The organism is Bradyrhizobium sp. LB11.1 (genome assembly GCF_040549385.1).
Classification (GTDB): Bacteria; Pseudomonadota; Alphaproteobacteria; order Rhizobiales; family Xanthobacteraceae; genus Bradyrhizobium.
The window spans coordinates 223,016-279,442 of the sequence record NZ_JBEPTH010000009.1; the positions used below are offsets into that span (position 1 = coordinate 223,016).

At 64.2% G+C, this 56,427-nt stretch carries 51 protein-coding genes, 1 tRNA gene, 1 other RNA gene and 1 pseudogene (2 of these 54 only partly in view); 21 read left to right on the forward strand and 33 right to left on the reverse strand.

All coding sequences use genetic code 11. The features are described 5' to 3' along the window. Positions 1-51, reverse strand: the beginning of a protein-coding gene (locus ABIA96_RS23920; RefSeq protein WP_027535781.1) for a response regulator transcription factor. It extends 651 nt beyond the left edge of the window; only the first 51 of its 702 coding nucleotides appear in the window; the start codon lies at positions 49-51; its stop codon lies beyond the left edge, outside the window. Positions 52-291: 240 nt separating this feature from the next. Here ABIA96_RS23920 and ABIA96_RS23925 point away from each other — a divergent pair, with 240 nt between their 5' ends. The 3 genes from ABIA96_RS23925 (at position 292) to ABIA96_RS23935 (ending at position 5,596) form a co-directional block, all read left to right on the forward strand. Then, complete coding sequence (locus tag ABIA96_RS23925) at positions 292-1,026, forward strand: HugZ family pyridoxamine 5'-phosphate oxidase (RefSeq protein WP_354139498.1); 735 nt, start codon at positions 292-294, stop codon at positions 1,024-1,026. A 78-nt stretch (positions 1,027-1,104) separates the two neighbouring features. After that, the gene (locus tag ABIA96_RS23930) at positions 1,105-3,699 is read left to right on the forward strand and encodes a CHAT domain-containing tetratricopeptide repeat protein (RefSeq protein WP_354139499.1); all 2,595 of its coding nucleotides are present in this window, start codon (positions 1,105-1,107) and stop codon (positions 3,697-3,699) included. A 280-nt stretch (positions 3,700-3,979) separates the two neighbouring features. Then, positions 3,980-5,596 carry a phosphoenolpyruvate carboxykinase gene (locus ABIA96_RS23935; protein ID WP_354139500.1) on the forward strand — a complete coding sequence of 539 codons (1,617 nt, stop codon included), beginning with the start codon at positions 3,980-3,982 and terminating at the stop codon, positions 5,594-5,596. 176 nt (positions 5,597-5,772) lie between these two features. Here ABIA96_RS23935 and ABIA96_RS23940 read toward each other — a convergent pair. Next, positions 5,773-6,589 (reverse strand): annotated as a pseudogene (locus ABIA96_RS23940) (acyl-CoA thioesterase). Between the two features lie 215 nt (positions 6,590-6,804). Then, positions 6,805-9,330 carry a glycogen/starch/alpha-glucan phosphorylase gene (locus ABIA96_RS23945; RefSeq protein WP_354139501.1) on the reverse strand — a complete coding sequence of 842 codons (2,526 nt, stop codon included), beginning with the start codon at positions 9,328-9,330 and terminating at the stop codon, positions 6,805-6,807. Positions 9,331-9,548: 218 nt separating this feature from the next. On the opposite strand from ABIA96_RS23945, the gene ABIA96_RS23950 reads away from it, so the two are divergent. Both ABIA96_RS23950 and ABIA96_RS23955 read left to right on the forward strand, forming a co-directional pair. Further along, positions 9,549-9,782 carry a hypothetical protein gene (locus ABIA96_RS23950; RefSeq protein WP_354139502.1) on the forward strand — a complete coding sequence of 78 codons (234 nt, stop codon included), beginning with the start codon at positions 9,549-9,551 and terminating at the stop codon, positions 9,780-9,782. 185 nt (positions 9,783-9,967) lie between these two features. Next, positions 9,968-10,399: a hypothetical protein gene (locus ABIA96_RS23955; protein ID WP_354139503.1), complete on the forward strand. Its 432-nt coding sequence runs from the start codon at positions 9,968-9,970 to the stop codon at positions 10,397-10,399. Between the two features lie 111 nt (positions 10,400-10,510). On the opposite strand, the gene ABIA96_RS23960 is transcribed toward ABIA96_RS23955, so the two are convergent. Both ABIA96_RS23960 and pyrE read right to left on the reverse strand, forming a co-directional pair. Next, positions 10,511-11,284: a DUF2865 domain-containing protein gene (locus ABIA96_RS23960; RefSeq protein WP_354139504.1), complete on the reverse strand. Its 774-nt coding sequence runs from the start codon at positions 11,282-11,284 to the stop codon at positions 10,511-10,513. Between the two features lie 313 nt (positions 11,285-11,597). Continuing rightward, entirely contained in the window at positions 11,598-12,161 is a 564-nt protein-coding gene (gene pyrE, locus ABIA96_RS23965; protein WP_354139505.1) for an orotate phosphoribosyltransferase, read from the reverse strand. 211 nt (positions 12,162-12,372) lie between these two features. On the opposite strand from pyrE, the gene ABIA96_RS23970 reads away from it, so the two are divergent. Then, on the forward strand, positions 12,373-12,999 hold the full coding sequence (locus ABIA96_RS23970; RefSeq protein ID WP_354139506.1) for a glutathione S-transferase family protein: 627 nt from the start codon (positions 12,373-12,375) through the stop codon (positions 12,997-12,999). A 75-nt stretch (positions 13,000-13,074) separates the two neighbouring features. Here the strand turns inward: ABIA96_RS23970 and ABIA96_RS23975 are convergent, their stop codons facing one another. From ABIA96_RS23975 to ABIA96_RS23985, 3 genes are all read right to left on the reverse strand, one after another. Then, positions 13,075-13,710 carry a LysE family translocator gene (locus ABIA96_RS23975; RefSeq protein ID WP_354139507.1) on the reverse strand — a complete coding sequence of 212 codons (636 nt, stop codon included), beginning with the start codon at positions 13,708-13,710 and terminating at the stop codon, positions 13,075-13,077. A 257-nt stretch (positions 13,711-13,967) separates the two neighbouring features. Next, positions 13,968-17,000, reverse strand: coding sequence for a DNA polymerase I (polA, locus tag ABIA96_RS23980; RefSeq protein WP_354139508.1), 3,033 nt, complete (start codon positions 16,998-17,000; stop codon positions 13,968-13,970). A 99-nt stretch (positions 17,001-17,099) separates the two neighbouring features. Continuing rightward, positions 17,100-17,942, reverse strand: a complete 843-nt coding sequence (locus tag ABIA96_RS23985) for a LysR family transcriptional regulator (protein WP_354139509.1) — start codon at positions 17,940-17,942, stop codon at positions 17,100-17,102. 97 nt (positions 17,943-18,039) lie between these two features. On the opposite strand from ABIA96_RS23985, the gene ABIA96_RS23990 reads away from it, so the two are divergent. Beyond that, positions 18,040-19,011, forward strand: coding sequence for a quinone oxidoreductase family protein (locus ABIA96_RS23990; protein ID WP_354139510.1), 972 nt, complete (start codon positions 18,040-18,042; stop codon positions 19,009-19,011). 5 nt (positions 19,012-19,016) lie between these two features. Here ABIA96_RS23990 and ABIA96_RS23995 read toward each other — a convergent pair whose 3' ends face one another. Beyond that, positions 19,017-20,084, reverse strand: coding sequence for an acyltransferase family protein (locus tag ABIA96_RS23995; protein WP_354139511.1), 1,068 nt, complete (start codon positions 20,082-20,084; stop codon positions 19,017-19,019). Between the two features lie 194 nt (positions 20,085-20,278). On the opposite strand from ABIA96_RS23995, the gene ABIA96_RS24000 reads away from it, so the two are divergent. From ABIA96_RS24000 to ABIA96_RS24015, 4 genes are all read left to right on the forward strand, one after another. Continuing rightward, entirely contained in the window at positions 20,279-21,595 is a 1,317-nt protein-coding gene (locus ABIA96_RS24000; protein WP_354139512.1) for a UDP-glucose dehydrogenase family protein, read from the forward strand. Positions 21,596-21,740: 145 nt separating this feature from the next. Further along, positions 21,741-24,215, forward strand: a complete 2,475-nt coding sequence (gene hrpB / locus ABIA96_RS24005) for an ATP-dependent helicase HrpB (RefSeq protein WP_354139513.1) — start codon at positions 21,741-21,743, stop codon at positions 24,213-24,215. A 126-nt stretch (positions 24,216-24,341) separates the two neighbouring features. Next, entirely contained in the window at positions 24,342-24,854 is a 513-nt protein-coding gene (locus ABIA96_RS24010) for a TIGR02281 family clan AA aspartic protease (protein ID WP_354139514.1), read from the forward strand. Positions 24,855-25,035: 181 nt separating this feature from the next. Further along, the gene (locus ABIA96_RS24015; protein WP_354139515.1) at positions 25,036-26,535 is read left to right on the forward strand and encodes a phosphomannomutase/phosphoglucomutase; all 1,500 of its coding nucleotides are present in this window, start codon (positions 25,036-25,038) and stop codon (positions 26,533-26,535) included. A gap of 161 nt (positions 26,536-26,696) precedes the next feature. On the opposite strand, the gene ABIA96_RS24020 is transcribed toward ABIA96_RS24015, so the two are convergent. From ABIA96_RS24020 to ABIA96_RS24060, 9 genes are all read right to left on the reverse strand, one after another. Beyond that, the gene (locus ABIA96_RS24020) at positions 26,697-27,206 is read right to left on the reverse strand and encodes an Lrp/AsnC family transcriptional regulator (RefSeq protein WP_354139516.1); all 510 of its coding nucleotides are present in this window, start codon (positions 27,204-27,206) and stop codon (positions 26,697-26,699) included. Between the two features lie 97 nt (positions 27,207-27,303). After that, entirely contained in the window at positions 27,304-28,227 is a 924-nt protein-coding gene (locus ABIA96_RS24025; RefSeq protein ID WP_354139517.1) for a sugar kinase, read from the reverse strand. Between the two features lie 8 nt (positions 28,228-28,235). After that, positions 28,236-29,174: an NAD(+) diphosphatase gene (gene nudC, locus ABIA96_RS24030; protein ID WP_354139518.1), complete on the reverse strand. Its 939-nt coding sequence runs from the start codon at positions 29,172-29,174 to the stop codon at positions 28,236-28,238. 11 nt (positions 29,175-29,185) lie between these two features. Next, on the reverse strand, positions 29,186-29,605 hold the full coding sequence (locus tag ABIA96_RS24035) for an HIT domain-containing protein (protein WP_027530449.1): 420 nt from the start codon (positions 29,603-29,605) through the stop codon (positions 29,186-29,188). Between the two features lie 135 nt (positions 29,606-29,740). Further along, positions 29,741-30,868 carry a muconate cycloisomerase family protein gene (locus tag ABIA96_RS24040; protein WP_354139519.1) on the reverse strand — a complete coding sequence of 376 codons (1,128 nt, stop codon included), beginning with the start codon at positions 30,866-30,868 and terminating at the stop codon, positions 29,741-29,743. Then, complete coding sequence (locus ABIA96_RS24045; protein ID WP_354139520.1) at positions 30,865-31,620, reverse strand: SDR family NAD(P)-dependent oxidoreductase; 756 nt, start codon at positions 31,618-31,620, stop codon at positions 30,865-30,867. The genes ABIA96_RS24040 and ABIA96_RS24045 overlap by 4 nt, the downstream gene beginning before the upstream one ends. Further along, on the reverse strand, positions 31,620-32,426 hold the full coding sequence (locus ABIA96_RS24050) for an amino acid ABC transporter ATP-binding protein (protein ID WP_354139521.1): 807 nt from the start codon (positions 32,424-32,426) through the stop codon (positions 31,620-31,622). The genes ABIA96_RS24045 and ABIA96_RS24050 overlap by 1 nt, the downstream gene beginning before the upstream one ends. Continuing rightward, positions 32,423-33,085 (reverse strand): amino acid ABC transporter permease, encoded by a 663-nt coding sequence (locus ABIA96_RS24055; RefSeq protein ID WP_354139522.1) that lies wholly within the window; start codon positions 33,083-33,085, stop codon positions 32,423-32,425. The genes ABIA96_RS24050 and ABIA96_RS24055 overlap by 4 nt, the downstream gene beginning before the upstream one ends. A 192-nt stretch (positions 33,086-33,277) precedes the next feature. Then, positions 33,278-34,144 (reverse strand): transporter substrate-binding domain-containing protein, encoded by an 867-nt coding sequence (locus ABIA96_RS24060; protein WP_354139523.1) that lies wholly within the window; start codon positions 34,142-34,144, stop codon positions 33,278-33,280. Between the two features lie 183 nt (positions 34,145-34,327). Here ABIA96_RS24060 and ffs point away from each other — a divergent pair. From ffs to ABIA96_RS24085, 5 genes are all read left to right on the forward strand, one after another. Then, an RNA gene (ffs, locus tag ABIA96_RS24065) (signal recognition particle sRNA small type) lies at positions 34,328-34,424 on the forward strand. Between the two features lie 92 nt (positions 34,425-34,516). Then, positions 34,517-36,358 (forward strand): DNA polymerase III subunit gamma/tau, encoded by a 1,842-nt coding sequence (locus ABIA96_RS24070; RefSeq protein ID WP_354139524.1) that lies wholly within the window; start codon positions 34,517-34,519, stop codon positions 36,356-36,358. A 109-nt stretch (positions 36,359-36,467) separates the two neighbouring features. Next, entirely contained in the window at positions 36,468-36,788 is a 321-nt protein-coding gene (locus tag ABIA96_RS24075) for a YbaB/EbfC family nucleoid-associated protein (protein WP_354139525.1), read from the forward strand. Between the two features lies 1 nt (position 36,789). Further along, positions 36,790-37,392, forward strand: coding sequence for a recombination mediator RecR (recR, locus tag ABIA96_RS24080; protein ID WP_354139526.1), 603 nt, complete (start codon positions 36,790-36,792; stop codon positions 37,390-37,392). A 27-nt stretch (positions 37,393-37,419) separates the two neighbouring features. Continuing rightward, the gene (locus tag ABIA96_RS24085; protein ID WP_354139527.1) at positions 37,420-37,851 is read left to right on the forward strand and encodes a hypothetical protein; all 432 of its coding nucleotides are present in this window, start codon (positions 37,420-37,422) and stop codon (positions 37,849-37,851) included. Positions 37,852-37,976: 125 nt separating this feature from the next. On the opposite strand, the gene ABIA96_RS24090 is transcribed toward ABIA96_RS24085, so the two are convergent. The 3 genes from ABIA96_RS24090 to ABIA96_RS24100 all read right to left on the reverse strand — a co-directional run bounded on the left by ABIA96_RS24090 (position 37,977) and on the right by ABIA96_RS24100 (position 41,041). Further along, complete coding sequence (locus ABIA96_RS24090) at positions 37,977-39,341, reverse strand: AmpG family muropeptide MFS transporter (RefSeq protein WP_354139528.1); 1,365 nt, start codon at positions 39,339-39,341, stop codon at positions 37,977-37,979. A 109-nt stretch (positions 39,342-39,450) separates the two neighbouring features. Further along, a complete protein-coding gene (locus ABIA96_RS24095; protein ID WP_354139529.1) occupies positions 39,451-39,753 on the reverse strand; it encodes a GIY-YIG nuclease family protein in 303 nt (100 codons plus the stop codon). Between the two features lie 88 nt (positions 39,754-39,841). Continuing rightward, a complete protein-coding gene (locus tag ABIA96_RS24100; RefSeq protein ID WP_354139530.1) occupies positions 39,842-41,041 on the reverse strand; it encodes a DNA recombination protein RmuC in 1,200 nt (399 codons plus the stop codon). Between the two features lie 170 nt (positions 41,042-41,211). Between ABIA96_RS24100 and def the strand changes: the two genes are divergently transcribed. The 3 genes from def to truA all read left to right on the forward strand — a co-directional run bounded on the left by def (position 41,212) and on the right by truA (position 43,540). After that, positions 41,212-41,736, forward strand: a complete 525-nt coding sequence (gene def, locus ABIA96_RS24105; RefSeq protein WP_354139531.1) for a peptide deformylase — start codon at positions 41,212-41,214, stop codon at positions 41,734-41,736. A gap of 11 nt (positions 41,737-41,747) precedes the next feature. Beyond that, on the forward strand, positions 41,748-42,683 hold the full coding sequence (fmt, locus tag ABIA96_RS24110) for a methionyl-tRNA formyltransferase (protein WP_354139532.1): 936 nt from the start codon (positions 41,748-41,750) through the stop codon (positions 42,681-42,683). Between the two features lie 119 nt (positions 42,684-42,802). Continuing rightward, complete coding sequence (truA, locus tag ABIA96_RS24115) at positions 42,803-43,540, forward strand: tRNA pseudouridine(38-40) synthase TruA (protein ID WP_354139533.1); 738 nt, start codon at positions 42,803-42,805, stop codon at positions 43,538-43,540. A 162-nt stretch (positions 43,541-43,702) separates the two neighbouring features. Here the strand turns inward: truA and dapE are convergent, their stop codons facing one another. The 10 genes from dapE to rpmH form a co-directional block, all read right to left on the reverse strand. Then, positions 43,703-44,869, reverse strand: a complete 1,167-nt coding sequence (gene dapE, locus ABIA96_RS24120; RefSeq protein ID WP_354139534.1) for a succinyl-diaminopimelate desuccinylase — start codon at positions 44,867-44,869, stop codon at positions 43,703-43,705. Positions 44,870-44,891: 22 nt separating this feature from the next. Then, the gene (gene dapD, locus ABIA96_RS24125) at positions 44,892-45,737 is read right to left on the reverse strand and encodes a 2,3,4,5-tetrahydropyridine-2,6-dicarboxylate N-succinyltransferase (RefSeq protein WP_354139535.1); all 846 of its coding nucleotides are present in this window, start codon (positions 45,735-45,737) and stop codon (positions 44,892-44,894) included. A gap of 201 nt (positions 45,738-45,938) precedes the next feature. Further along, entirely contained in the window at positions 45,939-46,628 is a 690-nt protein-coding gene (locus ABIA96_RS24130; protein ID WP_354139536.1) for a pyrimidine 5'-nucleotidase, read from the reverse strand. 14 nt (positions 46,629-46,642) lie between these two features. Further along, a complete protein-coding gene (locus ABIA96_RS24135) occupies positions 46,643-47,629 on the reverse strand; it encodes a DUF1036 domain-containing protein (RefSeq protein ID WP_354139575.1) in 987 nt (328 codons plus the stop codon). Between the two features lie 188 nt (positions 47,630-47,817). After that, the gene (argB, locus tag ABIA96_RS24140; protein WP_354139537.1) at positions 47,818-48,705 is read right to left on the reverse strand and encodes an acetylglutamate kinase; all 888 of its coding nucleotides are present in this window, start codon (positions 48,703-48,705) and stop codon (positions 47,818-47,820) included. Positions 48,706-48,870: 165 nt separating this feature from the next. Further along, positions 48,871-49,230 (reverse strand): DUF423 domain-containing protein, encoded by a 360-nt coding sequence (locus ABIA96_RS24145; RefSeq protein ID WP_354139576.1) that lies wholly within the window; start codon positions 49,228-49,230, stop codon positions 48,871-48,873. After that, the gene (gene yihA, locus ABIA96_RS24150; RefSeq protein WP_354139538.1) at positions 49,230-49,883 is read right to left on the reverse strand and encodes a ribosome biogenesis GTP-binding protein YihA/YsxC; all 654 of its coding nucleotides are present in this window, start codon (positions 49,881-49,883) and stop codon (positions 49,230-49,232) included. The genes ABIA96_RS24145 and yihA overlap by 1 nt, the downstream gene beginning before the upstream one ends. A gap of 111 nt (positions 49,884-49,994) precedes the next feature. After that, the gene (gene yidC, locus ABIA96_RS24155; RefSeq protein WP_354139539.1) at positions 49,995-51,839 is read right to left on the reverse strand and encodes a membrane protein insertase YidC; all 1,845 of its coding nucleotides are present in this window, start codon (positions 51,837-51,839) and stop codon (positions 49,995-49,997) included. A 16-nt stretch (positions 51,840-51,855) separates the two neighbouring features. Beyond that, the gene (gene rnpA / locus ABIA96_RS24160) at positions 51,856-52,254 is read right to left on the reverse strand and encodes a ribonuclease P protein component (RefSeq protein WP_354139540.1); all 399 of its coding nucleotides are present in this window, start codon (positions 52,252-52,254) and stop codon (positions 51,856-51,858) included. A 27-nt stretch (positions 52,255-52,281) separates the two neighbouring features. After that, positions 52,282-52,416: a 50S ribosomal protein L34 gene (gene rpmH, locus ABIA96_RS24165; protein ID WP_008542748.1), complete on the reverse strand. Its 135-nt coding sequence runs from the start codon at positions 52,414-52,416 to the stop codon at positions 52,282-52,284. A gap of 359 nt (positions 52,417-52,775) precedes the next feature. Here rpmH and ABIA96_RS24170 point away from each other — a divergent pair, with 359 nt between their 5' ends. Then, positions 52,776-54,299, forward strand: coding sequence for a sensor histidine kinase (locus ABIA96_RS24170; protein WP_354139541.1), 1,524 nt, complete (start codon positions 52,776-52,778; stop codon positions 54,297-54,299). 162 nt (positions 54,300-54,461) lie between these two features. Next, positions 54,462-54,538: transfer RNA gene (locus ABIA96_RS24175), tRNA-Arg, on the forward strand. A 105-nt stretch (positions 54,539-54,643) separates the two neighbouring features. Here ABIA96_RS24175 and ABIA96_RS24180 read toward each other — a convergent pair. Further along, positions 54,644-55,585: a diguanylate cyclase domain-containing protein gene (locus tag ABIA96_RS24180; protein WP_354139542.1), complete on the reverse strand. Its 942-nt coding sequence runs from the start codon at positions 55,583-55,585 to the stop codon at positions 54,644-54,646. Positions 55,586-55,789: 204 nt separating this feature from the next. Next, positions 55,790-56,427: the 3' portion of a tetratricopeptide repeat protein gene (locus ABIA96_RS24185; protein ID WP_354139543.1), read on the reverse strand. The gene runs 1,141 nt beyond the window's last position; only the last 638 of its 1,779 coding nucleotides appear in the window; the start codon falls outside the window, past its right edge — the gene reads right to left on this strand; it ends in the stop codon at positions 55,790-55,792.

A 56,427-nucleotide genomic window follows, 5' to 3' on the forward strand; every position in this document is an offset into this window, starting at 1 on the left:
GACGGATGTGAGAATGTTGCGGTCGTCGTCGACCAAAGCGATTGTGGGCATGAGCCTCTGCTTTCTGCTTTCCGTTTGGGTCGTGGCTTAAACGGCGAGCAATCCAGTGATGCGCCGCATACATGGGTGCCGAATTTGGCGTTCGAACCTTGTCACCGAGCAATGCAAGCTGGGCTGAAGTGTGACCAAGTTCCACGAAACACGGCAGATTCGCCGCGTTTCGACCCATAACCAGACCCTCGTTTACCCGAAAAAAGGCCTGCCTTGCAACCACCTGAGCCGAGAAAGCCGATGCAACCGACCCCTGATTTCGTTCCCCAAAAGCTCGCCAAATCGCTGCTCAGGCGGTCGCGGCAGGGGGCGCTCGCGACGCTCATGCCCGGCAGCGGCGATCCCTATTGTTCCCTGGTCAATCTGGCCAGCCATCCCGACGGTTCGCCGATCCTGCTGATCTCTCGATTGGCGGTTCATACCAATAACGTCCTCGCAGACAGCCGGGTTTCCCTGATGCTGGACGAGCGCGCCGCCGGCGATCCGCTGGAAGGCGCCCGGATCATGCTGTCCGGCCGGGCCGAACAGGCCGAGGACGAGAGGGATTTGCTCCAGAGACGGTATCTCAATGCCCATCCGTCGGCGGAAACCTTTGTCTCATTTAAGGATTTCTCGTTCTACCGGATCCGCCCCACAGGAACCCATCTGGTCGCAGGCTTTGGCCGGATCGTCGATCTCAAGCCGGAGCAGTTCCTCACGGACCTCGCCGGGGCCGAGGACCTGCTGGCGGCGGAGGAGGGGGCGGTCGAGCACATGAATGCCGATCACCGCCACGCCATGGGCCTTTATGCAACGCGGCTTCTCGGCGCGACCGCGGGTAACTGGCGCTGCACCGGCTGCGACCCCGAAGGTCTCGACATGCAGGACGGCCAGACCGCGTTGCGGCTGGATTTTCCGGAGCGGGTCACCAATGGCTCGGCACTGCGCAAGATGCTGGTCCGCCTCGCTGGCGAGGCGCGTGCGAAGTCAGGCTAAACGCAACAATTTGAACGCTGCTGCCCATCGCCGCGACCCAAGACCGTAATGGTCTCTAGGCGGGCAGCGAGAGGGTTCATGACACGCCGTCACTTGATGCTGGTCGCGGGTTTGGCGCTCGCGATCACTGCATCGCTGGCCACGCCTAGCCTTGCCCAGAAGGGCAATCTCGCGACGGAGAGCGCCAGGATCAACGAGCTCACCAAGGCTGGCAGATATTCGGAAGCGCTTCCGTTGGCGCAAGGCATGGTCGCAAATCTGGAAAAGAGCGACAACGGTCACGAGCTGGCGGCCGCCTTGAACAATCTCGGTCAGGCCTATGCAGGTCAAGGCCGGGACGATCTCGCCGAGCCGCTCTACAAGCGTTCGATCGCATTGATGGAGAAGTCGCTTGGTCTCGACAACGCACTGGTCGCGACCGAACTGACCAATCTCGCTGCGTTGTATCAGCGCCAGAGCCGCTTTGCCGAGGCCGAGCCGCTGTTCAAGCGCGCACTGGCCGTCCGGGAAAAGAGCTTGTCACGCGAGCATCCCGATGTCGGCAAGGCTCTCAACAATCTGGCCACACTCTATGTCAGGCAGCAGCGCCAGGCCGAAGCCGAGCCGCTGTTCCAGCGCGCGCTCGCGATCTACCAGAAGGCCGCCGGGCCCGAGCATCCTGCGGTCGCCACGGTCCTGAACAACATTGGCCAGGTCGATCGCGATCTCGGGCGCGACGCGGATGCCGAAGCGCCGATCAAGCGTTCGATCGCGATCCGCGAAAAGGCGCTGGGGGCCGATCATCCCGACGTCGCGCGTTCGCTCAACAATCTTGCCGGCCTCTACGAGCACCAGCAGCGCTATGCCGATGCCGAGCCGCTGTATCGCCGCGCGCTCGCCATCCGCGAGCGTGCGCTTGGGCCGGATCATCCTGACGTCGCGACATCAACCAGCAATCTTGCTTATTTCCTCTTTGTGTCCGGGCGAACCGCGGACGCGTTGCCGCTCGCGGAAAAAACGCTTGCGAACGACCGCGCGCAGTTGCGCGTGGTGCTGCCGATCCTGTTTGCGGCGCGCCAACAATCGCTGCTGCCGCAAGATAAGGCGCTGGACGAGGCGCTCGCCGCGATCCAGCGCGGCACGCAATCCTCCGCCGCATCCGCGGTGAACAAGCTCGCCGTGCGGCTCGCCGCCGGCAGCGATCGTCTCGCCGAATTGGTGCGCACGGACCAGGATCTCGGAGCCGAATCCGAGGCGCTGGACAAGGCGATCATCGCGGCCGTGTCGAAGCCGTCCGCGCAGCGCGACGTCGCCTCCGAGCAGCGCAGCCGCGCGCGGATCGCGGCCATCGCAAGCGAGCGCGCCGGCTTGCAGAAGACGCTCGCCGTTGAATTCCCCGATTATGCCTCGCTCTCCAACCCGCTGCCGCTGACGGCCAAGGACGTGCAGCCTCTGCTGTCGGCCGATGAAGCCATGGTGCTCTACTCCGTCGTCGACAAGCGCAGCTACGTCATCGCCATCACGCGGGAGGGCGCCGATTGGAAGGAAATTCCGCTTGGCGCAGACGCTTTGGCGCGGAAGGTCACTGCTTTCCGTCGAGGCCTCGATGTCGGCAAGGCGCGCGATGGGTCCGGCAAATCGGGTCTGTTTGATCTCGCGCTCGCCAACGAGCTCTATGTCTCGCTGCTCGGCCCGGTGGAGGCGCTGATCAGGGACAAGAGCAGCCTGCTCACGGTGCCGGTGGGCGCGCTCACTGCGCTGCCGTTTCATCTGCTCGTCACGGAGACACCGCAGGCTGCGATCCCGGAGACGCTCGAAGGTTATCGCGGCGCCGCCTGGTTGTTGCGCCGTCAGGCTGTCTCGGTGCTGCCATCGATGGTCAGCCTGAAATCGCTGCGCGCCTTTGCGCGCAAGGATCAGGGCGTCAAGCCGATGACCGGCTTCGGCGATCCCGTGTTCAATCCCGCCGAGGGCCGCCCTTCTGATCGCCGCGCAGCAAGCGGCCAAGTTGCCGCGCGCAGCATCGCGACCATTGCCTACACCGATTTCTGGCGCGGCGCCGGCGTCGACCGTACGCGACTTGCGCAGGCGCTGCCGCAACTGCCCGATACCGCGGACGAGCTGAGCGCCGTGGCGAAAGATGTCGGCGCGGCCGCGGCCGACATACATCTCGGCCGCGATGCCAGTGAAGCGACGCTTAAGCGTACACCGCTTGCTCAATACAGCATCATCTACTTTGCGACCCACGGTCTCGTCGCCGGCGACATCAAGGGTGTGGGGGAGCCATCGCTTGCGCTCTCGATTCCCGACCAGCCTTCCGAGCTCGACGATGGTCTGCTTACGGCAAGCGAAGTCGCGCAGCTCAAGCTCAATGCCGATTGGGTCGTGCTGTCCGCCTGCAACACGATCGCTGGCGACAAGCCGGGTGCCGAGGCCCTGTCGGGACTGGCGCGCGCCTTCTTCTATGCTGGTGCACGCGCGCTCCTGGTTTCGCATTGGGCGGTGGATTCGGAGGCTGCCACCCGTTTGACCACTTCGACTTTCGATCTACTCAAAAACGAACCAAAAATCGGCAGAGCCGAAGCTCTGCGGCGCGCGATGTTGGCGTACGTTGATGACACCTCGTCGCCCCGCAATGCTTACCCCGCGATGTGGGGACCGTTCGCGCTGATTGGCGAAGGTGCAGTACGATAGGCCAGTGCAGGATTGTGCGTCGCAAAACACCGAACAACGCCGAAACAAGCATTTGGTTGCGCGATCATTCGCGATTTTTGCATAAGCGTGCTCAGGGCTGACATGCGCGACGTTTGGCGCGGTCCTTGAATAAACCAAATCCTGCGGGATCAGCTTGGCAAGGTCAGCGTTCATCAGTATTAGGTCGTCCAACCGAGGCCGACGGCCTGTAATTCACGGTGACCGCGATGAGCGCTAGGTTAGGTCGCGCTATGTGTCGCGGGTTCTAGGAGGATTCTTCGTGCAAGAGACGGGCGTGCGCAACGGTGCCTTCGGCGCCGACAAATTCGGCTTAAAGAATCTCAAACAGGTTCACTGGAACCTCGGCGCGCCGCAACTCTATCAATACTCGCTCTCCGCGGGCGAGGCGGTGCTGTCCGCCGACGGTTCGCTCTGCGCCGACACCGGTGAGTTCACCGGCCGCAGCCCGAAGGACAAGTTCACGGTGCGTGACGCCACCACCGACAAGAAGATGTGGTGGGCCGGCAACCAGTCGATCACCACGGAGCAGTTCGAGACGCTCTATCAAGACTTCCTCAAGCACGCTGAAGGCAAGAGCCTGTTCGCGCAGGATCTCTACGGCGGCGCCGATCCGGCCTACCGGATCAAGACCCGCGTCTTCACCGAGCTCGCCTGGCACTCGCTGTTCATCCGCACGCTGCTGATCCGCCCCGAGGCGGTCGAGCTTTCGAGCTTCACGCCGGAACTCACCATCATCGATATGCCGAGTTTCCGCGCTGATCCGAAACGCCACGGCTGCAAGTCGGAGAACGTCGTCGCGATCGACTTCGCCCGCAAGATCGTGCTGATCGGCGGCTCCTACTACGCCGGCGAGATGAAGAAGTCGGTCTTCACCACGCTGAACTATTATCTGCCCGAGCGCGGCGTGATGCCGATGCACTGTTCGGCGAACGTCGGCGCCAACGGCGACACCGCGATCTTCTTCGGCCTGTCCGGCACCGGCAAGACCACGCTGTCGGCCGATCCCAACCGTACGCTGATCGGTGACGACGAGCATGGCTGGGGTCCGAACGGCGTCTTCAACTTCGAGGGCGGCTGCTACGCCAAGTGCATCAAGCTCTCCTCGGATGCTGAGCCCGAGATCTACGCGGCCTCGACGCGCTTCGGCGCGGTGCTCGAGAACTGCGTGCTCGACGAAGACACCCGTGTGGTGGATTTTAACGACGGCTCCAAGACCGAAAACACGCGGTCTGCCTACCCGCTCGACTTCATCCCGAACGCTTCGCGCACCGGCCGCGCGCCGCAGCCGAAGAACGTGGTGATGCTCGCCGCCGACGCCTTTGGCGTGCTGCCGCCGATCGCCAAGCTGTCGCCGGCGCAGGCGATGTATCACTTCCTCTCCGGCTATACTGCCAAGGTCGCCGGCACCGAGCGCGGTCTCGGCAACGAGCCGCAGCCGGAATTCTCGACCTGCTTCGGCTCGCCGTTCCTGCCGCTCGACCCCAGCGTCTATGGCAACATGCTGCGCGACCTGATCGCCCAGCACAATGTCGACTGCTGGCTGGTCAACACCGGCTGGACCGGCGGCAAGTACGGCACCGGCTCGCGCATGCCGATCAAGGTGACGCGCGCGCTGCTCACCGCCGCGCTCGACGGCTCACTTCGCAACGTCGAATTCCGCACCGATAAATATTTCGGCTTCGCGGTCCCGACCGCGCTGCCGGGCGTACCAGCCGAGATCCTCAATCCGGTCAACACCTGGAAGGACAAGGACGAGTTCGACAAGACCGCCCGTAACCTGGTCGGCATGTTCCAGAAGAACTTTGCCAAGTTCGAGGCCCAGGTCGACGCCGAGGTGCGCGCCGCTGCGCCGGACGTGAAGCTCGCGGCGGAGTGAGGTTGGCTCAATCTTAAATGCAAAAGGGCGGCCGCGAGGCCGCCCTTTTTGTTTGTGGACACGATCTCTCCACGCCGTCGTTGCGAGCGCAGCGAAGCAATCCAGACTGCCCCCGTGGAAACACTCTGGATTGCTTCGTCGCTACGCTCCTCGCAATGACGAGCCCGTGGCAGCAGCTACGCCTTGAAATACGCGATCTGCGTCGTGGTTGCGAGCAGTCTGCCATTCGGCGACCACAGCTCGGCGTTCTGATCGGCGTAGCTCCTGTGCATGATCTTCGAATCGGCCGTCGCAAGCACGCGCGTGATGTCTTCGGCCGCGAGTTCTTCAGTGTCGGTGTGGAAATAGGTCGTCAGTGACACCGTGCCGAACGGCACCAGTTCGCGGCGGGCGTGGAAGATGCGGCCGAAGAAGGCATCCGACATCGACATCAGCGACGGCATGTCGAGCTTGCGCGGCTCACGATCGCTGATCCAGAGCTTCGAATAGGTGCTGTCGAGCTCGGCCTGCGGCGGGCCGAGCCGCATCTCGCCCTCGACGAAGCGGAATTCGTACTGGTTGGCCCAGGATGCCTTGATATTTGGGAACGGCAGCGTTTGTTCGAACGGCTTTGTCTCAGGATATTGCGCCACCCTGTGCTCCCAGGACGGCCGGCGCTCGGCGAAGACGGCGGTGGCGAGCGTCGCGACCTCGCCGCCGCCCTGCGACAGTTCGACGCTCCAGTGCTGGCTGGAGCGGTTGGCCTTCACCAGCCGGAGGTCGAGATCGAACGGGCCCTTGGCGATCGGCGCGCAGTAATTGACGGTCAGCGCCAGCGGATCGCCGGCGGCTTGCGGGTGTTCGATCAGCGCACGCAGGATGGTCGCAGCCGTGACGCCGCGCGAACGGGCCGACGAAGGCCCAATAGTCGTCGCTGGTGTGCCCCTGCCAACTCGAGTCACCGGCGCTGATGCGGGTGGCGTCGTCGAAAGGGTGCGGGAGCTTGGCGTGCATTCCTGGGTCCTCGGTGTCTCCCCAACCGTCATTGCGAGCGCAGCGAAGCAATCCAGACTGCTGCCGCGGAGAGAACCTGGATTGCTTCGCTGCGCTCGCAATGACGGCGTCCGCATCACGGGCACCGTCTTGGGGATGACGATAGTCATATCATCATCCGCCCGGCGAGATGCAATTACCTCGCAGGTAACACCGATTTCACGCTGCGGAAAAAATCAGCCCGCCGCGCCGCGCTGATCCTCCGCCTCCTGGAATGGCGGCGTGATCGGATTCACCGGCACGTTCCATATCTCCTCGGCATATTCGCGAATGGTGCGGTCCGACGAGAACCACGCCATGCGCGCGACGTTGAGGATGGAGGCGCGGGTCCAGGCCGGCGCCACCTGCCAGCGCGCGTCGACCGCACGCTGGGCTTCGTAGTAGGAATCGAAATCGGCGCTGACCATGTAATGGTCGAGATAGCGTAGCGCATGCGCAATGGATTCAAAACGGCCGGGATCGCCGGGCGAGAACTCGCCGGCGCCGATCGCATTGATGGCGCGCTGGAGCTTTGGCGAATTCCGGATCACGTCGGAGGCATCCAGCCCCTGCTTGCGCCGGATCGTCACGTCGCCGGCTTCCATGCCGAAGATCGCGATGTTCTCGTTGCCGACCTGGTCGCGGATCTCGATGTTGGCGCCGTCGAGCGTGCCGATGGTGATGGCGCCGTTCAGCGCCAGCTTCATGTTGCCGGTACCGGACGCTTCCATGCCGGCGGTCGAGATCTGCTCGGACAGGTCGGCCGCGGGAATGATCACCTCGGCGAGGCTGACATTGTAGTCGGGCAGGAAGACGACCTTCAGCTTGCCGCCGATCGCGGGGTCGTTGTTGACGACCTCGGCGACGTCGTTGATCAGCTTGATGATCAGTTTTGCATATTTGTAGCTCGCCGCCGCCTTGCCCGCAAAGATCTTCACCCGCGGCACCCAATTGCCATTCGGATCGTCCTTGATCGACTGGTACAGCGCCACCGTCTCGATGACGTTGAGGAGCTGCCGCTTGTATTCGTGAATGCGCTTGATCTGCACGTCGAACAACGCGGTCGGATCGACCTTGATGCCGAGCCGCTCGCCGATCAGGCGCGCCAGCGCGGTCTTGTTGTGAAGCTTGACGCTGCGGAATTTTTTCTGGAATTCGACGTCGCTGGCGCGCGCCTCAAGCAGGCTCAGCTGGGTCGGGTCGTCGAGCACGGCTTCGCCGCAGGTCTCGCGCAGGAGGTCGGTCAGCTTCGGGTTCGCCAGCATCAGCCAGCGCCGGAAGGTGATGCCGTTGGTCTTGTTGGTGATGCGGCCCGGATAGAGATGGTTGAGATCGTGAAACACGGTCTCGCGCATCAAATCCGAATGCATTGCCGAGACGCCGTTGATGCGGTGCGAGCCGACGAAGGCCAGCTGGCCCATGCGGACGCGGCGCCCGCTCTTCTCGTCGATCAGCGAGACCGAGGCGCGGAAATCGATGTCGCCGGGGGCGCGCGCTTCGGCCAGCGCCAGATGCTGGACGTTGATTCGGTAGATGATTTCGAGATGGCGCGGCAACAGCTTCTCGAACAGCTCGACCGGCCAGGTCTCCAGCGCTTCCGGCAGCAGCGTGTGGTTGGTGTAGGACAGCGTGGCGACGGTGATCTTCCAGGCCTCGTCCCAGCGGAAATTGTGCAGGTCGACGAGGATGCGCATCAGCTCGGTGACGGCGAGGCTCGGATGGGTGTCGTTGAGCTGCACCGCGACCTTGGCCGACAGGCTGCGCAGCTGGCCGTCGGAGGCGAGGTGCCGCTTGATCAGATCCTGCAGCGACGCCGAGACGAAGAAATATTCCTGGCGCAGCCGCAGCTCGCGGCCCGCCGGGCTCTCGTCGTTCGGATAGAGGAATTTGCAGATCGCTTCCGCGCGCGACTGCTCGGCGGTGGCGCTGACATAGTCGCCCTTGTTGAAGGCGTCGAGCTTGAGCGGATCGGGCGAGCGTGCCGACCACAGCCGCAGCGCGTTGACGTGCTGGCCGCGCCAGCCGACAATCGGCGTGTCATAGGCGATGGCCTGGACGGTCTCGCTCGCGTGCCAGATCGCGCGGTCGCGGCCCTTGTCGTCGACATGCTCGACGCCGCCGCCGAAATTGATGTCGTAGATCACTTCCGGCCGCTGCAATTCCCAGGGATTGCCGAAGCCGAGCCATTCGTCGGGATATTCCTGCTGCCAGCCCTGATTGATGATCTGCCGGAACAGGCCGTAATCGTAGCGGATGCCGTAGCCGATCGCGGGGATCGACAGCGTCGCCATGCTCTCCATGAAGCAGGCCGCGAGCCGACCCAGGCCGCCGTTGCCGAGCGCCGCATCCGGTTCGCATTTGCGCAGCTCAGGCAGCGACACGCCGAGATCGCCGAGCGCGACCTCGAAGATCTTCAAGAGTCCCATGTTGTTGAGCGCATCAGTGAAGAGGCGGCCGATCAGGAATTCGAGCGAGAGATAATAGACGCGCTTGCGGCCTGCGTCGTAGCTGCGCTTCTCGGCCGTGAGCCAGCGATGCACGATGCGGTCGCGCAACGCCAGCGCTGCGGCCTGGTACCAATCGTGCTTGGTCGCCATGCCCGCGTCCTTGCCGATGGCAAGGCGCAGCTTCGCCAGGATCGCGCCCTTGATCTCCGACAACGCGAGTTCGTCGATGGGCTGACCGGCGGCGGGGAAATTTGGCTGGAACGATTGATCTTGCAAGGCCGTCACTTCCTGGTCGCGAGAACACCACTAAACCTTACGCGTCTTGCCTCTGTGCCGGAACCATAGCTGGCGCGGCTGCGCACTGCGTTGGTGTAAAATTATGCAAGGAACGGGCCGATATGGGAACCCGGGCGCGCACGGAGGAACGCGGATTTGGTGCTAGATTGGACACCAATTCAGCCATCACTGTGGAGGAAACGCCCATGAGACCGCTGATGCGACTGCTGATCGACATCGCCACGGCTGCCCTGATCGTCGTCTGTATCACCGCCTCGAGCGCCGCTTTTGCCGCCGGCAGAACGGGCCGCAGTGCCGACGGCCTCAGCTGCGCCGTCTCTCTCCCCCAAAATGCGACACCCGCGATGCGCTGTGCCGCCATCAAGCGCCAATGCGGCGGCAAGTTTTATGCGAGTGCGTGCGGGGACAAGCTGTTGTCGGCGGTGAATTGAGCCGTCAGCAGCGAAGCGAAACGATCGCCACATCGTCGCCCCTGGCTTTCGCCAGGACGACGACAACAATCAAATATTCGGCGTCAGAACAAATTAAGAACACTTTAGCAAGTCTTTGATATATCATTGTGATTCGGTGTATTGCCGACACAACATCTAGGTCTGTCCGACGTTGCGAGGACTACATGTCCACCATTGCCTTCGATCAATTTGCCCTCACTCGGATCGCTGATTTCGCACGGTCGCTGTCGCGGCTGCATCGGGCGGCGCGGCGCTATGCCGTCGACGACGACCAGTTCGACCGCGAATTCAACGCGGTGTGCCAGTCGATCTGGGGCTACACCATCGATGACGTCAGCGATGATCTGTTCGCGCCCGAGGACCATCACTTCCTCGACACGCTGGACGAAGCGCATGCGCGGATTTTCGCGGCCGAGCAGGGTTACGACCTCGTCGACGAGACGGGCATGCTGACCGACTGGTGGGGCTTCTGCTGGATGATTTTGGCCGAGAAGCGCGGCCTGCTGACGCCGGACAACCGCGCCGCCGCGCGCGCGGCGATCGAGGAGAAATATCTGGCGGCGCCGAATGTGATAGGGGTGATTATCGGGAGGTAGTGGTCTCTCCTTCGTCATTGCGAGCGTAGCGAAGCAATCCAGACTGTTTCCGCGGAAGGACTCTGGATTGCTTCGCTGCGCTCGCAATGACGGCTTGGTCGAGAGTTGGCCTTAATCCAATCCCGCCCGCTTCGCCGATTTCGCCGACGTCTTCGGCACCGTCACATCCGGCAGCGTCTCACGCACGATCTCGGCTGCCGGCGCATCCGCTGCCACCGTTTCCGCGCGCACCGGGGCCACCTTCATCTCGCCGAGCCGGGCACGGACCTGCGCGGTGAGACCGGGATAGGAGGCGACCGGGGTGAACTCCGCGGTCTGATCATTGCCGAGACGGACGCCGGTATAGGCGACCAGGCCATCGGTGGTGGCGATGACGTCGCCCGCCTTCAGTGACGAGTCGAGCGTCAGATCGATCGGGGCGAGCCCGGCCGGCTCGCGGCCGTTGCAGGTGCAGTCCGCGCGCAGTGCCTTGCGGTAGGCGAATGCGTTCTCGCTGTCGGCGTAGCGCTCGCCGGTCTGGCTATAGGCGCCGTCGATCGAGGAGCCGAAGAAGACCTTTGTCGCGGTGGCAGGACAGAAGGCCTGACACATCTGCGCCGGCGAGGCGATGCCGCGCATCAATGGAAAATATTTACCGTCGCAACTGCGTACGCAGAAGGCCGGCCCGGAGCCGCCGGCCGCCGCCGAGCGGGTCGGCGGCACATATTGCGGAGTGGTCGCATTCTGCTGACTGGCGAAGGGATCGACGAAGGAATTCGCCTGTTGCGGCACATCGCGCTGCGGGCGTTGCTGGGCTCCGCCGAAGAAGAAGTCGAACAGGCCTTCGGCCGCAACCGGGGCCGGGGCTGCAAGCAGCGTTGCTGCAAGAGTGGCGGCCACAAGCATCGCGCGACGCCGCCGGCGCGCATGGGACACAATCGTACGCAACGCTTACTCCACCCGACGCTACCGAACCGGCCGTGACCTCTCGGATCTCAGCACATGATTCACCATAAAGCGGGATGGTAAATGAGCGGTTGCTTCGCCTCGCCCCGCTTGCGGGGAGAGGTCGGAATTCGCGCTGAAAGCGCGGATTCCGGGTGAGGGGGTACAGGTCTCTCGACGATCTCACGTGTGGATAGAGGCCCCTCACCCCAACGCTCCCAGCGCGAGCGAAGCTCGTCGCGGCCCCGTAAGAACGGGGCGAGGAGAAGAAAGATCAAGCCTTCAAAAATTCCGACGCCTTGTACAGCGAGCGGAACGGCAGGCCTGCGGCACCAAAGGTGTCGGTGGCGCCTTCCTCGCGGTCGACCATGGTCAGCACCAGCACCACTTCGGCGCCGACCTCGCGCACGGATTCCACCGCCTTCAACGCCGAGCCGCCGGTCGTGGTGACGTCCTCGACGATCACGACGCGTTTGCCTTCGAGCGTCTCGCCCCTGGGCAGCCCCTCGATCACGAGCTTCGCGCCGTGCTCCTTCGGCTTCTTGCGCACGAAGAAGGCTGCGATCGGATGGCCCTTGATCCAGGATATCTGCGCGAGCGCACCGGCCAGCGGCACTGCGCCCATCTCGAGGCCACCGATGAAATCGAGATTGTCGTCCTTCAGCGTCTCGTAGGTGAGCTCGGCGAGCAGGGTCGCGCCCTCGGGGTCAAGCATGGTCGGCTTGAGGTTGAAGTAGAAATCGCTCTTGCGGCCCGACGCGAGCGTCACCTCGCCACGCCCGAAGGAGCGGCGGCGGATGATTTCGAACAGGCGGGCACGGGAGGCTGATTTCGACAAGGCGATCCCTCGGGAGCGTTTTGGAGGTGGCGGAATTTATCCGCGACGGCCGCGACATTCCAGAGGGAGCGTCCCCCGTCAACAGGGATCGGCCATCCAGGTCCGCCGGTTGTGGGGGTGCAACTTTCTGGAGTAGGTGGATGCCCAATATCTCGGGGCAGGAAACCGGGCAAGGAAACCGGGCAAGGAAATAGGGCAAGGAAACAGGCAAATGACCATCGAGCTGCACACCTGGAACACGCCGAACGGCCGCAAAATCTCGGTCGCGCTGGAGGAAATGGGGCTGCCCTACAAGGTGGTCCCGGTGAACATCAGCAAGGGCGAGCAGATGGCGCCGGGGTTTCTGAAGCTCTCCCCCAACAACAAGATCCCAGCGATCCTCGACCCCGAGGGCCCGGACGGCAAGCCCGTCAGCATCTTCGAGTCCGGCGCGATCCTGCTCTATCTCGGAGAAAAGACCGGCAAATTCCTTCCGAAGTCGCTTTCGGGCCGCATCCCCGTCTACGAATGGCTGATGTGGCAGATGGGCGGTTTCGGGCCGATGCCGGGCCAGGTGCACCATTTCATCGCGCTCGAAAACGAGCAGGACCGCGCTTACGGGTTGAAGCGTTACATGGCTGAGACGCGCCGGCTCTACGGCGTGCTGGACCGTCGCCTGGACGGCCGCGATTTCGTCGCCGGCGATCTCTCGGTTGCCGATTTCGCCATTTTGGGTTGGGCCTGGCGCCATCCGCGCCACAAGGTCGAGCTCGCCGACTTCCCCAACGTCAAGCGCTGGTACGAGGCGCTGATGGCCCGCCCGGCGGTGAAGCGGGGCATGGACGCGAAGCTGGATTGATCTGACGGTGTCATCGCCCGGCTTGACCGGGCGATGGATGCCCCGGTCAAGCCGGGGCATGACAGCGTCGCGCCGTCACACCCTCCGCGCCTCGACCGCCATCCGCACCGCAAGCCCGGCCAGCACCGTGCCCATCAGCCAGCGCTGCACCAACATCCAGCTTGGGCGGTTCGCCAGGAACAACGCAATCGATCCGGCTGCGAGCGCGATGATCGCATTGACGCTGACGCTGATCGCGGTCTGGCTCGCGCCGAGCACGAGCGACTGCGTCAGCACGCTGCCTGCAGCCGGATCGATGAACTGCGGCAGCAGCGCCAGATACAGCATCGCGATCTTCGGATTGAGCAGATTGGTGACAAAACCCATCGTGAACAGCTTCCGTGGGCTGTCGATCGCGAGCTGCTTCACCTGGAACGGCGATCGTCCGCCGGGCTTCACGGCCTGCCAGGCGAGCCATAGCATGTAGCCGGCACCGGCAAAGCGCAGCGCGTCATAGGCAAAGGGAATGGCGAGCAGCAGCGCCGTGATGCCGAACGCCGCGCACAGCATGTAGAACACGAAGCCCAGCGCGACGCCGCCGAGCGAGACGATGCCCGCCGCCGGCCCCTGCGTGATCGAGCGCGAGATCAGATAGATCATGTTCGGCCCGGGCGTGAGCACGAGACCAAGGCAGACGAGGGCGAAGCCGAGCAAGGCGGAGGTGTGGGGCATGGGTCAACCGATGAGGGGATGTGCTGGTTCTAATACGCGCGGCGCTGTGGAGCCATCGCGCAATTGCACGGAGGACAATTGAGTCTCGTGCCGCGCACTCGGTGCGCCCCCTCGCCCCGTTCTTACGGGGAGAGGGTTGGGGTGAGGGGCTTCTCTCCACACGGGAGATGGATGTGAAACCTGTACCCCCTCACCCGGAATCCGCGCTTCGCGCGAATTCCGACCTCTCCCCGCAAGCGGGGCGAGGTAAGAGAAGCTTAGTGCGCCTCGTCCCAGTTCGTCGCCGCACGCGCGTCGACATGCAGCGGCACCGACAGCAGCACGGCCGGGAAGGGCGCGTCCTGCATCACGTGCTGCACGACGGGAAGCGTCGCTGCGACCTCGGCGTCGGGCACCTCGAAGATCAATTCGTCATGCACCTGCAAGAGCATTTGCGCCGAGAGCTTCCTCTCGGCGAGCGCATCCTCCACCCGCGTCATGGCGCGGCGGATGATATCGGCCGCGGTGCCCTGAAGCCGGGCGTTGATCGCGGCGCGCTCGTTGAATGCGCGCACCGAGGCGTTCGAGGCCTTGATGTCGGGGTAGTGGCATTTGCGGCCAAATAGCGTGGTGACGTAGCCGTGGCTGCGGCAGAAGTCGCGCGTCTCGTCCATGTAGGCGCGGATGCCGGGGAAGCGCTCAAAGTATTTCTTGATGTAGGCCGACGCCTCTTCGCGGGCGATGCCGAGCTGGTTGGCGAGGCCGAACGCCGAGATGCCATAGATGATGCCGAAATTGATCGCCTTGGCGCGGCGGCGGACTTCGCTCGGCATGCCCACGATCGGCACGCCGAACATTTCGGAGGCGGTCATAGCGTGAATGTCGAGGCCATCGCGAAACGCCTGCTTCAGTACGGGAATGTCGGCGATCTCCGCCAGCAGCCGCAGTTCGATCTGCGAATAGTCGGCGGAGACGAGCTTGTGCCCCGGCGTTGCGATGAAAGCGCGGCGAATCTTGCGGCCGTCCTCGGTGCGAACCGGAATGTTCTGCAGATTCGGCTCATTCGACGACAGTCGGCCCGTCGTGGTCGCGGCCAGCGCGTAGGTCGTGTGCACGCGATGGGTCTGCGGATTGACATAGGTCGGCAGCGCGTCGGTATAGGTCGATTTCAGCTTTGAAACCTGACGCCACTCCAGAATCTTCCGCGGAAAATCGTGGCCCTGCTCGGCGAGCTCGTCGAGCACCTGTGCTGTGGTCGACCATGCGCCGGTCTTGGTCTTGGTGCCGCCTGACAGCCCCATCTTGCCGAACAGGATGTCGCCGATCTGCTTGGGGCTGCCGACATTGACGGGCTCGCCCGCGATCTCCTGGATCTCGGCTTCGACGCGCGCCGCGGTCTGGGCGAAGTCGCCGGAGAGGCGCGACAGCACCTGGCGGTCGATCGAGATGCCGCGCCGCTCCATGCGCGCGAGCACCGACACCAGCGGCCGCTCCAGCGTCTCGTAGACGGTGGTCATGTGCTCGGCTGCGAGGCGCGGCTTCAGCACGCGCCAGACGCGCAGGGTCATGTCGGCGCCCTCCGCCGACAACGGCGCGGCCTTGTCGATCGGCACCTGGTCGAAGGTGATCTTGCCCTTGCCGCTGCCGAGCAGCTCGCTTTCCTTCAGCATGGCGTGGCCGAACCAGCGCTCGGACAGCGAGTCCAGCTCATGGGAGCCGCGGCCGGCGTCGAGCACGTAGGAGATCAGTTTTGCATCGTCAGTGTTGCGCAAGGTGATGCCGTGCTGCGCCAGCATCACAGCGGCGAATTTGAGGTCGAACCCGATCTTGAGAATGCCCGCCGATTCCAGCACCGGCCGCAGCGCTTCGATCGCCTCCGTGGGTTTGACCTGATCCAGCGCGAGGCCTGCGTCGAACAGGCCCGCGCCGCCGCCGGACTGCTTGTGCGCCAGCGGGACGTAGCAGGCCTCGTTCGGTGCCAGCGCCAGCGCGATGCCGCAGAGATCGGCTTGCATCGGATCGATGGAGTTTGCCATGATCTCGATCGCGGCATGGCCGACATCATGGATGCGCGCGATGAAGCCGTTCAGCTCGGCGATTGCCTTGATCGTCTGGTACTTGGCCCTGTCGACCGGAAGTTTTCGCAGGGCCTCCTCGCGCGCGGCGGCCAGTGAGATCGGTGCGCCCTTGATGCTCGCTGATTTATCGCCCTTGTCACCGCCCCTTGCGGCGCTCGCGGGAGCGGCGAAGAGATCGCCGGAAGCCTCCGATGACCTTGCCTTCGCGCTGTCGCCGCCTCTCGCCCCGCTGCTGTTGCTCGCATCAGCATCGACATTGGCGGGATCGATCTGCGAATAGTCGGCGACGCGGCGCGTCAGCGTGGTGAATTCCATCGCCTTCAGGAAGGCGACCAGCTTTCGCGCGTCCGGTTCGTGGACGGCGAGGTCGTCGAGCGGCACCTCCAGATCGACCTTGTCGTCGAGCAGCACCAGTTGCCGCGAGATCCGCGCCTTCTCGGCATTCTCGATCAGCGCCTCGCGCCGCTTCGGCTGCTTGATTTCGGTGGCGCGGAACAAGAGTTGCTCGAGATCGCCATATTCGACGATCAGCTGCGCCGCAGTCTTGATGCCGATACCGGGGACACCAGGCACGTTGTCGGTCGAATCGCCGGCCAGCGCCTGCACCTCGACCACCTTCTCCGGTGGCACGCCGAATTTCTCGATCACCTCGGGGATGCCGATGCGGCGATCCTTCATGGTGTCGTACATCATGATCTTGTCGTTCACGAGCTGCATCAAATCCTTGTCGGAGGACACGATGGTCGTGTGGGCGCCGCGATCGGATGCCTGCCGGGCATAGGTCGCGATGAGATCGTCGGCCTCGAAGCCGCCCTGTTCCAGGCATGGCAGGTCGAAGGCGCGCACGGCCTCGCGGATCAGCGCGAATTGCGGGATCAGATCGTCCGGCGCCGGCGGCCGGTGCGCCTTGTACTCGGGATAGATCTTGTTTCGGAAGGTGACTTCCGACTTGTCGAACACGATGGCGAGATGCGTCGGACGGTTGTCGGCGGGCATGTCGCGCAAGAGCTTCCACAGCATGTTGCAGAAGCCGAGCACGGCGTTGACCTGCAAGCCGTCGGACTTGCGGTTCAGCGGCGGCAGTGCGTGATAGGCGCGGAAGATGTAACCGGAGCCGTCGACCAGGAAGATATGGTCGCCTTTTCCAGCCGTCTTTGCCGCGACTGGTTTGGCAGCAGCTGTCGCAGCAGCGGGTTTGGTTTCGGCGGCGGTCTTCGAGGATGTCTTGGGCATGGCCGCAATGTATGAATTTTTGTGGCAAAAGACAGCCTCGACAGGTCGCAATTTGCCGACGCGCACAGACAAATCATGGCGACGGCATGGGCAGCGAGATCAGGACAGGCAGCCCTCGATGAAACTTGCCACGGCGCGCACCGCCGGCGTGCGGCGCAGGTCGCGATGGAGAACCAGCCAGACCTCGCGCCCGATCGGGCGCCCACCGGTGTCGTGGCGCTCCAGCTGTGGATCGGCCTCGCCAAGGAATCTTGGCAAGACCGCTAGCCCGATTCCGGTCCTGGCGGCTGCTGCCTGGTTCTCCAGATCGTTGGTGCAAAGTACGATCTCGCGCGTGCCGGCGAAGCCCTTCAGCCATCGCTGTTGAGGAGCCTCATCCATGCTGGCGTCGTAGGCAACGAAAGCGAAAGCGTGCGGGGGTGTCGCCCTTAAATAGTCGGGCGAGCCGTAGAGGGCGAATTCGAAATAGCCGATCCTGCGGGCGATCAGCCCCGGCTGCGTCGGCCGAGCCAGGCGAAGCGCCAGATCCGCCTCGCGGCGATTGAGCGAGGCCGTGCGCTTCTCGCCAATCAGCTTGATCCTGATACCGGGATGTTGTTGCCGCAGCCGGATCAGCTTCGGCGCGATCAGGAGGTTGGCTAGCGAAGGTGGAGCGCTGATCGTGATCTCGCCGCCGATCTCGGATTTTGAGGCCAGCGCGGCGCGCTCCACCGCGAACGCCGTCTCCGCCATCGGAGCTCCGATCTTGGCGATGCGCTTACCGTCCTCGGTGAGCTCATAGCTGCGCGGCCTGCGGTCGACCAGCTTGAGCGACATCGATGCTTCGAGGGCGGCGACGCGGCGGGCCACGGTCACATGGTCGACGTTGAGGCTCCGTGCCGCGGCCGACAGGCTGCCCTCACGTGCGAGCGCCAGGAAATGCTGCAGGTCGGTCCAGTCCATATGTGCGAATTCTCACAACGAGATCTCAATCTTGAGCAGTTTCGCAGATTTTCGGCCCAATCCATAGTTGCTTCCGTCATCAACAGGAGAGTTCGACATGACCGTGATCGTGAGATTGAAGGCGCCCGGTGGCGTAGAACAGCTGGAGCTGGCGAGCGTCAATCTGCAGCTGCCAGGCCGTGGCGAAATCCGGCTGCGGCAGTCCGCGATCGGCGTCAATTCCATCGACATCTATCACCGCATGGGCCTTTACCCGCTTCCGCCGGAGCGGATTCCTGGCGTCGAGGCGGTGGGGATCGTTGCGGCGCTGGGCGCGGAGGTGACCGGCGTCGAGGTCGGGGACCGAATCGCCTATGCGGGCGCGCCGGTCGGCGCTTATGCGTCAGAACGGAACCTGCCGGCCTGGCGCTGTGTCAAACTTCCGGCCAGTCTGCCGGATGAGGCGGTCGCCGCGGCGTTCGTCAAGGGCATTACGGCCGACATGCTGCTCAATCGTGTTTTCCCAGTTGGCCGTGGGATGACGGTTCTCGTCCATAGCGCCGCAGGAGGGCTCGGACAGCTTCTGACACGCTGGGCCAGCGCGACCGGGGCGGCCGTGATCGGGACGGTCGGTTCGCCAGCCAAAGCCGAAATTGCCCGCGCTGCCGGTGCGTCTCACGTGATCGTCGGGCGGGATGCCGATTTCGCCGCAGCGATCGCCGATCTCACTGCCGGACGCGGCGTTGATGTCGCCTACGACGGCGTCGGCGGGACGACGTTGCAAAAGACACTTGGCTGCGTGCGGCCATTCGGCGTCGTGGCGAGTGTTGGACAATCAGCCGGGCCGATCCCGCCCCTCGATGTCAATGATCTCGGGCCGCGACGCAGCCTGATGTTGGCGCGGCCGAGCGTCATGGCCCATATGAACGATGCCGACGCGTACCGCCGCTCTGCCGAGCGGGTACTTGCCGCGATGGTCGACGGCGTGCTCCAGGTGACCGGTAAAGCCTACAGCCTGCAGGACGCTGCGCTGGCGCAGGCCGACCTGGAAGCCGGGCGTACGACGGGAGCATTGTATCTGAAGCCTTGAGCGGCTTATTCCGCCGGCTGCAACACCGGTCCGGGCTTCTTCGGCGCGATCCAGAACGCATCGGGCCGTTCGAACAGGAAGTCGGCGTGCAGCCGCAGCGCGGCCCGCCAGATCGCCAACGATCCCAGCACGCCGACGATGGTGACGATCAGCGACATTGTGCCGATGTCCGGAATGATACCTGTGCGCAAGAGCAGCGTCCGCGTCGCGGCCATCGGCAGGAAGAAGGCAAGATAGATCACGATCGAATGCTCGCCGCAGAAGCGGAAGAAATTCAGCCAGTGCGCCCGCGCGAGCAGCGTGCCTGACGTGATGATGGCGCAAGCGCCGGCTAGGCCGAGCACGAGCGACACGATCTTCCATTCGCTGGCGCCAAGCATGACGAGGCCGGCATTGACGAAGACCCAGGTCGCGAGCGCTGCGAGCGCGAGTGCCGGCTGGTTCCGCGCGCGATCCGACAGCGCGAACACGTAGGGCGCAAACAGATAGCCCGAATAGAAATAGACGAAGCGCGCGCAGAATTCGTCGATCGCGGTCCAGCCGGTCGTGACGCGCGCCGTTTCCAGCGCGGCGGCGACGAGCCAGATCGCGAGCGGCGGGAATTGTCGTGTCAGTTTTGTGACGATGAAAAAGATGGGCAACAGGTAGATGAACCAGAGCGTGCCGAACGGCTCGATGAAGGATTCGAGATAGAGCAGGCCCGCGTTGTGCCAAGAGGTATCGGCCGCGAAAGCAGGCGCCTTGAAGCCGAACTGGATTGTCACCCAGACGACATAAAAATAGGCGAAATGCACCACCTTGCGGTCGAGATAGATTCGCCAGTCCCGATCGATCACCAGTGGCAGGAACAGGCCCGAGATCAGGAAGAAGTCCGGCATCCGGAACGGCTTTGCGAAGGCCACCAGAACATGCATGAAACCGGTCTCGCCGGCGGCGAGCTCGACCCCCAATACCGAATGCATCATCACGACCATGACGATGCAAATGCCTTTGGCATAGTCGACCCAGTCGACACGCGCGGCAGAAGGGGCCTTGGATCCCCCGTTCGCGGCGATTGTGCCTGATGGTGCCATGATGTCTCGTTTCGAGGCGTGTTCGGCCCGGTTCTGTGCGGGCGTGGGGCAGTGTGGGGCCTTGTGGTTTACGACTTCTTTACCGGTACAAATCGCGTGCCGGTTTTCGAACCGTGGGCTCTTCCTTCCCGACGGGAAAATGCTAAACCGCTCCAAATTGGGGTTTTGTTAACCAAGTCAAACCAGGGATTTTCATGCGCATCGCGATGATCGGCACGGGTTATGTGGGACTGGTGTCCGGAGCCTGCTTTGCGGATTTCGGTCACGACGTCACCTGCGTCGACAAGGATGAGAAGAAGATCGCCAGCCTGCGTCGCGGCGAGATCCCGATCTACGAGCCCGGGTTGGACGAGCTGGTCGCGACCAACGTCAAGGCCAAGCGGCTGGAGTTCACCACCGACCTGTTGAAGCCGGTCGCCGATGCCGATGCGGTGTTCATTGCGGTCGGCACCCCTTCGCGCCGTGGTGACGGCCACGCCGATCTTTCCTACGTCTACGCTGCCGCGAAAGAGATCGCGCAGTCGCTGTCCGGCTTCACCATCGTGGTGACGAAGTCGACCGTTCCGGTCGGCACCGGCGACGAGGTCGAGCGCATCATTCGCGAGGCCAATCCCAGGGCCGATGTCGTCGTCGCCTCCAACCCCGAATTCCTGCGCGAGGGCGCTGCGATCCGCGACTTCAAATTCCCCGACCGCGTCGTCGTCGGCACTACCGATGAGCGCGGCCGCAAGGTGATGGGCGATATCTACCGCCCGCTGTCGCTGAACCAGGCGCCGCTGATGTTCACGGAACGCCGCACCGCCGAGATGATCAAATACGCCGCGAACGCGTTCCTTGCGACCAAGATCACCTTCATCAACGAGATCGCGGATCTCTCGGAAAAGGTCGGCGCCAACGTGCAGGAGGTCGCACGCGGCATTGGCCTGGACAACCGCATCGGCACAAAATTCCTGCACGCCGGTCCGGGCTTCGGCGGCTCGTGCTTCCCGAAGGACACCAAGGCGCTGATCAAGATCGCGCAGGACTATGACGTGAGCCTGCGCATCGTTGAATCCGTGCTCGCGGTCAACGAGAATCGCAAGCGCGCAATGGCGCGCAAGGTGAGCCAGGCGCTCGGCGGCTCGCTGCGCGGCAAGACCATTGCCGTGCTCGGTCTCACCTTCAAGCCCGATACCGACGACATGCGCGACGCGCCGTCGATCCCGCTGGTCACCGGCCTCCTCGACATGGGCGCGAAGGTCAAGGCTTACGATCCAGTCGGCATGGAGCAGGCCAAAAGCGAGCTGCCCAGCATCACCTATAGCGAGGACGCCTATTCCTGCGCTGAAGGTGCTGATGCGCTGGTCGTCGTCACCGAATGGGTGCAATTCCGTGGTCTCGACCTCGACCGGTTGAAGAGCGTCATGGTGCAGCCCGTGGTCGTCGACCTCCGCAACATCTTCAGCCCCGAAGACATGGCTGCCGCCGGCTTCACCTATGAGAGCGTCGGTCGGCCATCCGTGCAACGCTGATCGCGGCCATGAAAGGCTGAAACCGTCATGGACGGGCTTGTCCCGGCCATCCACGTCTGTTTTCTAGTCCAAAGACGTGGATACCCGGGACGTTTGTGCGAAGACGCGCTTCGCGCTTTTGCCGGGCATGACGAATGGATAGGCCTTGCCCCGGAACTTCGACACGCCCCTCCCGATCGATGTCGTGCTCGACGACCTCTCGCGCACGCTGGAGGCGCACAACGCGGCCGTGCTGGTGGCCCCTCCGGGCGCCGGCAAGACCACGCGGGTGCCGCTGGCGTTGCTCGATGCGCCCTGGGCCAAGGGCAAGAAGATCATCGTGCTGGAGCCGCGGCGCATTGCGGCACGCGCCAGTGCCGATCGCATGGCCAAATCGCTCGGCGAGCGCGCCGGCGAAACCGTCGGCTATCGCGTCCGTTTCGGCTCGAAGATATCGCGGGCCACACGCATCGAGGTCGTGACCGAAGGCATTTTCACCCGTCAGATCCTCGACGATCCCGAGCTCTCCGGTGTCGCTGCCATCCTGTTCGACGAATTCCACGAGCGCTCGCTCGATGCCGACATGGGCTTGGCGCTGGCGCGCGATGCGCAGCTGGGCTTGCGCGAGGATCTGCGCATCCTGGTGATGTCGGCCACGCTCGACGGCGCACGCGTCGCAAAGTTGCTTGGCGAGGCGCCTGTCGTCGAGAGCGAGGGCCGCGCCTTTCCGGTCGAGACCCGCTATCTCGGTCGCAAGGCGGATGCACCGATCGAGCGGCAGATGGCGGACGCAATTGCCTCGGCACTTCGCGCTGATAGCGGCTCGGTGCTCGCCTTCCTGCCGGGCGCCGCCGAAATCCGCCGCACCCAGAATTTTCTCGGCGAACGCGTGCAGGACCCCAGCATCGAGATCGTGCCGCTGTTCGGCGCGCTTGATGCCGCCGTGCAGGACCGCGCCATCTCGCCCGCGCCCAAAGGCACGCGCAAGGTGGTGCTGGCGACCTCGATCGCCGAGACCTCGCTCACAATTGAAGGCGTGCGCATCGTCGTCGATTCCGGTCTCGCCCGTGTGCCGCGCTACGAACCCGACATCGGCCTGACCCGGCTCGAGACCGTGCGTGCCGCGCGCGCCGCGGTCGATCAGCGTCGCGGCCGCGCCGGCCGCACCGAGCCAGGTGTCTGCTACCGGCTCTGGGACGAGCCGCAGACGGCGTCGCTCGCGCCCTACACCCAGCCGGAAATTCTCAGCGCCGATCTGTCCTCGCTTGTGCTCGATCTCGCGCAATGGGGCGTGAGTGATCCGGCGGCGCTGTCCTTCCTCGACCCGCCGCCCGCGCCGGCATGGAAGGAAGCCAAAGGCCTGCTCTCCGAGCTCAACGCGCTCGATGGCGACGGCCGCATCACGGCGGAAGGCAAGAGCCTGCGCGCGCTGGCCTTGCCGCCACGGCTGGCACGCATGATCGTGGATTCGCATCGCGCCGGCGCGGGCGAAGAGGCGGCCGAGATCGCGGCCCTCCTCACCGAGCGCGGGCTCGGCGGCGACGGCGCCGATCTCGAGCACCGGCGCGACCAGTTCCGCCGCGACCGTTCGCCACGGGCGGCGAGCGCGCGCGACCTGGCGCGGCGCTGGGCTTCGCAGGTCGCGGCGTCCGAGAAGGCGGGGCAGCAGGAGGATCTCTCGACCGGCCTGATGCTCGCCTATGCCTTCCCCGATCGTGTCGCGCGCAATCGTGGCAATGGCAGTTTTGTGCTCGCCAACGGCCGTGGAGCCGCGGTGGAGCAGACCTCCTCGCTCGCCCGAGCGCCCTATATCGCGATCGGCGAGATGACGGGAACGGCCGCGAGTGGCCGTATCCTGCTCGCCGCGCAAATCGCCGAGGGCGACATCGAGCGGCATTTCGCCGAGCACATCAACACCGCCGATGAGGTCTCCTTCGACCGCGGCGCGATGGCGCTGCGCGCGCGGCGCAAGCGCGTGCTGCATGCGATCACGCTGTCCGAGGCCACGCTTGCCGTGTCGCCCTCGGAAGACACCGCGCGCGTCTTCGCCGACGGGCTGATCGCCGCCGGCCTCGACCGGCTGCCCTGGTCGAAGGCCGCAAAACAATGGCGCGATCGCGTGATGTTTTTACGCAAGGCCGAGGGCGGTAGCTGGCCAGATCTCACGGACAACGGGCTGATCGCGCGGCGTGACGATTGGCTGGTGCCTGCGCTGTACGACAAGATCGCGCTGAAGGACATCTCCGCCGGCGATCTCTCCGATGCGCTGATGGCGCTATTGCCGTGGGAAATGCGCGCGCGACTGGATCGCGAGGCGCCGACGCATTTCGAGGCGCCCACGGGAAGCGTGCTCGCGATCGACTACGAGGCCGAGCAGGGGCCGACCATCGCGGTGCGCCTCCAGGAATTGTTTGGCCTCAATACCCATCCGTCGATCGCCGCCGGCAAGGTGCCGCTGGTGCTGGAATTGCTGTCGCCGGCGCAACGCCCGGTGCAGGTGACGCGCGATCTCCCCGGCTTCTGGCGCGGCAGCTATGCGGCCGTGCGCTCGGACCTGCGCGGCCGCTATCCGCGCCATCCCTGGCCGGAGGATCCGGCGAGTGCGCTGCCGACCCGGCGGGTCAAGCCGCGCGGCACGTGACAAATCACGCCCGCCATTAACCGTACGCTCATCCTTTTCGTCAAAATGACACCGGCTCTGCCGCGGCCTCCCTCGCGGGCCGGCGTGTCGCGTGGTCAAATCGAGCTTTCGGTTCCGAGTGGTGTCATGCGCAACATAATGATCTTCGCGGCCATCCTGATCGGACTGGGCACTTTCATGGCGCAGATGGCGGACAGAATGAGCTCCGCATCCGCCACATCAGCGCCACATACGACCGTCGCAGTCGCGACTACGGCGCCAGCCGGCGGCCGCAGCCTCAACATCCCCCGCGACGGTCGCGGCCACTTCCAGACCGACGGTCGCATCGACGGCCAGCGCATCGGCTTCATGGTCGACACCGGCGCCTCCGTGGTGGCGCTGAACGAGACCTCGGCCGCCCGCTTCGGCCTCCGTCCCTCGCGCAACGACTACAACGCCACCGTCACCACCGCCAACGGCACCATCAAGGCCGCGCGCACTCGCATCGCAATGCTGGACGTCGGTGGTCTCATCGTTCGCGATGTCGACGCCATGGTGCTGCCAGACGCGGCGTTGTCCGAGAACCTGCTCGGCCTATCCTTCCTGTCCCGCCTGAAGCGCTTTGAGTATGCCAACGGCCAGATGGTGCTGGAGCAGTAAATCTCGGCTGATTGCAGTGCTATAATTTCGATATTGCCGCTGCGCGAACCTGCGGCAGGAAATGTTTTCCCGTTACCAAACTGCCGCAATTGTCATCCATAAGCTGCCATTCCCGCCTTCCGCTGCGGCCCGGCATTCGCTAAGGCTGCATCAATTCCTGCCCTTTCGCGAGACCGCCTCAATGTTTCCCAAGCCGAAATCCGTGCTTTTGCCCAACACCTACGCCTTCGAATCCGAGCCGATGGTGAAGGCCACGGGCTTTCGCGAATACGACGCGCGCTGGCTGTTCCAGAAGGAAATCAACCTGATGGGGATCCAGGCGCTCGGCATGGGGCTGGGCGCGCTGATCGCAGAGCTCGGCGTGAAACAGGAGATCGTGACTGGCCACGATTTCCGGGGCTACTCGGCCTCGATCAAATACGCGCTGATCTCCGGCTTGATGGCGGCTGGGTGCAAGGTGCACGACATCGGGCTTGCGGTGACGCCGATGGCCTATTTCGCGCAGTTCGATCTCGACGTGCCCTGCTGCGCCATGGTCACGGCCTCGCACAACGACAATGGCTGGACCGGCGTGAAGATGGGCGCCAACCGCCCGCTGACCTTTGGCCCCGACGAGATGACTCGGCTGAAGGAGATCGTGCTCAACGCCGATTTCAAGAACAAGGCCGGCGGCTCCTACCAGTTCCACGAGAATTATCCGGCGCGCTACATTGCCGACCTCACCAACCGCCCGAAGCTCAAGCGCAAGCTCAAGGTTGTTGCGGCCTGCGGCAACGGCACGGCCGGCGCGTTTGCGCCGCAGGTGCTGGAGGCGATCGGCTGCGAGGTGGTCCCGCTCGACACCGAGCTCGACCACACCTTCCCGAAATACAATCCGAATCCGGAAGACATGGAGATGCTGCACGCGATCCGCGACGCGGTGCTGCATCACAAGGCCGATGTCGGCCTCGGCTTCGACGGCGACGGCGACCGCTGCGGCGTCGTCGACAACACCGGCGAGGAGATCTTCGCCGACAAGGTCGGCGTGATGCTGGCGCGCGACATGTCGGCGATCCACAAGGACGCGCAGTTCATCGTCGACGTGAAGTCGACCGGCCTGTTCATCACCGATCCCGTCTTGCAGAAGCAGGGCGCCAAGACCGCCTATTGGAAGACCGGCCATTCCTACATGAAGCGCCGCACCCACGAGACAGGGGCGCTCGCGGGCTTCGAGAAGTCCGGCCACTTCTTCTTCAACAAGCCGTATGGACGCGGCTATGACGACGGTCTGGTCTCGGCGATCGCGATCTGCGACATGCTCGACCGCGCGCCGGGCAAGTCGATGGCCGATCTGAAGAACGCGTTGCCGAAGACGTGGTCGTCGCCGACCATGTCGCCGCATTGCGCCGATGAGACCAAATACGGCGTCATCGACCAGGTGGTGAAGCATTTTGAGGGCTTGCAGGCCAAGGGCGCCAAGATCGGCGGCCAGGCGATCCGCGATCTTGTCACCGTCAATGGCGTCCGCGTCACGGTCGAGGACGGCAGCTGGGGCCTGGTGCGCGCTTCCTCCAACAAGCCTGAGCTCGTTGTCGTGGTCGAGAGCCCGGTCTCCGAGCAGCGCATGCACGACATGTTCGAGATGGTGAACAGCGTGCTGCGCACGCATCCCGAAGTCGGCGAGTATAATCAAAAGATCTGATGTCAGGTTGAGGGAGGCGTGATCCATCCTCCCTCTCCGCCGTCATGCCCCGCGAAGGCGGGGCATCCAGTACGCCGCGGCGTCTCGGTTCAATCGTAGTCGTCTCGGAGTACTGGATCGCCCGGTCAAGCCGGGCGATGACAGCTTCCGTGTGAAGAGACTTAAGCCGCAGCCACCGCCGGGATCGGCAGCGCCGTGACGGACTTGATCTTCTCCATCGCGAAGCGCGAGGTGACGTTCTTCAGCGGCACGGCGCTGATGAGTTTCTTGTAGAAGATGTCATAGGCCTGCATGTCGGCGACCACGACGCGCAGCATGTAATCGACGTCGCCGGCCATGCGGTAGAATTCCATCACCTCGGGCATGGCGCTGACCGCTTCGGCGAATTTCTTGAGCCAGGCGTCGGAATGATCGGAGCTCTCCACCGAGACGAACACGGAGATGCCGAGCCCGATCTTGTTCTGATCGACCAGCGCCACCCGCTTCAGGATCACGCCGTCGGCCTCCAGGCGCTGAATACGCTTCCAGCAGGGGGTCGAAGACAGCCCGACGCGGTCGCCGATTTCGGCAACGGAAAGGGAGGCGTCCTCCTGAAGCACCATCAGGATCTTGCGGTCGATGGCGTCGAGGCGGCGGCTGGTCTCGGGGATCTGGACAGCGGCATCAGTCATTTGAAGAACTTTGTTCCAATATTAGCGCTGCTTTCCGTCATATATAGAAAAATCTTCTATCGCAAGCCCATAATCTCGGCGTGTCTTCGGAATGGCGCTACAGCCTGCTATGCAAAAACCCTTCAACTTCAATGCGTTGCGGGGCAGCCGGGCCGCCGCCGTGGCGGGTGCATTTCAGGGCTGCGGCGGCTGCGGCGAATCGCAGCGCGTCCTGCACACCGCTGCCCTCCGCGAGCCAAATCGTGAAGGCGCCGTGGAAGACGTCGCCGGCCCCGAGCGTATCGACGGCCTCGACCGGGAAGGCCGGCGTCTCCTCCAGCGTGCCCGCCTCGTTCAGCCAGATCGTGCCGTGCGGGCCGCGGGTGGCGGCGAGAAAGGCGGGTGTCAGCGCAGCCAGGCGCTTAAGTGCCTCGCCGTTGTCGGCGATGCCGGCGGTCTCCTGCACCTGTTCGCTGGCGAATAGAAGATGCGAGGCAGTCTTGAGCAGGTCGTCCTGCAGCGACATCGCGCGATCGACGCCGACGATGACGGGAATGCCGCGCCGACGGGCCTCAATGCAGAGATCGATGCAGAAGGGGCCGCAGCGGCTTTCGACGAGGACAGCCGCACAATCGGCAAGGAGCTCGTCTGCATCGGGCAGCTTCACCAGCCACAGCGCGGGATCGCGATAGATCGTCAGCGTTCGTTCGCCGGTCGCGTCGATGATGATCGCAGAGACGGGTGTGGCCGCACCCGGCATGCGCACGATATGGCGGGTCTCAATACGCTCGGCCGCCATCCGCTCGAGGATGAAGCTGCTCGACGTCTCCCGCGCATCGCCCATCGGCCCGGCAAAGGCGACACGGCCGCCGAGCCGCGCCATCGCGATCGCGGCATTGAGCGCGTTGCCGCCGCAGATCTCGGCAAGATGCGTAGCGTTGGCCTTGCTGCCGCGCTCCGGCACGGCCTCGACCCGGAAGGTGAGGTCGCGCACGGGAATGCCGATGCAGAGGATGCGCGGTGCCATCCCTGATGCAGCCATCCGCGGTCTCAGCTCTTGTCGTGGACCCAGCGGCCGAGCAGGTGATGGGCGATGGCGAAAGGATGCGGCCCGGCGAATCCGTCGGGATGCGTCCGCGTCAGCATCAGCGCCGCCTCTTCGCGCGTAAACCAGCGCGCATCCTCGAGCTCGGAATGGTCGACGACGACGTCCTCGTTCACCGCCCGCGCGCTGCAACCGATCATCAGCGACGACGGATAGGGCCAGGGCTGGGTCATGTAGTACTGCACATCGGTGCAATTGATGCCCGATTCTTCCAGGATCTCACGGCGCACCGCGTCCTCGATGGTCTCGGCGGCCTCGACGAAGCCGGCGAGGCAGGAATACATGCCCGGCGGAAACTGCTTCTGGCGGCCGAGCAGGCACTTTTCGCCAGATGCCACCAGCATGATCACGACGGGATCGGTGCGCGGAAAGTGCTCGGCCTTGCAGGCCGGGCACTCGCGCTTCCAGCCGCCTTCCTTCATCGCGCTGCGCGTGCCGCAATTGGCGCAATAGCCGTGGCGCTGATGCCAGCTGACCATCGACTTCGCCATTGCGATCGCCGACAGTTCCTCGGGCGGGATCGCGCCCTGCATCGCCATGCCGCGCAGCTCGGTGACGGTGTAGTCCTCGCGGCCGATCAGCTTCTCGGCCGCAGCCTGCGCGAGGCCCATGCCGAAGAGCGCAGCGCCGTCGCGCAAGCCGAGGAAGATCGTGCCGGGATTGGCGCCGCATTTCAGCGCCTCGTCGATTCCGAGCAGCGCGCGCGTCTTGTCGCCGTCGCGCTTCACCAGCAGCGAGTCGCGGTAGACGACGTAGGCGCGCGAGGACGGCTTCTGCTCCATTGCGAACAGTTTTTCGTCATCGCGGCGCAAATGCGCGGCGCGGTCGAGAACGTTGGTGACGAAGGCCGGTTGCCCCAGCGGAAACGAGTCGAATGCTGACATTTCTTGTTCTTTCAACCCAGCCAGATTTTTCTGCGAAGCGCGCTGATGAAATTCTGTACTTCAGTAGCGTCATGCGCCAGGGGCGGCATCACGCCCCAGACCGGCCGCGGCCAGGCGGCGTCACTGGTGCGGCGTGCGATGATGTGGACGTGAAGCTGCGGCACGAGGTTTCCCAGCGCTGCAACATTGAGCTTGTCGCATTTGGTGATCTCCTTTAGCGCGCGCGAGACGCGGGAGATCTCCGTCATCAACTGCGCCTGCTGGACCTCGTCGAGATCGATGATCTCGACCGCATCGGAGCGTCGCGGCACCAGCAGCAACCATGGATAATGCGCGTCCTTGATGACCAGCACCTTCGATAGCGGCAAGTCGCCGATGTCGATGGTGTCCTCTTTCAGGCGGGAGTGCAGCGACCAGGCGGGATCGGACATATGCGTTTCCAGATTGCCCGGTGGGAGCGGGCGCGTTTGGACGGACCATACGATACCGAGTCCGATAGGGGAAGGATCGGGGCCGCATACGCGGTCGTCATTCCAAGCGCGCGCTGCGCGCCCGGAATGACGGAGTTATGCCTCCGCCAGCACCCGAGCATTCGCACGAATCGAGGCTTCGCTGACGCGAATGCCGAGGCCGGGACCGTCGGGCACGACGACTTGACCTGCGCGGTTGGCGACGCGCTCCTCCAGCACGTCCTCGGTCAGCACGTGATGCGGCATATAAAACTCGCAGCCGAGCGAGATGCCCGGTGTCGCCGCGATCAGCTGCGTACCGGCGGCTAGCCCAACGCCGCCTTCCCACAGCGTGCCGCCATAGCCGGGCAGGCCGGCGATGTCGGCGATCGCCATGATCGCCTGCGCCTCGAACAGGCCGCCGGCCTTCATCAGCTTGATCGAGACGGCGTCGGCCGCCTCGCGGCGGACGACTTCCATCATATCGCGGCGGTCAAAGCAGCTTTCGTCGGCGAGCACAGGCGTTTCCAGCGCGGCGGTGAGCTGCGCCATCACGTCGAGAAACTTGCGCGGTACCGGCTGCTCGATGAAGGTCGGCGCGAACTCCTCGATATCGCGCAGAATCTTGATGGCGCCGAATGGCGCCAGCGCCTGGTTGTAGTCGACGCGCAGATCGACCTTGTCGCCAAATTCTTTCCGGATCGCTTCGAGGTGGTCGAGATCCTCGCGATGCGACTTCACGCCGGTCTTGACCTTGTAAATGAAGTTGCCGTCCGGAACCATTTTTCGCATGCGCTCGAGATCGGCGGCGAAATCGGGATCGGCGATCGAGAACGACAGCGGAATGGTGTCGCGCACGCGGCCACCGAGCAGGTCGGCGACCGAGAGCCCCGACGATTTGCCGACGATGTCCAGCAGCGCCATTTCGATCGCGACTTTGGCCTCCGCGTGGCCGACCAGCGCGCGGTCGAGTTCGGCCATCAGCGCGCGGATGCGGCGTACGGGTTTGCCGAGCACGGTCGGCCGCAGATAGATGTCGAGCGCTGAGAACGCGGCTTCCGGCGTTCCCGTGAATACCTCCCACGGGGCTGCTTCGCCCCAGCCGATCACGCCGTCGCTCGACGTCAGCTCGATCAGCACGCGCTTCACCGTGCCCTTGACGTTGCCGACGCCCTGCAGGCGCGCCATCTTGATCGGGCTTTCGATCAGGAACAGCCTGAGACGTTCGACGGTCGCTTCGGTCATGTCAGGCCTCCATTGACGTGCCAGATCTGGCCGGTGACGTAGGATGCTTTCGGCGATGCCAGGAAGGCGATGATCTCGGCCACTTCCTCCGGCCGCCCTCGGCGGCGCATCGGGATCAGCGCCTCGGTCGCGGCAATCTGCTCGAGCGAGAGCCGGCTCTCGCTCGGCTTGTCCTTGACGATCAGGCCCGGCGCAACCGCGTTGACGGTGATTCCGTCCTTGGCGAGTTCGACCGCGGTGAGACGTACCAGCGCTTCAAGCGCGGCACGGCTCGCGGCGGTGGCGGCGAAGGGCGCGAATTCAGGCCGGATCGCGTGTGTGACGAATGACGACACCGCGACGATCCTGGCATCGCGACCTGCATGCAGCAGCGGAAGCGCAGCGTCGACCAGCCGTGTGAAGGCCAGCGCGGATTCATCCATCGCCTGACGGAATTGATCCGCCGGCGTGCCGATGGCGCTGCCACGGCGGGCGTGGCCGCCGACCAGGATCAATCCATCGAGCCGGCCGAAGGCGGCTTTCGTGGCGGCGATGGCGTCGGCGACGGCGGTCTCTTCGGCGAGATCGCCAAGGCACTTTGCGACGACCGCGCCTTTTGCTTCGGCGTCTGCAGCCGCGGCACCGAGACCTTCTGCGTTGGAGCGCGTGTGCAATAGAAGCCCGATGCCCGGCGCCGCGAGCAGTTTTGCGGTGGCGCAGCCGATGCCGCTGGCGGCACCGGTGACGAGATAGACGCGATCGATATCTGGCATCACGATGCTGTATTGACCGGTGGCAGCGCGCCGGTGCGGTGGAAATGGCTGAGGAAGGCGCGCGTCGCGGCTTCCTGCGGATTGTCGATCACCTGCCTCGCCGGGCCTTCCTCGACGACAACGCCGTCGCGCATGAAGATGAGGCGGTCGGCGACCTCGCGGGCAAAGGCGATCTCGTGGGTCACGATCACCATGGTCATGCCTTCAGAGGCCAGTTGCTGGATCACGCTGAGCACCTCGCCGACCAGCTCGGGATCGAGCGCCGAGGTCGCCTCGTCGAACAGCATGACATCAGGTTCCATCGCCAGTGCCCGCGCGATCGCGACACGCTGTTTCTGGCCGCCTGACAATGTCGCCGGATATTGGTCAGCCTTTTCCGCGAGGCCCACCTTGGCAAGCTGGGCGCGTGCAAGCTTCTCGGCGTCCGCCTTGGCCATGCGCCGCACCGTGACTGGTCCCTCCATCACGTTTTGCAGCGTCGTCATGTGTGGGAACAGGTTGAAGTGCTGGAACACCATGCCGGTGGTGGCGCGGAATTTGGCCAGCGTCGTCACGTCTGGAAGCTTTGCGCCTTCACCGAACACGAAGCGCGTGTCGCCGACACGAACGCTGCCGCCGTCGGGCACGATCAGGAGATTGATGCAGCGGAGCAGGGTCGATTTGCCGGAGCCGGACGGGCCGATCAGCGCCACGACGCCACCCTTGGCGACCTCGAGACTGATGTTCTTCAAGACCTCGTTGCTGCCGAAGCTCTTGCGCAAGGCCCGGATCTCGATTTTCGAAGTATTTTTGGAAGGCTCGCTCATTCGCTGACTGCCAGTCGCTTCTCGCCGCGGCGAACGATGATGGTGAGCGGAATCAGGATCGCCGCATAGGCGACCGCGACCGCGGTGTAGGTTTCCAGTGGCCGGTAGCTGTCATGGGCCGCGACCTGGCTCTGATAAACGAGGTCCGGCACCGCCAGCACCGAGACCAGCGAGGTGTTCTTGAACTGGATGATCGACTGGTTCATCAGCGCCGGAATCATGCGCTTGATCGCCTGCGGCAGCACGATGCGCCGCATGCTCTGGCCCGGTGTCATGCCGAGTGCAGCGCCGGCTTCCGACTGACCCTTGTCGATCGAAATGATGCCGCCCCGGATGATCTCCGAATAGAACGAGCCGCCGTAGAGCGAGAGCGCCAGCGCCGAGGCCGTGATCGGCGTCATGTCGATGCCGGCCAGGATCGGCAGCGCGTAGTAGAACCAGATCAGCTGTACCAGGATCGGCGTGCAGCGGAACGCCTCGATGAAGGTGAGGGCGACCATGCGCACCACCTTGTAGCGCGACAGAGTACCGAAGGCGCCGAACAGGCCGAACACCAGACCGAGCAGCACGATCACGATCGTGAAGCCGACGGTGACGCCGAGCCCGTTGAGAAAGAGCCAGCGATAGCTCCAGAGGATGCCGAAGTCCCACTGATACATGCGTGCCTACTTGCTTCACCTCTCCCGCTTGCGGGAGAGGTCGCGTCGCATCGAAGATGCGATGCGGGTGAGGGCTTTCTCCTCTGGGGGAGTCTTGCCAGCGGAGACACCCTCACCCCGACCCTCTCCCGCAAGCGGGAGAGGGAGAGAAGCGGAGCCCGTGGATCGAGACTGCCCCAAGTTTGCGATACCTTACAACGAAACGCCCGGCGGAATGTCCGCTTCGGTCACGCCCACCAGCTCCATGTTGGTGATGATCGCGTTGCGGATGAAGCCGAGGCCCTTGTTGAAGTCGATCCAGGTGTTGACGTAGTCGCGGAACGTCTTGTCGTTCTCGCGGCGGAAGCCGGCATTCGACGTGGTGGCGAAGATCGGCGTCGGCAGCACGAACTGGCCGAGCGAGGGGTTCTTCTTCAGCACGGTCAGCGACAGCATCGTGATCAGGCACTGCGCGTCGACGCGGCCGGTCTGCAGTGCGGCGGTGGCGTCGTCGGCGCTCTTCAGCCGCGAGATCTGCGCCTTCGGCGTCAGGCGGCTGACGACCTGGTCGTGCGACGAGCCCTGATCGACGGCGATCTTGACGTCAGGCGAGTTCAGCTCGGCCCAGCTCTTCGGCTTGAAATCCTTCTTGCAGAGGATGCCGAAGGCGTTGTTGAAGACCGGCACCGAGAAGTCGACCACCAGTGCGCGCTTCGGCGTCGGGTTGAGGCCGAAGAAGATGTCGATCTTGTTGGATTGGAGATCGAGCACCGAATTGCCCCAGGTGGTTTCGGTGATCTCGAGCTCGGCCTCCATGTCGTCGGCAAGCGCCTTGGCGATGTCGACGTAAAAACCCTTCCATTGGCCGCTGGCGAGATCCTTCATGTAGTAAGGCGCGCCGCCGCCGACCGCGCCAATCCGCATCTTCTTGGTGCGGCGGATGCGGGCAAAGGTCGATTCGTTGGGATCGGCCGCCTGGGCCACCGCCGGAGAGGCCAACGCGCCCGCGGCCACTGCGCCGATGGCGCCAAGTCCGGCGCCAAGTCCGACAATCGATGCAACATCACGACGTGTAACCATTGGGATCAATCGCTTTTCTGGTTAGGTGGAGTTCCGGGAGCGTTCTTACCAAGGTGGCCGGGGCTGCGAAAGCACAGCCTATCGGCTGGGCAGACCCGGAGTTGCCCGGATGCTGGGCAAGATCAAGCTGGCCAAAGTGATACCCGCTTGCTTTCCCGACCTTTTGGCCCCAAATAGGGACCGGGAGATTGGCGGTGGACGAGCCACTCGCCAACCGGGTCAGGTCCGGAAGGAAGCAGCCCTAACGAGGTCCGGATCGGGTCGCTCGTCAGTCTCCTACCTGTTTTTTGAGCGAATTGCGTCGGCGGGCTTCCCGCCAGCGCGCTCCTTTCCGCAAAGCCGGCCGAGAGACATTTCATTGCGGATCGACCGATGACCGATGCTGGCGCCCCTCCCAATCCCGACAGCGCCGACCCGGCCGGCAACGCGCCCTACCGGGTTCTGGCGCGCAAATACCGCCCTTCAAGCTTCGACGATCTGATCGGCCAGGAGGCCGTGGTTCGCACCGTCTCCAACGCGTTCGAGACCGGGCGCATTCCGCAGGCCTGGATCCTCACCGGCGTCCGCGGCGTCGGCAAAACCACCACCGCGCGTATTCTCGCCCGTGCGCTCAACTACGAGATGCCAGATGGCTCCGTGAAGGGCCCGACCATCCACATGCCGACCTTGGGCGTGAACTGCCAGGCGATCATGGAAAGCCGGCACATGGACGTGCTGGAGATGGACGCGGCATCGCACACTGGCGTCGACGACGTCCGCCAGATCAATGACAGCGTGCGCTACGCGCCCGCCAGCGCCCGCTACAAGGTCTACATCATCGACGAAGTCCACATGCTGTCGACGGCTGCGTTCAACGCCTTCCTGAAGACGCTGGAGGAACCGCCGGAGCACGCCAAGTTCGTGTTCGCCACGACCGAGATCCGCAAGGTTCCGGTCACGGTGTTGTCGCGCTGTCAGCGTTTTGACCTGCGCCGCGTCGAGGCCGATGTGCTGATGAAGCACCTCGCCAACATTGCGGCGAAGGAAAGCGTCGAGATCGAGCCCGAGGCGCTGGGCATCATCGCGCGCGCCGCCGAAGGCTCGGTGCGCGACTCTCTGTCGCTGCTCGATCAGGCCATCGCGCATGCGGCAGGCAATGTGAAGGCCGACGCCGTCAGGCAGATGCTGGGGCTCGCCGACCGCACCCGTGTCATCGATCTCTTCGATTCGCTGGCGCGCGGCGACATCGCGTCCGCCTTCAAGGAGTTTCGCGACCAGTACGATGTCGGCGCCGATCCCATCGTCGTGCTCTCGGACCTTGCCGAGTTCGTCAATTTCGTCACCCGCGTGAAGATCGTGCCGGCGACCGCCGACAACGTCGCCTATGGCGAGACCGAGCGTGTGCGCGCGAAGGATTTCGCCTCGAAAATCTCGATGCGCGTGCTGTCGCGGATGTGGCAGATGCTGCTCAAGGGCATCACCGAGGTGCAGGCCGCGACACGTCCCGCCGCGGCTGCCGAGATGGTGCTGGTGCGCATCGCCTATGTAGCCGACCTGCCGACGCCGGACGAAGCGATCAGGATGCTCGAGCAGAACGGCGGCGGCTCGCCGGTCGTGAGCGGCGGTGGTGCCGCGCGCAGCAATACGCCGTCCGCGCCGATGGCCTCTGCGACGTCGGTTGTTTCAGCTGCGCCGGTTCGCATGCCGACCTCGTCGCCATCAGCGTTCGGCGGTGGTGCCCGGCCGCAAATGGCAGCGCCGGCGCCGGAACCGCAAGCGGCTGCTCCGCAGCTGCGTATCACGAGCTTCACTCAGCTCGTTGCGCTCGCCAGTCAGAAGCGCGATGTCATGACCAAGGGCGCGCTCGAAGGCGACATGCGCCTCGTTCGTTTCGAGGAGGGCCGGCTGGAAGTCGCGCTCGAGCCGAACGCCTCCAAGACCATGATCTCGGAGCTCGCGCGAAAATTCGAGCAATGGACCGGCCGCCGCTGGACCATCATCGTGTCCAACGAGAAGGGCGAGCCGACGCTGCGCTCGGTGAGCCAGGCAGCCAAGCAGGAACATGCGCGCACTGCCGAGGCCGATCCGCGCGTGCAGGAGGTGCTGTCGCGCTTCCCCGGTGCGAAAGTCGTCGAGGTCCGCAGGCTTGCCCCCGAGACGCCTGAAACCAATATTAACGCCGACTACGGCTCTGACGATCCGCCCGACGGTTCCGACGCCGACGACGATCTCTAGAGCATGATCCGGAAAAGTGTGCAGCGGTTTTCCGAGAAGATCATGCTCAAATAGAATGCTAAAGCGCGTTTAGGCGCGCTTTGGCCGCTCTTTCCAAGGACGAACACCCATGGCTGATTTTCTCGGCATGATGAAGCAGGCGGCGCAGCTGCAATCCAAGATGCAGGAGATGCAGGAGCAGCTCGCCAATGTAGAGGTCGAAGGCATCTCCGGCGGCGGTCTCGTCGCCGTCCGCATGACCGCGAAGATGGACGTCAAGGGCGTCAAGATCGATCCCTCGCTGATCAAGCCGGAAGAACGCGAGGTGCTGGAAGATCTGCTCGTCACCGCGCTCAGTGATGCCCGCCGCAAGGCGGAGACCGCGATGCAGGAAAAGATGCAGTCGCTGACCGGCGGGCTCGGCCTGCCGCCGGGGCTGTTCGGCCAGTAATATGGGCGCGGTTGCAGGTCCCGAAATCGAGCGGCTGGTCCAGCTTCTCGCACGGCTGCCGGGCCTGGGCCCGCGCTCCGCGCGGCGCGCGGCACTGCATCTGATCAAGAAACGCGAGGCGCTGATGATGCCGCTGTCGTCGGCTATGCAGGTCGCGCTCGACAAGGTCCAGGTCTGCAAGACCTGCGGCAACATCGATACGCAAAATCCCTGCACTGTCTGCATCGATCCGAAGCGCGATCCGGCCATCATCGTCGTCGTCGCCGACGTCGCCGATCTCTGGGCGCTGGAGCGGGCCAATGCGACTCAAGGGCGCTACCATGTGCTGGGCGCGACCTTGTCGCCGCTCGACGGCGTCGGTCCGCAGGACCTCACCATCGACACGCTGGTGGCGCGCGCGCATGCGGCCGAGGTGCACGAGATCATTCTTGCGCTGAATGCGACAGTCGACGGACAGACCACCGCGCACTACATCACCGACCTGCTTCAGGACGCCAACGTAAAAGTAACCCGGCTCGCTCATGGTGTGCCGGTCGGTGGCGAGCTTGATTATCTCGATGAGGGCACGCTATCGGCCGCGATGCGGCAGCGGACCCTGTTCTAGCCATCCAGACTTGACGGAACGAACGACATGACGAAACTTTTCGCCACACGATCGGTTTTGGTCGCGACGATGCTGCTGCTAACACCGGCCATCGCCGCACAGCAGGACGACGAGGCAGCGCCGCCGTCAAAGCCCGGCAAGCCGATCAGCACCGGCGAGGTGCTCTCGGGCGAGCTGAACGCAATGAAGATTCGCGACGTCAAGAACGCCGGCAAGCGGATTGCGATGTACCAGATTACATCCGAGCCGCGCCGCCTGCCGGCGCCGAACGGGTTGTGCAATCTCGAGACCGGGCCTGAGACCTTCCAGCTCGTTCCCAGCGGCGATGCGCAGGCCGCGCAGTTGAAGACGTTTGCCGGCAAGGAAATCTCGGTCAAGGTCGACGAGATCGCCTGTGCCAGCGATCCCGGCCAGATGAGCGAGGCCGTGGTCACGAAGTGGAGCCTGGTGAGGAAGTAGGGCGGCAGGCAAACTCCCTCCGTCGTCATTGCGAGGAGCCCTTGCGACGAAGCAATCCAGACTGTTTCTGCGGAAAGATTCTGGATTGCTTCGCTTCGCTCGCAATGACGAGGAGAGAGGTGTGCCTACACCCTTACCGGCCCCAGCGCCTCAAAATGCCCGCGCTTCTGCAGCCAGGCCAGCAGCACCAGGCTCGGGATCGCCACCAGCACGCAGATCACGAAGAACAGCGGCCAGCCGGTGGTATCGGCCACGAAGCCGGCCCCTGACGAGAGATAGGTCCGCCCCACCGCCGCGAGCGCGGTGAGCAGCGCATATTGTGTCGCCGTGTGCAGCGGGTTCTGGCACAGCGCCGAGAGATAGGCGACGAAGATCACCGTGCCGATGGCACTGGTGAAATTCTCCGCGCAGATCGCGAGCGCCAGGGCCCATTGATTGGTGCCGACCACGGCAAGCCAGGAGAACGTGAGGTTGGCCAGCGCCTGCATCACGCCGCCGATCAAGAGCGATGTTGCCAGCGAGTAACGCCGCGCGACAAAACCGCCGGCAAAACCGCCGATCAAGGTCGCAGCCAAGCCGACGCCCTTCACGATCGCCGCATAGTCGTTGCGGGTGAAGCCGAGATCGATCACGAACGGCGCGGTCATGGTGCCCGAGAACGCATCGGTGAACTTGAACAGCACGACGAAAGCGAGCGCGGCGAACGCGTCCTTCCGCGACAGGAACTCCGAGAACGCGCCGATCGCTGCGTGCAGAACCCGCGTGAACGCGGTCTCCTCTTGCGTCACCGCTTCCGCCTGCACCGATTGCTCGGGCTCGGTCGCGGCCAATGCCGTGATCGTCCCGATCAGCACCATCGCCGCCATCACCACATAGCCCCACATCCAGGCCGACGGGCGCGGAATGCCGGTCCCCTCGAAGCCGGAGACGATGAACAGCGCGCCCGCGGTCGAGACCAGCATGCCGACGCGATAGGCGGCGACATAGGCGGCCATGCCGGCGGCCTGCTCGCTCTCGGGCAGGCTCTCGACGCGAAAGGCATCGACTACGATATCCTGCGTGGAGGATGTTGCCGCCACCAGCAGTGCGCCCAGCGCGACATAGAACGGCGAGCGTCCGGGGTCGGTCATCGCCAGCAGCAGGATCGCGATGATCAGCAGCAATTGCGAGAACAGCAGCCAGCCGCGCCGCCGCCCGAAGGCGCGCGTGAACAGCGGCACATGCAGCGCGTCCACCAGCGGCGCCCACAGAAATTTCAGCGTGTAAGGCGTGCCGACCAGCGCAAACAGCCCGATGGTCTTGAGATCGACGCCCGCCTCGCGCATCCACACCAGCAGCGTCGAGCCCGACAGCGCCAGCGGCAGCCCGGACGAGAAGCCGAGGAACAGCACGATCAGCACCCGCGGCTGCAGGTAGACGGCCAGACTGTCGCGCCAGGAGGTCGCAGGGGTGGAGGTCGCGGCAGGGGAGGTCGCGTCGGGTGCGGTCATGGGGAGGTGTTAGCAGATTCTGGGGATCACATGGGAGGCGTCGTTCCGGCTACAAACGAGGTGTCGTCGCCCGGCTCGACCGGGCGACCCAGTATTCCAGAGGCCGAAATTATGGAGGACCCGCGATCCCGGAATAGAGATCGTTCCAGTTCGGATTGTCCCTCTCGATCAGCGCGATCTTCCAATCGCGCTTCCACTTCTTCAGCCGCTTCTCCCGCTTGATCGCATTCTCGGGATCATCGAATTGTTCGAAGTAGACGAGCCTTACGACGCCGTATTCCTTCGTGAAGCTTTCGATGAGCTTCAACTTGTGCTCCGCGACCCGGCGGATGAGATCGTTCGTCACACCGACATAGAGTGTGCCGCCGATCTTGCTGGCGAGAATGTAGACGTAATAGTGGCGTTCACCCATCTGCCGCCTCTGGGATACTGGGTCGCCCGGTCAAGCCGGGCGACGACAGCGAAATTGGAGCGGCAGCGTACCGGAACTGGGGAGAACGTCACTCCCCCGCCTGGAGCTTCCTTGGAAACAGCTCCGGCGCCCCCGCCACCAGCCGCGGGCCGTCCGTGGGTGCGTCGGTCTTGCTGAAATCGAGCTCCTCGATTCTCCCGGCGCGCTTTTCGATCTTGTCGGCGGAGATCAGGATCTGGCGGACGTCCTCGTTCGCGTCGGCAAAGTGCTTTTGCAATTTCAGCACGCGGTCGCGCAGGCGGCCGAGATCGTCGCCGAGCTTGATCACTTCGGTCTGGATCTGGTCGGCGGCATCGCGCATGCGCGCGTCCTTCATGATCTGCTGCATCACCTGAATCGCGAGCATCAGCAAGGAGGGCGACACCAGCACGACCTTGGCGCGATAGGCCTTCTGGATCACGTCGTCGAAACCGTCATGGATTTCGGCGTAGACCGATTCCGACGGCACGAACATCAGCGCCATCTCCTGGGTCTCGCCGGTGACAAGGTATTTTTCGGCGATGTCGCTGACATGCTTCATCACGTCGCCGCGCAGCCGCTGCGTGGCGACGCGCTTCTCCTCGTCGGTGCGGGCGTCGTGCAGAGCGGTCATCGCTTCGAGCGGGAATTTCGCGTCGATGCAGAGCGGGCGCTGGTCGGGCAGGAACACGACGCAGTCCGGACGCTTGCCGGTCGAGAGCGTGAACTGGAATTCGTAAGCCCCCTTCGGCAGGCCGTCCTGGACGATCGCCTCCATCCGCGCCTGGCCGAAGGCGCCGCGCGACTGCTTGTTGGCGAGCACGTCGCGCAGGGTCGTCACCTGCGTGGTGAGGTCGGTGAGGTTCTTGTGCGCGCTGTCGATGATGCCGAGCCGCTCGTGCAGTGCGCGCAGGCTTTCCATGGTGTTGCGGGTCGAATGCTCCATCGACTGGCCGACGCGATGGGTCACCGAATCCAGCCGCTCGTTGACCGCCCGCGCCATCTCGGCCTGGCGGCCGGCCAATGCCTGGGTCATGGCGTCGGCCCGGCCGGAGGCTTCGCTCTGGGCGTGCAGCACCTGGCTCAGGCGCTCCTCGAGCTCGTCGGCGCGGATGGCGTTCGCCATCGCGAGTTCCGCACCGCGCCGCCCCGATCGCGCGATCACGACGGCAATCACCACCAGCAGGATGAGGACGAGGGCGCCGAAGCCGATCAGCACATCGATCATGCGCACCGGCCAGTCGCCCAACATGAAAATGATCTCGTTCATGGCTGCTCTTCTAACCGATTCGCGCGTCTTGGCGAACGAAGAGGGAACGTCGGCGGTTAACGGCCCCTAATTTTTATGGTTACCGAAACCTGAAGTTTTATGGTTACCGGAGCGTCAACGGGGTTCCGAGCCGCATTGACCGCATCCGGCATGCGGCTTAAATCGCGGCCATGGCCCTCAGAGAAATCATCATCCTGCCCGACAAGCAGCTGCGTCTGGTCTCCAAGCCGATCGAGAAGGTCACGCCGGAGATCCGCAAGCTTGCCGACGACATGTTCGAGACCATGTACGACGCGCCCGGCATTGGGCTCGCGGCGATCCAGATCGCGCAGCCGCTGCGGCTGATCACCATGGATCTCGCCAAGCCCGACCAGGAAGGCGAGACCAAGCCGGAGCCGCGCGTCTTCATCAATCCCGAGATCATCGCGTCCTCCGAGGACCTGTCGGTCTATGAGGAAGGCTGCCTGTCGATCCCCGAATATTACGAGGAGGTCGAGCGGCCTGCGAAAGTCCGCGTGCGCTTTACTGATTTGGACGGCAAGGTGCACGAGGAGGACGCGGGAGGTCTCTACGCCACCTGCATCCAGCACGAGATCGACCATCTCAACGGCGTGCTGTTCGTCGACTATCTGTCGAAGCTCAAGCGAGACCGCGTGATCAAGAAGTTCGAGAAAGCCGCCAAGCGGGGGGAGTAAGGTTCTCCGTCATGCCCCTCCGCCTGATCTTCATGGGCACGCCCGATTTCTCCGTGCCGACGCTGCTTGAGCTCGTCGCGCACGGCCACGAGATCGTGGCCGTTTACACCCGAGCGCCGAAGCCCGGCGGCCGCCGCGGCCTGCAATTGCAGCCGACGCCGGTTGAAGAGGCCGCGCGAAAACTCGGCGTGCCGGTGTTGACGCCAAAGACGCTGAGGACGCAGGAAGCACTCGACGAGTTCAGTGCCTTTGACGCCGATGCCGCCGTCGTCGTCGCCTACGGCATGATCCTGCCGCAGGCGATTCTCGATGCACCGAAACTCGGCTGCTACAATCTGCATGCCTCGCTGCTGCCGCGCTGGCGCGGCGCAGCTCCTATCAACCGCGCGATCATGGCAGGCGATGCCGAGAGCGGCGTGATGGTGATGAAGATGGATGTCGGCCTCGATACCGGCGACGTCGCCATGGCCGAGCGTCTCGCGATCACGGACACCATGACCGCGGTCGACCTGCATGATCGCCTCTCCCGCCTCGGCGCCGATCTGATGGTGCGCGCGATGGCCGCGCTCCATCGCGGTGGGCTTCAGCTGAAGAAGCAAAGCGAGGACGGCGTCACTTATGCTGCCAAGATCGACAAGGCCGAAGCGCGAATCGATTGGAGCAAGCCCGCGCGCGAGGTGCTGCGCCATGTTCACGGTCTGTCGCCATTTCCGGGCGCCTGGGCCGAACTGGTCGGCGTCAGCGAAAATGCGCGCGTGAAGATTCTGCGCTGCGAGCTCGCGAAAGGCTCGGGTGGGCCGGGCGAGGTGCTCGACGATCAGCTCACGATCGCCTGCGGCGAGGGCGCGATCCGAATCCTCGAGCTTCAGCGTGAGGGCAAGGCCCGGATGCAGGCCACCGATTTCTTGCGCGGCGTGCCTGTGAAGGCAGGCGCCAAATTCACCTAACGCTGTCATACCCCGCGAAGGCGGGGTATCCAGTACGCCGAGGCTTCTCGGCTTAACGGAGATGTCTCGGCGTACTGGATCGCCCGGTCAAGCCGGGCGATGACACCACCCGGATTGAGATGCCCCGCTACAAGCTCACCATCGAATATGACGGCGCGCCGTTCTTCGGCTGGCAGGTGCAGGAGACCTTGCCGTCGGTGCAGGGCGCGCTGGAAGCCGCGGTGAAGGCGATGACCGGCGCGGATGTGCGGGTGCATGGTGCGGGCCGCACCGATGCCGGCGTGCATGCGCGTGGCCAGGTCGCGCATGTCGATATCGACAAGCAGTTTCCGCAGGGCCGTTTTCGCGATGGCCTCAACGCGCATCTGCGCCCGCATCCGGTGGCGGTGCTGGAGGCGGAGATCGTCCCTGACACGTTCGAGGCGCGCTTCTCCGCGATCAAACGTCACTACCGCTATCGCATCATCAATACCCGCGCCAATCTCGCACTCGACATCGGCCATGCCTGGCGAGTGCCGCGCCGGCTCGATGCCGATGCGATGCATGTTGCCGCACAGCGCCTGCTCGGCAAGCACGATTTCACGACCTTTCGCGACACCGAGTGCCAGGCCAAATCGCCGGAGAAGACGCTCGACCAGCTCGACGTGCTCAGCGACGGCCGCGAGATCACGATCCTCACCTCGGCGCGCTCGTTCCTGCACAGCCAGGTGCGCTCGATGGTGGGATCGCTGGTCTGGGTCGGCGAAGGTCGCTGGACCGCAGACGATCTCTCCGCAGCGCTGGAAGCCCGCAGCCGCGCCGCCTGCGGCATCGTCGCGCCACCGGAGGGACTGTATCTGGTGAAGGTGGATTATTAGACGAGAGCCGGACGCCCTTGTCTCATCATCGGTGTCATGCCCCGGCTTGACCGGGGCATCCAGTACGCCGCGGCCTTTCGATGCTATCGCTGCTGCCTCGGAGTATTGGATCGCCCGGTCAAGCCGGGCGATGACAGTGGAGTGTTGGGCGAGAGTAGAGTCTTACCCAAAATACCGCGTCAAAATCCCGCGATACACCTGCGTCAGCTTCTCCAGATCCTTAACCGGCACGCGCTCGTCGACCTGGTGCATGGTCTGGCCGACCAGGCCGAACTCGATTACCGGGCAATAGCTCGAGATGAAGCGCGCGTCCGAGGTGCCGCCTGAGGTCGACAGCTCCGGCTTGCGGCCGGTGATTTCTTCGATCGCTGAGACTGCGAGTTCGGTGAACGGGCCGGGCTTGGTCACGAACACGTTGGAGTTCGACGGCTCCCAGACGATGCGGGCGCGGATGCGGTTGCCGCAGGCCTTGGTCAGCCGTGTCTCGACCAGCTCGCGCAGGCTCGCCTGCGTATGATTGTCGTTATAGCGGATGTTGAATTTTGCGCGCGCCTCGCCGGGGATGACGTTGTTGGCCTTGTTGCCGACATCGACCGAAGTGAATTCGAGATTGGACGCCTGGAACTGGGCGCTGCCGTGGTCGAGCGGCTCGTCGGAGATCGCAACGATCAGCCGCGAAATATCCGGCACCGGATTGGCGGCGCGGTGCGGGTAAGCGACATGGCCCTGCACGCCATCGACATACAGCGTGCCGGATTGCGAGCCGCGGCGGCCGACCTTGATGGTGTCGCCGAGCGTCTCGACATTGGAGGGCTCGCCCAGCACGCAATGGTCGAATCTTTCGCCGCGCCCGGCAGCCCATTTCAACAGCTTGACCGTGCCATTGATGGAGACGTCTTCCTCGTCGCCGGTGATCAGGAACGAGATCGAGCCCATTCCATCCGCGCGCGGCTTGCCGTCATTCGCGGCGAGATGCTCCAGTACCGCGGCGACCGAGCAGGCGATGCCGCCTTTCATGTCGACCGCGCCGCGGCCGTGCAGGAAGCCGTCCTTCACTTCGCCCGAGAACGCACCGACGCTCCAGGCGCTCTCGTCGCCGGGCGGCACCACGTCGGTGTGGCCGGCAAAGGTGACGTGCGGCCCTTCAGTGCCGATCCGCGCATAGAGATTGTCGACGTCGGCGATGCCGGGCTCGCTGAAGGTCACGCGGTGACAGGTAAAGCCGGCCGCGTTGAGGGCTTTTTCAAGCACCCCGAGCGCGCCGGCATCGGCCGGAGTTACTGACGGGCAACGGATCAGGTCGCGGGCAATGGACAGGGCATCGGTCATATTTGGGCTCGTAGTGCCGGGCTTAATCCCGCAGCAACTCGTTGATGCTGGTCTTGGACCGCGTGCGCTCATCGACGCGCTTGACGATCACGGCGCAGGCGGTGCTCGGGCCGATCTGGCCGTTCTTCATGGGCTTGCCGGGCAGGGCGCCGGGCACGACCACTGAATATTCCGGGACTTCGCCGATGAAGATCTCGCCGGTCTCGCGGTCGACGATCTTGGTCGAGGCGCCCAAAAACACGCCCATGGACAGCACCGCGCCCTTGCGTACGATGACGCCCTCGGCAACCTCGGAGCGTGCGCCGATGAAGCAATCGTCCTCGATGATCACGGGCTCGGCCTGGAGCGGCTCGAGCACGCCGCCGATTCCGACGCCGCCGGAGATGTGCACGCGCTTGCCGATCTGCGCGCAGGAGCCGACCGTCGACCAGGTGTCGATCATGGTGCTCTCATCGACGTAAGCACCGAGGTTGACGAAGGACGGCATCAGCACGACGTTGCGGGCGATGAAGGCCGAGCGGCGGACGATGGCGCCGGGCACCGCGCGAAAGCCGGCGTCACGAAAGCGGTTCTCGCCCCACCCGTCGAACTTCGAGGGCACCTTGTCCCACCAGGTCGCCTTGCCGGGGCCGCCCGGAATGGCGCCCATGTCGTTGAGACGGAACGAGAGCAGCACGGCCTTCTTCAGCCACTGATTGACCTTCCACTTGCCGTCGGCCCCACGCTCGGCGACGCGCGCCTCGCCCTTGTCCAGAATCTCCAGCGCATGATCCACGGCCTCACGCGTTTCGCCCTTCGTCGAGGTCGAAATGCCGTCGCGCGCGTCGAAGGCGCCGTCGATGGTGGATTCCAGGGCGGACAGGGACATCGGGATTTCCTCTCGGAGCGGGAATTTTGATGGATTGGGGCGCTTTTTCGGGATTTGGGAGGGCGGAGTCAAGGCATACTCGACCGTCGTCCCGGACAAGCGAAATGGCCCCCGTAGCCCGGATGGAGCGCAGCGCAATCCGGGAAAGTCTCTCCGCAGCGAGAGGCCCCGGATTACGCTGCGCTCCATCCGGGCTACGACCTACCGAGAGAGCTTGCCCAAAAACCCCGCCAAATCATCCGTGACATGGTCGACATGGGCGGCATCGCGCCCCTCCAGTTCCCAATCCTCGCGCACCACTTCCTTGGTGCCATCAGGCACCACCAGTACCGTGGTCATGCCAAGCTCATGCGGGACGGTGAGGTTGCGGGCGAGGTCTTCGAACATGGCTGCCTTGGTCGGGTCGACCGCATGTTGCCTCAGGAATTTCTGGTAGGTCTGCGCCGCCGGCTTGGGTTCGAACTCGGCGGCGATGATGTCGAACACGCCATCGAAATGCGAGCCGAGGCCGAGCCGCGCCAGCACCGCATCGACGTGGTCGACCGAGCCGTTGGTCAGGATCAGCTTGCGCCCCGGCAGCTTTGCGATGGCCTCGCCGAGCGCCGGGTTCGGCTCCAGCGGCGAGTGGTCGATCTTGTGCACGTAAGCGAGATAGTCGTCGGCGCGCACGCCATGCAGGGTCATCATGCCGCGCATAGTGGTGCCGAAACGCTGGTAATAGTCCTTCTGGACCTTGCGCGCTTCTTCCGGGCCCACGTGCAACCAGTTGCACACGAACTCCCCGATCCGCGCATCGACTTGCTGCCACAGGTTGACGTGATGCGGGTACAGCGTGTTGTCGAGGTCGAACACCCAGGTGTCGACATCGGTGAAGGCGCGGGGTGGGTTCATCACATCTCTCTCAATCACGGAACAGCAAAACGCAGCGTCTTGCCGCCGCTACTCATGTCCACCGCGCCAAAACCGGTGGCCGCAAATCCGCGTGCTCCGCAATCATTCTGCTCGTTGGTCTCGAACTTGGTCTCGCGGGTGCAGAGCTGCTTGTCGCCGCCCCAGTTCAGCGGCTTGTCCTTGAGCTTGATGGCGCGGTTGTCGCCATCGACGGCTTCCGCGAAGCTGAAGATCTGCTTCGGCGTGCCGGCGACGTCGGGATGCAGGCACGTCCTGGGATCGATGCGATACCAGCCGCGGCTCGTCACCGACCTGCCGTCGTCCGTCGCGACCGCCGCCATCACCTTGTGCGGCGTGTCGTTGCACCAGGTCAGGCCACTCGTGGACGGCGTCTGCGCTGCATCGACCATGGTCTTGAACAAATTTGGCGACGAGACCACGTCGGCAGGCAGCCCGCGGCTCTTCAGGAACGCAGCGAGTGCGGCCTGCGTCTTCGGTCCGTCGACACCGTCGATTGCGCCGATGTCGTAGCCTGCGATCACCAGCAACCGCTGGATGCCGGCGAGCCGCGCCTGCTCGTCGTCATATTCGGAATCCTCGGCGAGATAGGCGACGAGATTGCCGTCGTCGCCCTGCGTCGGCGTGATCTGGGTGAAGGCGGCCTGGGTCTGGCCGCTGCGGCACTGCCGTGCGGCCGCGATGACGAAATTGTCCTGCGCCACGCACAGCATGTCGCGGCCGTTCTGCGGGATCGGCGAAGCGCCATAGACGCCGAGAGCGCGCGCATTGAGCAGGATGCGGTCGGCGCTGAGCGTGCCCTGCACCACCACGCGGCAGGTGGCGGGATCGATCCTGAACCAGCCGCGTGTCGCGGTCGCCGCCTTGTCGTCGATGCCGATCGCGGCCTCGACGACATAGGACATGCGGTTGCAGATCTTGAGATCGGCCAAGGCCGGCGCGGAGGAGAAGACGAAGGACACGGCCGCGGCAGGCAGCGTCATCAGGAAGCGGGTGAGAGTCGAGCGGCGGCGTAGACGCCGCTCTCTCGGATCGTCATGGCCGGGCAAAAGCGCGGAGCGCGTCTTGGCCGACAAGTCCCGGCCATCCACGTTCCGACCGGGAGAAGAAAGGCCGTGGATGCCCGGGACAAGCCCGGGCATGACGTTCTTGCTTCTGAGACCCCAGCCCATCACTTGTGGATCAGCGTTCCCGTGCCCGTATTGGTGAAGAGCTCGAGCAGCACCGCGTGCTGCATCTTGCCGTCGATGATGACCACACCCTCCACGCCCTGCTCGAGCGCGTAGATGCAGGTCTCGACCTTCGGGATCATGCCGCCGGAAATAGTGCCGTCAGCAATCAGCTTGCGCGCGTCCTTGACGGAAAGCTGCGGGATCAGCTTCTTCGACTTGTCGAGCACACCCGGCACGTCGGTGAGCAGCAAGAGGCGCTTGGCCTTCAGCGCCCCGGCGACCGCACCGGCAAAGGTGTCGGCGTTGACGTTGAGAGTCTGGCCGTCCTTGGAGGTCGCGAGCGGCGCCAGCACCGGGATCAGCTCGTAGCCGATCAGCTGGTTGAGCAGCGTAAGGTCGACCTTCTCGGGCTCGCCGACGAAACCGAGATCGACCGCCTTCTCGATATGCGAGTCCGGATCGATGATGGTGCGCGTCGTCTTCGACGCCTTCACCATGTTGCCGTCCTTGCCTGACAGGCCCACGGCCTTGCCGCCGGCTTCGTTGATGTAGCCGACGATCTGCTTGTTGACGGAGCCGGCGAGCACCATCTCGACGATCTCGATGGTCGCGGCATCGGTGATGCGGAGCCCGGCTGCGAATTCCGAGACGATGCCGAGGCGCTTGAGCATGGTCGCGATCTGCGGCCCGCCGCCATGCACCACCACCGGGTTGATCGCAGTCTGCTCCAGCAGCACGATGTCGCGGGCAAAATTCTTCGCGGTCTCCTCGTCGCCCATGGCATGACCGCCATATTTGATGACGATGGTTTCTTCGTCGTACTGCTGCATGTGCGGCAGCGCTTCGGACAGGATGCGGGCCTGGTCGAGCGGGGAGATTTCGGTCATGAGGCGGATCTCGCTGGCGGGACTAACGCGGCCTGCGTTCTATCTGATTGGCGGGCGAGGCGCAAAGTGTTGGTGCCGTGTAGCCTGGATGGAGCGCAGCGTAATCCGGGAATCCAACCGCGAATGCCGGCCCCGGATTGCGCTGCGCTCCATCCGGGCTACAGGTCAGCGCGCAGGCACCATTGCCGCCAGCGTCACTGCCAGCCAACTCGCGATCATCAGCGTTCCGCCGGTCGGTGCCGCGAACGGAAACAACGAATGGCCGGCATATTGCCGCAAGGTGAGGTCGCCCGCGAACAGCGCGGCGCCGATCACGAAGCCGATCGCGGCAGCGAGGCCAATTCCGCCGTGCAGAAGGCCGCGCGCGAGCAGGGCGACGCAGGCCAATATGGCAGTTGCATGAAACAGCAGCATGGCACTTGCGGAGGCAAGCCGGCTGGCATCAGCGCCATGGGCGGAGGCGGCGGCCAGCGCCACGCCGGCGGCGCCCATCAAGCCGGCAAGCCCGATCAGCAGGCGAGCCATCACTTGGTCCGCTCCTCCAGAAGCTTCGCCATCGCGGCGCGTAGCTCAGCCATGCCGGCCGATTCGCGCGACGACGTCGCGAGCACGTTCGGGAACGCCGCCGGATGCTTGGCCAGCGCGGCTTCGGTCTCGGAGATGCGCGTCTGAAGCTCGGAGGCCTTCACCTGGTCGGCTTTGGTCAGCACGACCTGGTAACTGACGGCGGAGCGGTCGAGCGTCTTGAGCACTTCGAGATCGACCTCCTTCAGACCGTGCCGCGCGTCGATCAGCACGTAGACCCGTGCGAGTGAGGCGCGCCCTAGCAGGAATTTGTGGATCAGCTCGGTCCAGGACGCGACCTGGCTCTTCGGCGCCTTGGCATAGCCATAGCCGGGCATGTCGACGAGGCGCAGTTCGGACTTGCCGGGGACCTCGAAGAAGATCAGCTCTTGGGTGCGGCCCGGCGTATGCGAGGTGCGCGCGAGCGCGTTGCGCCCCGTGAGCGCGTTGATCAGGCTCGACTTGCCGACATTGGAGCGGCCGGCAAAGGCGATCTCCAGCCCCGCCATCGGCGGCAGCGTTTGAATCGAGGGCGAAGCCCAGATGAACTGCCAGTCGCGGGCGAACAGCTTTCGCCCGGTCTCGATCAGCTTCGCATCTTTGTCGTCGGTCATGCGAAGGCTTTCAGTTGTTTACCGCGTCATTGCGAGCGAAGCGCAGCAACCCAGACTGTCACCGCGGAGGGATTCTGGATTGCTTCGTCGCTTCGCTCCTCGCAATGACGATTACGTCGCCTTCTTCGCGAACGTCGCCTTGAGATTGTCGAACAGCTCCACCTTCACGCCGTTGCGGCGCATGATGAAGCTCTGCTGAAGCACCGAGAGCGTGTTGTTCCAGGCCCAGTAGATCACGAGGCCCGCCGGGAAGCCCGCCAGCATGAAGGTGAAGATCAGCGGCATCCAGTTGAAGATCAGCTGTTGCGTCGGATCCGGCGGCGTCGGGTTCAGCTTCATCTGGAACCACATCGTGATGCCCATGATGATCGGCCAGATGCCGAGCGCGAGATAATGGCCGAACATGGGAAGCTGCGTCGGGTCATAATGCAGCAGCCCGAACAGGGTGAACAGATTGGTCGGATCGGGCGACGAGAGGTCCTTGATCCAGCCGAAGAACGGCGCGTGCCGCATCTCGATGGTGACGAACAGTACCTTGTAGAGCGAGAAGAACACGGGGATCTGGATCACCACGGGAAGACAGCCGGCGACCGGATTGATCTTCTCCTTCTTGTAGATCTCCATCATCTCCTGCTGCTGCTTCACCTTGTCATCGGGATAGCGCTCCTTGAGCGCCTGAAGCTGCGGCTGGACCGACTTCATCTTCGCCATCGAGGCATAGGACTTGTTCGCCAGGGGGAAGAACAACAGCTTCACGATCACGGTCACGAGCAGGATCGAGATGCCGAAATTGCCGAAGAAGCGGTAGAAGAAGTCGAGGCCGAGGAACATCGGCTTGGTGATGAAGTAGAACCAGCCCCAGTCGATCAAGAGATCGAAATGGTTGAGGCCGAGCTCCTTGTTGTAGCCGCCGAGGCCGGCAAACGGGAACACGCCGACGACACCGGCTTCCTTGGCACCGGCGAACAGCCGCGCATTTGCGGTCGCGGTGCCGCCGATCGCGACGGTGACGGGATCGAGCAGATAGTCGGTCTGGTAGGTGTGGACGTTGCCGTTGAGGTTCGACGAGAACCGGGCCTGAAGCTGCGCACTGGTGTCGGGCAGCAGCGCCGAGGCCCAGTACTTGTCGGTCATGCCGAGCCAGCCATTGGTGGCCTTGAAGCTCACCGACTTGGCTTCGTCGATCTTCTTGTAGGCGTACTCCTGCAAGCCATCGAGGTAGCCGATCAGGCCTTCATGCAGGATGTAATAGCCTGAGACCTTCGGCGTGCCGTGGCGCGAGATCAGCGCGAACGGATAGAGCGTGACCGGCGCGCTGCCGACATTGCTGACCTCGTCCTTGACCGTGAAGAGATAGTGGTCGTCGACAGAGATGGTGCGCCGAAAGGTGAGGCCCTCGCCATTGTCATATTTCAGCACGACCGGCGTCGTCGGTGTGAGGCTGCCGCTGCCGTCCTGCTGCCAGACGGTCTGCGCGTCCGGCATCTTCGACGTCACGCCCGTCGCCGCCACCCAGCCGAATTCGGCGTAATAGGGCTCCGCGGTGCCCGAGGGCGAATAAAGAATGATCGGCGGCGATTTCGGATCGACCGTCTCGCGGAATTGCAGCAGCGCGAGATCGTCGATGCGGCCGCCCTTCAGCGAGATGCTGCCGGCGAGTCGCGGGGTATCGATCTTCACGCGCGGCGAGGCTGCGATCGCGCTGTCGCGGGCGACGATCGGCTGGGCCTGCTGGTTGGCGTCCGGCGCTGTGGTGGGCGCAGGCGTGCCGGCCTGCGGCGTGGCACCCGGCGTCGCGGAGGCCGCCGGCTGCGGCGTGGTTTTCTGGAGCTCGGCCTGCGTCTGCTGGTGGGCGCGCTGCTTCTCCATCGCCGGCACATTGTAGAAGTACTGCCAGGCGATCAGCACCAGGCCGGACAGAATGACGGCGAGGATGGTATTGCGATTGTCGGTCATCACTATGGTCTCGTCATCAATCCGGTTTGCGGCTGGTCGCGGCGGTGGCGCCGGGCCTTTGGCCGCGTCCCTTGGGCGATCCCTTGGGGATATGCCGCGCGGGCCTCGTGAACGCTATGCGCAGATCGTCGAGCATGGTCGTGAAGTCGCGCGAGAGCGCGTCCCTTCGGCCGACCAGCACATAATCATGATGGGGCTGCATCGATACCGGATCGAGCCGCTTCACCAATTCGCGAAGCCGGCGCCGGATGCGATTGCGCTGGGGGGCGTTGCCGTTCTTTTTGGTAACGGTGAAGCCGATCCGGATCGGGCCGCTGTCGTCGCGACTGCGGCTTTGCAGGACGAATGCGGGACTATTCACCCGCGCGCCATTGGCAACGGCGAGGAAATCCGCTCGCTGCCTCAGCCGATCCATGATGAAATCCCAGAAAGGGGGTCCGGCTCAGGCGCTCAGACGCTTGCGACCGCGCGCGCGGCGGGCGGCGAGGACCTTGCGGCCGCCGGCAGTGGCGAGACGAGCACGGAAACCGTGACGGCGCTTGCGCACCAGTTTGCTGGGTTGATAAGTCCGCTTCACGGGTTTTTCTCCGCTGACCGGGCAATTTGCCTGTAGAATTGATGATAAAGTCCGGAAGATGCGGCCCAAAATGGGCCATTTCCGGCCCCAGAAGAGCCGCTCCCGGTGTCGCACCGGGTCATCGCGGACAATTTGGCCGGCTTATAAGCGAGCGTCTTGTTTTCGTCAACGCCGCAGGACCGCACAGTTCCGGTGAATATCACTGTTTCCTTGGGGTTTAACCCTTGAGGTGGCGATGAGCCGTATCAGCGCTTACATCCCACCTTGGCAGATGAGCGATCTGTAATTTGACCGGCCCCGGGGCCGGTCGCATCTTCCATCAGCCGAACTCTGTCAGAAGGCCAGCAGGGGCGAATTTCGTGGTAGCGACAGACCTCCAGCAGCCGACACAAGATCTGGATCGCGTTACGGATCCGGATCGGTCAGCGGACCAGCCGGTGACGCGGTCGCGCGGGCCGGGTGGGCTTGGCCTGTCCGGCAAGCTGTTGCTGCTGACCGTTCCCCTGGTGATGATCGCCGCCGTCCTGCTCTATGTGCCCGCGATCGCCAACTTCTGGGTCAACCGGCTCAACGACCGCGTCGCGGCGGCCAATACGGCGGCGCTGGTGCTCGATGCGGCGCCGCTCGGCATGGTGCCGGATTCGCTGTCGCGTCAGATCCTGAAAAGCATCAATGCCCGCGCGGTCGCGATCAAGATGGGCCAGCAGCGCCGCCTGCTCGCCAGCGACAATCTGCCTGCCACGATCGAGCACGACATCGATCTTCGCGACATGACGGTGTGGGAGGCGATCACCGGCTCGTTCCAGATGATGCTGGAGACCGGCAACCAGCCGATCCGCATCGTCGGCCCCGGCGTCGGCAACGCCCAATTCATCGAGATCGTCACCGACGATCTGCCGCTGCGGCAGTCGATGTACCGCTTCTCCCGCAACGTCGTGGTGGTCGCGCTGATCATCGGCGTTTTGACCGCGGGCCTGGTCTATCTCGCGCTTCATTATCTGTTCGTGCGACCGATGCGGCGACTGACCGCGAGTCTGGTCGGCTTCCACGAGAACCCCGAAAGCTCGGCGCGGATCATCGTGCCGAGCCAGCGCAGCGACGAGATCGGCGTCGCCGAGCGCGAATTGTCGGACATGCAACGCGACCTGATGTCGATGCTGCATCAGAAGAGCCGGCTCGCCGCACTCGGCCTCGCCGTCTCCAAGATCAACCACGATTTGCGCAATCTGCTGGCCTCGGCGCAATTGCTGTCGGACCAGCTTGCCAGCGTGCCCGATCCGCGGGTGCAGCGTTTCGCGCCGAAACTGGTGCGCTCGCTCGAGCGCGCCATCGCCTTCTGCCAGTCGACGCTGTCCTACGGCCGCGCCCAGGAGGCCGCGCCCGACCGCCGCATGATGCTGATCGAGCCGGTCGTGTTGGAGGTGCGCGAGACCGCCGGTCTCGCCAATGACGTCTCGATCGTCTGGGTCGCCGCGATCGAGCGCGGGCTCGCGGTCGATGCCGATCCCGACCAGCTGTTCCGCGTGCTGCTCAACCTCGTGCGCAACGCCGCCCAGGCGCTGGAGAGCCATGCCTCCGGCGACGGCGGCCCGCAGCAGATCCGGATTACGGGAAAGCGCGAAGGCGCGGTCGCGATCCTGGAGGTCTCCGATACCGGCCCGGGCGTGCCCCAGAGGACCCGGGAGCATCTGTTCGAGGCGTTCCAGACCTCCGGCCGCCCCGGTGGCAGCGGGCTCGGCCTCGCCATCGCCGCCGAACTCGTCCGCGCCCATGGCGGCGACATCCATCTGGTCGAGGGCACCATCGGCGCCACCTTCCGGATCGTCATCCCCGACCGCCCCGTGGAACTCCTCTCCATCCGCAACGAGCGGGCGCGGGCCTGATCCGCCGGCGGCCGGCCAGAAAACCGTCATCTCCCTGCAAAATCTCACCATCCCGGACCTTGCCAATCCGGCCAAGAGCGGTTAGTCAGAGCGCTCTTTCGCACCCCTCCGGCGCTGTCCGGAGGCTGCATGCGGGCGTCGCCCGCACTGTTTGCGAAAAACGCGCCCGTAGCTCAGCTGGATAGAGCATCAGACTACGAATCTGAGGGTCGGACGTTCGAATCGTTCCGGGCGCGCCATTTCGGTATCATTCAGGACAAAACTGCGATCGGCGCGTCGGACGGAACACCGACGAGCGAGCCGCGTGTACTACGACGCTCCTTCAGCGGTCTGCGCAAACTGCTCTAAGCCGCCAGGCTATGCTTTGCGTCCCCGATCAGATGGACTCGGTTGCGGCCGGCGGCCTTCGCGTCATAGAGCGCGATATCGGCCTCCGCGAACAATTCGACGATCTGCCGGCGGTGCGGGCGGCCAACCAAAGCGGCTCCGATCGAGGCGCCAACTTGGAGGCGAACACCGTTCCAGAACAGCGGACGGCTCAACATCATGACGGTCTGTTGCAGCACGCGCGCGATCCGCGCAGGATCTTTCGGAGCGCGCAGGATGATCGCGAATTCGTCGCCACCGAGCCGGCCGACCAGACCGGCATTGTGGAAGGCCCGCCGCAGACGCTGCGCGACCTCGCAGAGGCATGCGTCTCCGGCCAGATGGCCGAATGTATCGTTGAGCTTCTTGAAGCCGTCGAGGTCGAGAAGAACGAGCGCCGACGCAAAACCATGATTCAGGCTGTCGTTGACAACCTCGCGATAACGGGCCTGAAAAACGGAACGATTGGCGAGCCCGGTGAGCGGATCGGTTTCGGCCTGCTGCCTCAGGCTCTCCAGCGCTTGGCGGTCGGAGGTGACGTCCTGTTTGGAGCCGAAGATCCGCACCGGCCTTCCGTCCTCTCGCACCGCGTTGATCGAGAGGCGCATCCAGCGCTTTTCACCGCGCCAGGTCCTGATCTCGGTATCGAGCGTGACCGGGCAGCCGCTCCGAATCACCTCGGCACGCGCGAGCTCCATGTGGCATCTTGATTCGTCGATGTAGAGATCAACGATGCTCGCGCGCCGCAGCGGATTGCTCGCGGGATAGCCGAAGATGTCGTAGACGCCCTGGGTCCAGCTCAGGCGCTCCGTCCCGAGTTCACATTCCCAAGCACCGATGCGCGCGGCATTCAGAGCCTGATCATAGAGTCGTGCGCGAACCTCGTCCGGCAAAGTCGAGGCAGCATGGTCTTCTGTCATCGACGATCCGGCAGCATGTCGCGATTTTGCCCAAGTCCTTAAAGGCTAGGGCTGCTGCGTTAACGAATCCTATATGTCCGCCTGCATCCGGGGTGCGGCGATTGAGCCGACAGTGGCTGCACTTGCCGCTGGATTGGAGTCCGTTCATGCCGAGGAAGATAATACCTTTGCCAGCGCTAGTCGTCGCTCGCCGGCGTGTCGACCTCAACGCGAGCCTGATCCAGACCCGGCTGCCCGTGCCCGCAACTCGTCCTGTACGCGATCAAGCACGCTCTCATAGTCACGCGTCGCGGTCTGTCGGAACAGCCGCACGCTCGGATACCAGGGGCTGTCCGTGCGATCGAGCAGCCAGCGGTAGTCGGGCGTCCATGGCAGCAGGATCCAGGTTGGACGGCCGAGGGCGCCGGCGAGATGGGCAACGCTGGTGTCGACGGCGATCACGAGATCAAGGCAGCTGATCAAGGCGGCGGTCTCGGCGAAGTCGGTGAGATCAGCGGTCAAATCGACAATGTCGTTTCTCTCCCGCAGCACCGCCGCATCATGCGGCCGCGGGGCCTTCTGCAGGCTGATAAAGGTGGCATCGACGTCGAGGATCCGGGACAGCGTTCGCAGCGGAATGGAGCGGGTCTCGTCATTCACGTGGGCGGGATCGCCGGACCAGACCAGCCCGACCCGGAGCCTGGTTCGAGGACCAAGACGATTGTCCCAGGCCTGAATGCGGCTGTCGGGAGGGGAGGGCAGATACGGTCCCGACGGGATCGTCTCGAGACGGGTTCCGAAGGCGAACGGAAGGCTCGATATCGGGCAGTGCAAATCGAAAGCAGGCAGCGTGCTGACAGCCG

Excerpts from the sequence above, each read along its gene's own strand:
- ABIA96_RS24055 (WP_354139522.1), bottom strand. The coding sequence starts at position 33,085 with ATGTATCAGTGGGACTTCGGCATCCTCTGGAGCTATCGCTGGCTCTTT.
- argB (WP_354139537.1), bottom strand. The coding sequence starts at position 48,705 with ATGACCGAAATCTCCCCGCTCGACCAGGCCCGCATCCTGTCCGAAGCG.
- ABIA96_RS23930 (WP_354139499.1), top strand. The coding sequence starts at position 1,105 with ATGACACGCCGTCACTTGATGCTGGTCGCGGGTTTGGCGCTCGCGATC.
- yihA (WP_354139538.1), bottom strand. The coding sequence starts at position 49,883 with ATGACCGACGACAAAGATGCGAAGCTGATCGAGACCGGGCGAAAGCTG.
- ABIA96_RS24090 (WP_354139528.1), bottom strand. The coding sequence starts at position 39,341 with ATGACCGCACCCGACGCGACCTCCCCTGCCGCGACCTCCACCCCTGCG.
- recR (WP_354139526.1), top strand. The coding sequence starts at position 36,790 with ATGGGCGCGGTTGCAGGTCCCGAAATCGAGCGGCTGGTCCAGCTTCTC.
- ABIA96_RS23975 (WP_354139507.1), bottom strand. The coding sequence starts at position 13,710 with ATGCCCCACACCTCCGCCTTGCTCGGCTTCGCCCTCGTCTGCCTTGGT.
- ABIA96_RS23950 (WP_354139502.1), top strand. The coding sequence starts at position 9,549 with ATGCGACTGCTGATCGACATCGCCACGGCTGCCCTGATCGTCGTCTGT.
- ABIA96_RS23990 (WP_354139510.1), top strand. The coding sequence starts at position 18,040 with ATGACCGTGATCGTGAGATTGAAGGCGCCCGGTGGCGTAGAACAGCTG.
- ABIA96_RS24035 (WP_027530449.1), bottom strand. The coding sequence starts at position 29,605 with ATGTCCGATCCCGCCTGGTCGCTGCACTCCCGCCTGAAAGAGGACACC.
- dapE (WP_354139534.1), bottom strand. The coding sequence starts at position 44,869 with ATGACCGATGCCCTGTCCATTGCCCGCGACCTGATCCGTTGCCCGTCA.
- ABIA96_RS24020 (WP_354139516.1), bottom strand. The coding sequence starts at position 27,206 with ATGACTGATGCCGCTGTCCAGATCCCCGAGACCAGCCGCCGCCTCGAC.
- ABIA96_RS24025 (WP_354139517.1), bottom strand. The coding sequence starts at position 28,227 with ATGGCTGCATCAGGGATGGCACCGCGCATCCTCTGCATCGGCATTCCC.
- ABIA96_RS23995 (WP_354139511.1), bottom strand. The coding sequence starts at position 20,084 with ATGGCACCATCAGGCACAATCGCCGCGAACGGGGGATCCAAGGCCCCT.
- ABIA96_RS24100 (WP_354139530.1), bottom strand. The coding sequence starts at position 41,041 with ATGAACGAGATCATTTTCATGTTGGGCGACTGGCCGGTGCGCATGATC.
- ABIA96_RS24085 (WP_354139527.1), top strand. The coding sequence starts at position 37,420 with ATGACGAAACTTTTCGCCACACGATCGGTTTTGGTCGCGACGATGCTG.
- truA (WP_354139533.1), top strand. The coding sequence starts at position 42,803 with ATGCCCCGCTACAAGCTCACCATCGAATATGACGGCGCGCCGTTCTTC.
- ABIA96_RS24180 (WP_354139542.1), bottom strand. The coding sequence starts at position 55,585 with ATGACAGAAGACCATGCTGCCTCGACTTTGCCGGACGAGGTTCGCGCA.
- yidC (WP_354139539.1), bottom strand. The coding sequence starts at position 51,839 with ATGACCGACAATCGCAATACCATCCTCGCCGTCATTCTGTCCGGCCTG.
- ABIA96_RS23970 (WP_354139506.1), top strand. The coding sequence starts at position 12,373 with ATGACCATCGAGCTGCACACCTGGAACACGCCGAACGGCCGCAAAATC.
- ABIA96_RS24010 (WP_354139514.1), top strand. The coding sequence starts at position 24,342 with ATGCGCAACATAATGATCTTCGCGGCCATCCTGATCGGACTGGGCACT.
- dapD (WP_354139535.1), bottom strand. The coding sequence starts at position 45,737 with ATGTCCCTGTCCGCCCTGGAATCCACCATCGACGGCGCCTTCGACGCG.
- ABIA96_RS24070 (WP_354139524.1), top strand. The coding sequence starts at position 34,517 with ATGACCGATGCTGGCGCCCCTCCCAATCCCGACAGCGCCGACCCGGCC.
- ABIA96_RS24060 (WP_354139523.1), bottom strand. The coding sequence starts at position 34,144 with ATGGTTACACGTCGTGATGTTGCATCGATTGTCGGACTTGGCGCCGGA.
- ABIA96_RS23925 (WP_354139498.1), top strand. The coding sequence starts at position 292 with ATGCAACCGACCCCTGATTTCGTTCCCCAAAAGCTCGCCAAATCGCTG.
- ABIA96_RS24130 (WP_354139536.1), bottom strand. The coding sequence starts at position 46,628 with ATGAACCCACCCCGCGCCTTCACCGATGTCGACACCTGGGTGTTCGAC.
- ABIA96_RS24040 (WP_354139519.1), bottom strand. The coding sequence starts at position 30,868 with ATGACCGAAGCGACCGTCGAACGTCTCAGGCTGTTCCTGATCGAAAGC.
- ABIA96_RS24045 (WP_354139520.1), bottom strand. The coding sequence starts at position 31,620 with ATGCCAGATATCGATCGCGTCTATCTCGTCACCGGTGCCGCCAGCGGC.
- def (WP_354139531.1), top strand. The coding sequence starts at position 41,212 with ATGGCCCTCAGAGAAATCATCATCCTGCCCGACAAGCAGCTGCGTCTG.
- ABIA96_RS23985 (WP_354139509.1), bottom strand. The coding sequence starts at position 17,942 with ATGGACTGGACCGACCTGCAGCATTTCCTGGCGCTCGCACGTGAGGGC.
- fmt (WP_354139532.1), top strand. The coding sequence starts at position 41,748 with ATGCCCCTCCGCCTGATCTTCATGGGCACGCCCGATTTCTCCGTGCCG.
- ABIA96_RS24075 (WP_354139525.1), top strand. The coding sequence starts at position 36,468 with ATGGCTGATTTTCTCGGCATGATGAAGCAGGCGGCGCAGCTGCAATCC.
- ABIA96_RS23960 (WP_354139504.1), bottom strand. The coding sequence starts at position 11,284 with ATGCTTGTGGCCGCCACTCTTGCAGCAACGCTGCTTGCAGCCCCGGCC.
- ABIA96_RS24135 (WP_354139575.1), bottom strand. The coding sequence starts at position 47,629 with ATGACGCTGCCTGCCGCGGCCGTGTCCTTCGTCTTCTCCTCCGCGCCG.
- ABIA96_RS23955 (WP_354139503.1), top strand. The coding sequence starts at position 9,968 with ATGTCCACCATTGCCTTCGATCAATTTGCCCTCACTCGGATCGCTGAT.
- polA (WP_354139508.1), bottom strand. The coding sequence starts at position 17,000 with ATGCCCAAGACATCCTCGAAGACCGCCGCCGAAACCAAACCCGCTGCT.
- ABIA96_RS24095 (WP_354139529.1), bottom strand. The coding sequence starts at position 39,753 with ATGGGTGAACGCCACTATTACGTCTACATTCTCGCCAGCAAGATCGGC.
- nudC (WP_354139518.1), bottom strand. The coding sequence starts at position 29,174 with ATGTCAGCATTCGACTCGTTTCCGCTGGGGCAACCGGCCTTCGTCACC.
- ABIA96_RS24145 (WP_354139576.1), bottom strand. The coding sequence starts at position 49,230 with ATGGCTCGCCTGCTGATCGGGCTTGCCGGCTTGATGGGCGCCGCCGGC.
- rnpA (WP_354139540.1), bottom strand. The coding sequence starts at position 52,254 with ATGGATCGGCTGAGGCAGCGAGCGGATTTCCTCGCCGTTGCCAATGGC.
- ABIA96_RS24050 (WP_354139521.1), bottom strand. The coding sequence starts at position 32,426 with ATGAGCGAGCCTTCCAAAAATACTTCGAAAATCGAGATCCGGGCCTTG.
- ABIA96_RS24000 (WP_354139512.1), top strand. The coding sequence starts at position 20,279 with ATGCGCATCGCGATGATCGGCACGGGTTATGTGGGACTGGTGTCCGGA.
- ABIA96_RS24015 (WP_354139515.1), top strand. The coding sequence starts at position 25,036 with ATGTTTCCCAAGCCGAAATCCGTGCTTTTGCCCAACACCTACGCCTTC.